Annotated in this window: 60 protein-coding genes (2 of these 60 cut by a window edge); 37 read left to right on the top strand and 23 right to left on the bottom strand. The window is 65.4% G+C overall.

Annotation, left to right across the window (positions count from 1 at the left end):
• A protein-coding gene (locus MUN23_RS07330; protein WP_248763209.1) for an amidase crosses the window boundary here: on the bottom strand, window positions 1–714 show its beginning. It extends 741 nt beyond the left edge of the window; the window shows 714 of its 1455 coding nt (coding positions 1–714); the start codon lies at window positions 712–714; its stop codon lies off the left edge, out of view.
• Window positions 707–1450: a peptidase E gene (locus MUN23_RS07325; RefSeq protein WP_248763208.1), complete on the bottom strand. Its 744-nt coding sequence runs from the start codon at window positions 1448–1450 to the stop codon at window positions 707–709. Before MUN23_RS07325 ends, MUN23_RS07330 begins: the two co-directional genes overlap by 8 nt.
• A gap of 111 nt (window positions 1451–1561) precedes the next feature.
• Between MUN23_RS07325 and MUN23_RS07320 the strand changes: the two genes are divergently transcribed.
• The 3 genes from MUN23_RS07320 (at window position 1562) to MUN23_RS07310 (ending at window position 3200) form a co-directional block, all read left to right on the top strand.
• Entirely contained in the window at window positions 1562–1888 is a 327-nt protein-coding gene (locus MUN23_RS07320; RefSeq protein WP_056347663.1) for a rhodanese-like domain-containing protein, read from the top strand.
• Between the two features lie 39 nt (window positions 1889–1927).
• On the top strand, window positions 1928–2866 hold the full coding sequence (gene pheA, locus MUN23_RS07315; protein WP_248763207.1) for a prephenate dehydratase: 939 nt from the start codon (window positions 1928–1930) through the stop codon (window positions 2864–2866).
• A 124-nt stretch (window positions 2867–2990) separates the two neighbouring features.
• On the top strand, window positions 2991–3200 hold the full coding sequence (locus tag MUN23_RS07310) for a hypothetical protein (RefSeq protein WP_056347667.1): 210 nt from the start codon (window positions 2991–2993) through the stop codon (window positions 3198–3200).
• Window positions 3201–3342: 142 nt separating this feature from the next.
• Here the strand turns inward: MUN23_RS07310 and MUN23_RS07305 are convergent, their stop codons facing one another.
• Both MUN23_RS07305 and MUN23_RS07300 read right to left on the bottom strand, forming a co-directional pair.
• Window positions 3343–4284: a ferritin-like domain-containing protein gene (locus MUN23_RS07305; RefSeq protein WP_248763206.1), complete on the bottom strand. Its 942-nt coding sequence runs from the start codon at window positions 4282–4284 to the stop codon at window positions 3343–3345.
• Between the two features lie 559 nt (window positions 4285–4843).
• Window positions 4844–5902 (bottom strand): diacylglycerol kinase family protein, encoded by a 1059-nt coding sequence (locus tag MUN23_RS07300; RefSeq protein ID WP_248763205.1) that lies wholly within the window; start codon window positions 5900–5902, stop codon window positions 4844–4846.
• Window positions 5903–5992: 90 nt separating this feature from the next.
• On the opposite strand from MUN23_RS07300, the gene serS reads away from it, so the two are divergent.
• Complete coding sequence (gene serS / locus MUN23_RS07295; RefSeq protein ID WP_248763204.1) at window positions 5993–7273, top strand: serine--tRNA ligase; 1281 nt, start codon at window positions 5993–5995, stop codon at window positions 7271–7273.
• 106 nt (window positions 7274–7379) lie between these two features.
• On the opposite strand, the gene MUN23_RS07290 is transcribed toward serS, so the two are convergent.
• Entirely contained in the window at window positions 7380–7925 is a 546-nt protein-coding gene (locus MUN23_RS07290; RefSeq protein WP_248763203.1) for a hypothetical protein, read from the bottom strand.
• Between the two features lie 535 nt (window positions 7926–8460).
• Here MUN23_RS07290 and MUN23_RS07285 point away from each other — a divergent pair.
• Window positions 8461–9321, top strand: a complete 861-nt coding sequence (locus tag MUN23_RS07285) for an HAD family hydrolase (protein WP_248763202.1) — start codon at window positions 8461–8463, stop codon at window positions 9319–9321.
• A 111-nt stretch (window positions 9322–9432) separates the two neighbouring features.
• Here MUN23_RS07285 and MUN23_RS07280 read toward each other — a convergent pair whose 3' ends face one another.
• From MUN23_RS07280 to MUN23_RS07255, 6 genes are all read right to left on the bottom strand, one after another.
• Window positions 9433–10182, bottom strand: coding sequence for a ThuA domain-containing protein (locus MUN23_RS07280; RefSeq protein ID WP_248763201.1), 750 nt, complete (start codon window positions 10180–10182; stop codon window positions 9433–9435).
• Entirely contained in the window at window positions 10182–11315 is a 1134-nt protein-coding gene (locus tag MUN23_RS07275; protein WP_248763200.1) for a Gfo/Idh/MocA family protein, read from the bottom strand. Before MUN23_RS07275 ends, MUN23_RS07280 begins: the two co-directional genes overlap by 1 nt.
• Window positions 11316–11364: 49 nt before the next feature.
• Window positions 11365–12279, bottom strand: a complete 915-nt coding sequence (locus MUN23_RS07270; protein WP_248763199.1) for a carbohydrate ABC transporter permease — start codon at window positions 12277–12279, stop codon at window positions 11365–11367.
• Entirely contained in the window at window positions 12276–13238 is a 963-nt protein-coding gene (locus tag MUN23_RS07265; protein ID WP_248763198.1) for a carbohydrate ABC transporter permease, read from the bottom strand. The genes MUN23_RS07270 and MUN23_RS07265 overlap by 4 nt, the downstream gene beginning before the upstream one ends.
• A 2-nt stretch (window positions 13239–13240) precedes the next feature.
• A complete protein-coding gene (locus MUN23_RS07260) occupies window positions 13241–14608 on the bottom strand; it encodes an ABC transporter substrate-binding protein (protein ID WP_248763197.1) in 1368 nt (455 codons plus the stop codon).
• 145 nt (window positions 14609–14753) lie between these two features.
• Entirely contained in the window at window positions 14754–15752 is a 999-nt protein-coding gene (locus MUN23_RS07255; protein WP_248763196.1) for a LacI family DNA-binding transcriptional regulator, read from the bottom strand.
• Between the two features lie 222 nt (window positions 15753–15974).
• Between MUN23_RS07255 and MUN23_RS07250 the strand changes: the two genes are divergently transcribed.
• Together MUN23_RS07250 and MUN23_RS07245 are read left to right on the top strand one after the other, a co-directional pair.
• Window positions 15975–16880 (top strand): AraC family transcriptional regulator, encoded by a 906-nt coding sequence (locus MUN23_RS07250; RefSeq protein ID WP_248763195.1) that lies wholly within the window; start codon window positions 15975–15977, stop codon window positions 16878–16880.
• A 36-nt stretch (window positions 16881–16916) separates the two neighbouring features.
• The gene (locus MUN23_RS07245; RefSeq protein ID WP_058930417.1) at window positions 16917–17309 is read left to right on the top strand and encodes a DUF1761 domain-containing protein; all 393 of its coding nucleotides are present in this window, start codon (window positions 16917–16919) and stop codon (window positions 17307–17309) included.
• A 20-nt stretch (window positions 17310–17329) separates the two neighbouring features.
• Here MUN23_RS07245 and MUN23_RS07240 read toward each other — a convergent pair whose 3' ends face one another.
• From MUN23_RS07240 to MUN23_RS07215, 6 genes are all read right to left on the bottom strand, one after another.
• Window positions 17330–17929 (bottom strand): hypothetical protein, encoded by a 600-nt coding sequence (locus tag MUN23_RS07240; protein ID WP_248763194.1) that lies wholly within the window; start codon window positions 17927–17929, stop codon window positions 17330–17332.
• 88 nt (window positions 17930–18017) lie between these two features.
• Complete coding sequence (locus MUN23_RS07235) at window positions 18018–19205, bottom strand: ABC transporter permease (RefSeq protein ID WP_248763193.1); 1188 nt, start codon at window positions 19203–19205, stop codon at window positions 18018–18020.
• Window positions 19202–19972, bottom strand: a complete 771-nt coding sequence (locus MUN23_RS07230; RefSeq protein ID WP_371875989.1) for an ABC transporter ATP-binding protein — start codon at window positions 19970–19972, stop codon at window positions 19202–19204. The genes MUN23_RS07235 and MUN23_RS07230 overlap by 4 nt, the downstream gene beginning before the upstream one ends.
• A gap of 2 nt (window positions 19973–19974) precedes the next feature.
• The gene (locus tag MUN23_RS07225) at window positions 19975–21210 is read right to left on the bottom strand and encodes a hypothetical protein (RefSeq protein WP_248763192.1); all 1236 of its coding nucleotides are present in this window, start codon (window positions 21208–21210) and stop codon (window positions 19975–19977) included.
• Window positions 21211–21310: 100 nt separating this feature from the next.
• Window positions 21311–22651 carry a carboxylesterase family protein gene (locus tag MUN23_RS07220; protein ID WP_248763191.1) on the bottom strand — a complete coding sequence of 447 codons (1341 nt, stop codon included), beginning with the start codon at window positions 22649–22651 and terminating at the stop codon, window positions 21311–21313.
• Between the two features lie 235 nt (window positions 22652–22886).
• Complete coding sequence (locus MUN23_RS07215) at window positions 22887–23375, bottom strand: inorganic diphosphatase (protein ID WP_248763190.1); 489 nt, start codon at window positions 23373–23375, stop codon at window positions 22887–22889.
• Between the two features lie 154 nt (window positions 23376–23529).
• On the opposite strand from MUN23_RS07215, the gene dacB reads away from it, so the two are divergent.
• The 20 genes from dacB (at window position 23530) to MUN23_RS07115 (ending at window position 42173) form a co-directional block, all read left to right on the top strand.
• Complete coding sequence (dacB, locus tag MUN23_RS07210; RefSeq protein WP_248763189.1) at window positions 23530–25026, top strand: D-alanyl-D-alanine carboxypeptidase/D-alanyl-D-alanine-endopeptidase; 1497 nt, start codon at window positions 23530–23532, stop codon at window positions 25024–25026.
• Between the two features lie 495 nt (window positions 25027–25521).
• Window positions 25522–26514 (top strand): hypothetical protein, encoded by a 993-nt coding sequence (locus MUN23_RS07205; protein ID WP_248763188.1) that lies wholly within the window; start codon window positions 25522–25524, stop codon window positions 26512–26514.
• Window positions 26515–26645: 131 nt separating this feature from the next.
• A complete protein-coding gene (locus MUN23_RS07200; RefSeq protein WP_248763187.1) occupies window positions 26646–27779 on the top strand; it encodes a zinc-dependent metalloprotease in 1134 nt (377 codons plus the stop codon).
• Window positions 27780–27893: 114 nt separating this feature from the next.
• Window positions 27894–28955 carry a tRNA lysidine(34) synthetase TilS gene (tilS, locus tag MUN23_RS07195; protein WP_248763186.1) on the top strand — a complete coding sequence of 354 codons (1062 nt, stop codon included), beginning with the start codon at window positions 27894–27896 and terminating at the stop codon, window positions 28953–28955.
• Window positions 28956–28985: 30 nt separating this feature from the next.
• Window positions 28986–29537, top strand: coding sequence for a hypoxanthine phosphoribosyltransferase (gene hpt / locus MUN23_RS07190; RefSeq protein ID WP_056347981.1), 552 nt, complete (start codon window positions 28986–28988; stop codon window positions 29535–29537).
• A 95-nt stretch (window positions 29538–29632) separates the two neighbouring features.
• The gene (locus MUN23_RS07185) at window positions 29633–30748 is read left to right on the top strand and encodes a LacI family DNA-binding transcriptional regulator (RefSeq protein ID WP_248763185.1); all 1116 of its coding nucleotides are present in this window, start codon (window positions 29633–29635) and stop codon (window positions 30746–30748) included.
• Window positions 30749–30820: 72 nt separating this feature from the next.
• Window positions 30821–32887: an ATP-dependent zinc metalloprotease FtsH gene (gene ftsH / locus MUN23_RS07180; RefSeq protein ID WP_248763184.1), complete on the top strand. Its 2067-nt coding sequence runs from the start codon at window positions 30821–30823 to the stop codon at window positions 32885–32887.
• Window positions 32888–32897: 10 nt separating this feature from the next.
• Complete coding sequence (gene folE, locus MUN23_RS07175; protein WP_248763183.1) at window positions 32898–33542, top strand: GTP cyclohydrolase I FolE; 645 nt, start codon at window positions 32898–32900, stop codon at window positions 33540–33542.
• A 10-nt stretch (window positions 33543–33552) separates the two neighbouring features.
• The gene (gene folP / locus MUN23_RS07170; RefSeq protein WP_248763182.1) at window positions 33553–34473 is read left to right on the top strand and encodes a dihydropteroate synthase; all 921 of its coding nucleotides are present in this window, start codon (window positions 33553–33555) and stop codon (window positions 34471–34473) included.
• An 11-nt stretch (window positions 34474–34484) separates the two neighbouring features.
• A complete protein-coding gene (folB, locus tag MUN23_RS07165; protein ID WP_248763181.1) occupies window positions 34485–34844 on the top strand; it encodes a dihydroneopterin aldolase in 360 nt (119 codons plus the stop codon).
• Window positions 34841–35380: a 2-amino-4-hydroxy-6-hydroxymethyldihydropteridine diphosphokinase gene (gene folK, locus MUN23_RS07160; RefSeq protein WP_248763180.1), complete on the top strand. Its 540-nt coding sequence runs from the start codon at window positions 34841–34843 to the stop codon at window positions 35378–35380. Before folB ends, folK begins: the two co-directional genes overlap by 4 nt.
• Window positions 35381–35383: 3 nt before the next feature.
• Window positions 35384–35917, top strand: a complete 534-nt coding sequence (locus MUN23_RS07155; protein WP_248763179.1) for a DUF3180 domain-containing protein — start codon at window positions 35384–35386, stop codon at window positions 35915–35917.
• Entirely contained in the window at window positions 35898–36410 is a 513-nt protein-coding gene (locus MUN23_RS07150) for a PH domain-containing protein (RefSeq protein ID WP_248763178.1), read from the top strand. Before MUN23_RS07155 ends, MUN23_RS07150 begins: the two co-directional genes overlap by 20 nt.
• Complete coding sequence (locus MUN23_RS07145) at window positions 36407–38068, top strand: PH domain-containing protein (RefSeq protein ID WP_248763177.1); 1662 nt, start codon at window positions 36407–36409, stop codon at window positions 38066–38068. Before MUN23_RS07150 ends, MUN23_RS07145 begins: the two co-directional genes overlap by 4 nt.
• A complete protein-coding gene (locus MUN23_RS07140) occupies window positions 38061–38951 on the top strand; it encodes a Rossmann-like and DUF2520 domain-containing protein (RefSeq protein ID WP_248763176.1) in 891 nt (296 codons plus the stop codon). Before MUN23_RS07145 ends, MUN23_RS07140 begins: the two co-directional genes overlap by 8 nt.
• 1 nt (window position 38952) lies before the next feature.
• Window positions 38953–39879, top strand: a complete 927-nt coding sequence (locus MUN23_RS07135; protein WP_248763175.1) for a pantoate--beta-alanine ligase — start codon at window positions 38953–38955, stop codon at window positions 39877–39879.
• A 292-nt stretch (window positions 39880–40171) separates the two neighbouring features.
• Window positions 40172–40393, top strand: a complete 222-nt coding sequence (locus tag MUN23_RS07130; RefSeq protein WP_248763174.1) for a hypothetical protein — start codon at window positions 40172–40174, stop codon at window positions 40391–40393.
• Window positions 40374–40631 carry a hypothetical protein gene (locus MUN23_RS07125; protein ID WP_248763173.1) on the top strand — a complete coding sequence of 86 codons (258 nt, stop codon included), beginning with the start codon at window positions 40374–40376 and terminating at the stop codon, window positions 40629–40631. Before MUN23_RS07130 ends, MUN23_RS07125 begins: the two co-directional genes overlap by 20 nt.
• A gap of 126 nt (window positions 40632–40757) precedes the next feature.
• Complete coding sequence (locus MUN23_RS07120; RefSeq protein ID WP_248763172.1) at window positions 40758–41453, top strand: GAF and ANTAR domain-containing protein; 696 nt, start codon at window positions 40758–40760, stop codon at window positions 41451–41453.
• A gap of 9 nt (window positions 41454–41462) precedes the next feature.
• A complete protein-coding gene (locus tag MUN23_RS07115; RefSeq protein WP_248763171.1) occupies window positions 41463–42173 on the top strand; it encodes a GAF and ANTAR domain-containing protein in 711 nt (236 codons plus the stop codon).
• Between the two features lie 9 nt (window positions 42174–42182).
• On the opposite strand, the gene MUN23_RS07110 is transcribed toward MUN23_RS07115, so the two are convergent.
• Entirely contained in the window at window positions 42183–42464 is a 282-nt protein-coding gene (locus MUN23_RS07110; protein WP_248763170.1) for a hypothetical protein, read from the bottom strand.
• Window positions 42465–42697: 233 nt separating this feature from the next.
• Here MUN23_RS07110 and MUN23_RS07105 point away from each other — a divergent pair, with 233 nt between their 5' ends.
• Window positions 42698–43225, top strand: coding sequence for a TetR/AcrR family transcriptional regulator (locus MUN23_RS07105; protein ID WP_371875988.1), 528 nt, complete (start codon window positions 42698–42700; stop codon window positions 43223–43225).
• A gap of 96 nt (window positions 43226–43321) precedes the next feature.
• Here MUN23_RS07105 and MUN23_RS07100 read toward each other — a convergent pair whose 3' ends face one another.
• Complete coding sequence (locus tag MUN23_RS07100) at window positions 43322–44278, bottom strand: serine hydrolase (RefSeq protein WP_248763168.1); 957 nt, start codon at window positions 44276–44278, stop codon at window positions 43322–43324.
• Between the two features lie 231 nt (window positions 44279–44509).
• On the opposite strand from MUN23_RS07100, the gene MUN23_RS07095 reads away from it, so the two are divergent.
• Window positions 44510–45976: a DHA2 family efflux MFS transporter permease subunit gene (locus MUN23_RS07095; RefSeq protein ID WP_248763167.1), complete on the top strand. Its 1467-nt coding sequence runs from the start codon at window positions 44510–44512 to the stop codon at window positions 45974–45976.
• A gap of 111 nt (window positions 45977–46087) precedes the next feature.
• On the opposite strand, the gene MUN23_RS07090 is transcribed toward MUN23_RS07095, so the two are convergent.
• Genes MUN23_RS07090 through MUN23_RS07080 form a run of 3 tightly spaced genes read right to left on the bottom strand, consistent with a single transcriptional unit; the run spans window position 46088 to window position 48739 of the window.
• Window positions 46088–46918 (bottom strand): alpha/beta fold hydrolase, encoded by an 831-nt coding sequence (locus MUN23_RS07090; protein ID WP_248763166.1) that lies wholly within the window; start codon window positions 46916–46918, stop codon window positions 46088–46090.
• A gap of 34 nt (window positions 46919–46952) precedes the next feature.
• Window positions 46953–47816 carry an alpha/beta fold hydrolase gene (locus MUN23_RS07085; RefSeq protein ID WP_371875987.1) on the bottom strand — a complete coding sequence of 288 codons (864 nt, stop codon included), beginning with the start codon at window positions 47814–47816 and terminating at the stop codon, window positions 46953–46955.
• 38 nt (window positions 47817–47854) lie between these two features.
• Complete coding sequence (locus MUN23_RS07080; RefSeq protein ID WP_248763164.1) at window positions 47855–48739, bottom strand: alpha/beta fold hydrolase; 885 nt, start codon at window positions 48737–48739, stop codon at window positions 47855–47857.
• A gap of 67 nt (window positions 48740–48806) precedes the next feature.
• Here MUN23_RS07080 and lysS point away from each other — a divergent pair, with 67 nt between their 5' ends.
• The 5 genes from lysS (at window position 48807) to MUN23_RS07055 (ending at window position 53089) form a co-directional block, all read left to right on the top strand.
• Window positions 48807–50339 (top strand): lysine--tRNA ligase, encoded by a 1533-nt coding sequence (lysS, locus tag MUN23_RS07075; protein ID WP_248763163.1) that lies wholly within the window; start codon window positions 48807–48809, stop codon window positions 50337–50339.
• 2 nt (window positions 50340–50341) lie between these two features.
• Window positions 50342–50521, top strand: a complete 180-nt coding sequence (locus MUN23_RS07070; protein ID WP_058930387.1) for a hypothetical protein — start codon at window positions 50342–50344, stop codon at window positions 50519–50521.
• A 145-nt stretch (window positions 50522–50666) separates the two neighbouring features.
• Window positions 50667–50996 (top strand): Lsr2 family protein, encoded by a 330-nt coding sequence (locus MUN23_RS07065; RefSeq protein WP_104060154.1) that lies wholly within the window; start codon window positions 50667–50669, stop codon window positions 50994–50996.
• 295 nt (window positions 50997–51291) lie between these two features.
• Window positions 51292–52425 (top strand): carboxypeptidase-like regulatory domain-containing protein, encoded by a 1134-nt coding sequence (locus MUN23_RS07060; protein ID WP_248763162.1) that lies wholly within the window; start codon window positions 51292–51294, stop codon window positions 52423–52425.
• The gene (locus MUN23_RS07055) at window positions 52370–53089 is read left to right on the top strand and encodes a PxKF domain-containing protein (protein ID WP_248763161.1); all 720 of its coding nucleotides are present in this window, start codon (window positions 52370–52372) and stop codon (window positions 53087–53089) included. Before MUN23_RS07060 ends, MUN23_RS07055 begins: the two co-directional genes overlap by 56 nt.
• A 21-nt stretch (window positions 53090–53110) precedes the next feature.
• On the opposite strand, the gene MUN23_RS07050 is transcribed toward MUN23_RS07055, so the two are convergent.
• Entirely contained in the window at window positions 53111–53587 is a 477-nt protein-coding gene (locus tag MUN23_RS07050; RefSeq protein WP_248763160.1) for a DUF1772 domain-containing protein, read from the bottom strand.
• A gap of 201 nt (window positions 53588–53788) precedes the next feature.
• On the opposite strand from MUN23_RS07050, the gene MUN23_RS07045 reads away from it, so the two are divergent.
• The 3 genes from MUN23_RS07045 to MUN23_RS07035 all read left to right on the top strand — a co-directional run.
• The gene (locus MUN23_RS07045) at window positions 53789–54676 is read left to right on the top strand and encodes an NmrA family transcriptional regulator (RefSeq protein WP_248763159.1); all 888 of its coding nucleotides are present in this window, start codon (window positions 53789–53791) and stop codon (window positions 54674–54676) included.
• Window positions 54677–54744: 68 nt separating this feature from the next.
• The gene (locus MUN23_RS07040; protein ID WP_248763158.1) at window positions 54745–55707 is read left to right on the top strand and encodes an AraC family transcriptional regulator; all 963 of its coding nucleotides are present in this window, start codon (window positions 54745–54747) and stop codon (window positions 55705–55707) included.
• A gap of 137 nt (window positions 55708–55844) precedes the next feature.
• Window positions 55845–56185 carry the 5' end (the start) of an ATP-dependent Clp protease ATP-binding subunit gene (locus MUN23_RS07035; protein WP_248763157.1) on the top strand. It continues 2152 nt past the right edge of the window, so only the first 341 of its 2493 coding nucleotides appear in the window; its start codon is at window positions 55845–55847; the stop codon falls past the right edge of the window.

Below are 56185 nucleotides of genomic sequence, written 5' to 3'. Positions count from 1 at the left end.
GGCTGCGCTGCGGGCCAGGGGCCCCGCCACCACCAGGCGCGCGGGGTCGCCTGAACTCTCGCCCGACGGCACCACGCCGCGGCCGGGTTTGAGTCCCACGAGGCCGCAGGCGGCGGCCGGGATGCGGACGGAACCGCCGCCGTCGGTCCCCGGCGCGAACGGAAGCAGGCCCGCGGCCACCGCGGCAGCGCTGCCTCCCGAGGAGCCGCCGGAACTCCGGCTCGGGGCATGGGGATTGCGCGACGGCGGTGCGATGCGGTTTTCGCTGTACGCCGTCAGTCCAAACTCCGGAACCTGCGTCTTGCCCAGTGAGACCACGCCAGCGGCCTTGAGGACTGCGGCGAGGGCGCTATCGGCGGGCGCCGGTTTGTGGTCAAGTGCGGCGCTTCCGTGGGTGGTCACCACGCCGGCGACGTCGGTCAGGTCCTTGAATGCCACCGGCATGCCGTGCAGGATCGGCAGGCCGCCCGCGCTGCCTCCGGAGTCCCGCGCGGAGTCGTTCCCGGAGTCTTTCCGGAACTGGACGAACCGGGCATCGGCGGCGGCTGCGTCGGTCATCGCCTGATCCGCCGTGACCGTGACAAAGGCGCCCAGCAACGGGTTCTGCTCCGCGATCCGGGCCAGGAAATGGGCCGTGGCTTCCCGCGCTGAAAGCTCTCCCGCACGGAGCGCATCCCGGAGCCGAACAGCCGGCAGGTCGTGGATGTCAGCCAAGGAAGCGAGGCTCCAGGCGCCGCTCGGAAGCGGTGCTTCCATCCGCTCCACCGGCTTCCGCGGTGACGATGTAAGCGCCCTTGCCCCGTACCTCGGCAACCGCTTCCACAAGTTCCGTGCCGTGGTAGACCAGCCCCACGCCGTCGTCCGTGCAGTGCGTTTCCCCCAGCATTCCGTCAGCCACGAGCCGGTGCACCAGCGGGCGCCGCCTTTCCTCTGAGTCGTAATGGACGCCATTGGCGTACGGGAGGAAGGCCAAGCCATTGGTCACTGCACGCAGCTCCGGCCCAAACGAATCAGTGGTGCCGCCCTGGTACCAGCAGATTGATCCGGCCGAAACCCCCGCCAGCACAACTCCGTGCTGCCACACGCGGTGGAGGATGCCGTCCAGCCCGTGGGCACGCCAGACGGCAAGCAGGTTCACCACGGAGCCGCCGTTCACCCACACCACGTCCTGTTCCAGCAGATGCGCCTCCGGGTCTGCGTGGTTTGGCATGGTGAAGAGATTGAGGTGGCTGAAGTCGAAGCCCGCCAGCCGCGCGGCCTCATCCATTTCCGCATTGAACCCGCGCTGATCCCCGGCGGCCGTACCCACGTGGGTGACCCGCGGCGGCCGTCCGCTGGCTCCGGAAAGCTCCACGGCGTAGTGCAGCAGGCGGTCAAACTCCAAGCGTGTTCGAACACCTTGCCTGTAGCCTCCAGACGTGGCCAAAATGGTGGGCTGCTCAGCGGGCAAGGATCCTCCTACGGGTCTTCAACAGCGTAACTTGTCCCTGGTTTCGGGAGCGGCGCGATCGGCTGGCGCTAGGCTGGAAGGAGACCCGTGATTCTCCGAAAGAGGACTCCTATGAGCGATTTTGATACCGTGCCCGTCAATGACGTCCCAGCCGACGCCGTGATTCTGGATGTCCGCGAAGACTACGAATGGGTTGCCGGACACGCTGAGGACGCTGTGCACATTCCCCTGGACCAGCTTCCGGCGCGGCTTGACGAACTGGACCCGGACCAGGACGTCTATGTCATCTGCCGCACTGGCGGACGGTCCTTCCGCGCCGCGCAATGGCTCACCGGACAGGGCTATACAGCCATCAACGTGGCCGGCGGAATGGACCAGTGGCTCGAGTCCGGCAAGCCACTCGTGTCCGACAACGGCCTCAAGCCGCTCATCCTGTAGTTCAGCCCGAACCTGCGTCCCGCCACCACAGAGGAATCCATGCCCGCGACACCTGTTACGTACACCTTCCTCGGGCCTGAGGGCACGTTCACCGAGGCGGCACTTATGCAGGTTCCGGATGCCGGAAGGGCCACCCGCATCCCGGCCTCCAACGTCAACGCTGCGCTGGACATGGTCCGCGATGGCTCTGCGGACGCAGCGATGGTCCCCATTGAGAACTCGGTGGAAGGTGGGGTCACGGCCACGCTGGACGCCATTGCCAGCGGGCAGGAACTCCGAATTATCCGCGAAGTCCTGGTCCCCATCAGCTTTGTCCTGGTGGCCCGACCCGGTGTGCGCATTGGTGACATCCGCCGCATTTCCACTCACGGCCATGCCTGGGCACAGTGCCGTCTCTGGGTGGATGCGAATATTCCAGGTGCAGAATATGTTGCCGGCTCCTCCACGGCGGCGGCAGCCATGGGCCTCCTGGACGGCGACGCCCACTACGACGCCGCGATCTGTGCGCCCATTGTGGCCCAGGAGCAGCCAGGGCTGACAGTCCTGGCGGAGAACATCGGCGATAACCCGGGTGCAGTGACGCGGTTCATCCTCGTGAGCAGGCTCGGCGCACTGCCCGAACGGACCGGTGCGGACAAGACCACGGTGGTAGTCCCGCTTCCGGAAGACCGCCCGGGTGCGCTGATGGAAATTCTGGACCAGTTCGCCACGAGGGGCGTGAACCTCAGCCGGATCGAATCCCGGCCTACGGGTCAGTACCTGGGACACTATTTCTTCAGCATCGACGCTGACGGGCACATCGCGGACGCCCGTGTGGCTGATGCACTGGCTGGGCTTCACCGCATCAGCCCGGCCACCCGCTTCCTTGGCTCCTATGGACGGGCTGACGCCCAAAGCTCCTGCGTCGCGCAACACACCTCTGACGAGGCATTCCGGGCGGCGCATGAATGGGTGGAGCAGATTCTGCAGGGGGAATGAACGCAGCCTGACGCCGCCCGAGGCTTCGCCCACAGCGTAGGCCGAGGTACTTCCGCGGGATAGTTACTGTGCGTATGCTTGCTTGATCCACTTGGGGGATGGCCCCTAATGAAGGGAACAGGTCATGAGTACCAGCAGCACAGACAACGACGGCCAGGGCATGATCGTTAATCCGAAGCCCACAGCCGACAACCAGGACTGGGACGGGGATGACGCTGACCGCGCCGACCGCCTGCGCTTCGAAGAGGAGCAGGCCATGATCCGTGAGCAGTCCGAGGCACGTGCCGCGAAAGCTGCTGCAGAGGCTGGAGCTGCCAAGAAGGCAACTGCCTAAAACCGTCAAGGAGTTCTTCAGGGAGGACTGACTTTCACGGGAAAAAGTGGGTCCGGCTCCTCCGGAGCCGGACCCACTTTTTTGACGCTCAACTGCGCGTCGTGGCCCCTGCAGAAACTGTCTTCCGCCGCATGCCGTCGTGCTATGAGCTGGTGGCGCTGGTGTTGATTTGGCCGTTGACGCCGTCGGGGAAGAACCCGCCTTCACGTACTGCCTTGGGGGTGAGGTAGGCGATGTTCAGGACTTGTCCGGGGTTGCGGCTGAAGGCGATACCGTTGGCGTCTGTGGGGACGAGGTTGGCAGTGGCTTCGTTGCCGATGCCCTGGTCGAGATCCGTGGAGCCGTCCAGGCTGTCCCGGGCATCCGAGATGGCCTGGGTGGGCTCCTGCAGTCCGCGGGCGTAGAGGGTGGCTCTGATGATACCGGCGTGGTACGCCTCGACGGCGAGGATGCCGGCGGCCGCCTCCAGATAGGTTTTGTTATCGATCAGGGGGGCGGCTCCCTTGTAGGCGGTGACGCCGACGTCCTCGAAGATGAACGCGCCCAGGAGAAAGCTGGTTTCGTCCGCGAACGGGTTGAACGTCTGGCCTGCCGTGATCAGGCCCGCGGCCGTTGCCGCTGCGGTGAAGCTGGCCTCCAGATCAATCTGGGGCCGGGAAACAGCGGCCTTTCCCAGCGCGGTGCGGAGGAATCTGACGTGGGCTTCTTCATCGGCCGCGATCTCCCTGGCATATTTCTCGATGAGGCTCCCCGGTGTAAACGGGACCTTCCCACCGCCTGTGACGCCGCCCCGGCGGCCTTTGCCGTCCGTGAGCCCATCGTCCAGGCCTCGGCCCGTGACGGCACGGAGGTAAAACTCCGCTTCGAGGTATTCCAGATTCAGGGCGAAGTTCAGGATCGCCCCGTCGCTGGGACTGTTCCCGGAGTTCTCGGACTCCGATGATGCATGGGCCGATGACCCGGCAAGCAGAGCCGCGGCGCCCCCGATCCCGGCGACGCCAGCGGCCCGGAACAAAAGACGCCGGTCCAGCGGATCCTCGGCGCTGCGGCTCATTGCATTTGAAATGAATCTCTGATCAAACATTCGTTTGCTCCTGTCATGAGTGCGATGCGATTTTGAGACCATGACATCCGGACGGTACTCACGCCGGGTCGCCAGCCGGGTGAAAGCCTGAAGCCTTGCCGATGGGCATGCCCGTGATGGCGATACAGAAGGTTCGTAGTGATCCGCGTCACGGATGGGTCGCCAGCGAATTCTTTTTCCTTCCGCTTTCGCGGAAGCCTGGCGGCAGATCAGGGAGTCTGACCGGGCCCCGTGCCGCTGTGGTCGCTCCAAAGCCGGGGACGAATCACACCTGCGCGTAGACGTCCTGAACAGTTGCGCCAAGGCACCGGGAGCGACTTGGTTGGGCGCGCGAGCGATGTCGACGGCGGCTAATTGTGCGATGACAGCGTGGGTGGCGAGTTCTGGAGCTCCTTAGGGGATCTTGCCGGCGTCGCCGACCCCGTCGCGGTTCCGTCTGCGGCGATGCGCGGGTTTTCCCAGCCAGAATGTGGTCTCCCAGTCCCCGTGTCCACGTACTGGAAAATCATCTCTTCGACCGCGTCAGCCGTCGAGGCTATATCGGTGGAAGGCAACCGCCTCAGGCCGGTTGGCCCTTGACCCTTATCAGGAGCGAGCGCGGTTCCACCCGGACGGTGAGCTTGGTGGCCAGCCCGGACGTGTCGCCGTCGATTTGCGTGGGCATGGGCTCGGGGCACTTGATGACGATTCGGCCGGCCCGGTACATCGTCATGATGGGCAGGTTGCCCTTGTGTTTGAAGAGGATTTTCGCGTACATGGCCAGCCAGCCGATGGCGCTGCGGGGGCTCATGACCACCACATCCAGCATGCCGTCATCGATCATGGCTTCCGGGATGAAATCGATCCCGCCCGGGACCAGCCCACAGTTGGCAAAGAGGACGCTGCGGATGTTCCGGACCTGCTCAGGCTTGTCATCCAGCGCGACTGAGACCTTCCTTCGCCGCCCCGGCAGGTGACGCATTCCGGCTTCGGTATAAGCGAGCCAACCCACGGCTTTCTTTAGGCCGGCATTGGTATCAGCGAGTATTTCGGCGTCCATGCCGATCCCGGCGATCACCAGGAACGCGTGCTCGGAAGAGTGTCCCGTGCGGGAATTCTCGATGCCCATCCGCGCGGTATCGATGTAGCGCTGGTGGCCGAAAAGCGCTGTATGCACGTTTGCGTGAAGGTCGTTGACATCCAGATCCACGTTTCGCGCCAGGAGGTTTCCCGTCCCCAGCGGAATCAGGCCCATGGCCACATCCGTGTGTGCGAGGGACTCTGCCACCACCCGCACGGTGCCGTCGCCACCGCCCACCAGAACGACGTCGGCCTTGTAGTCCAGCGCCGACCGGGCCTGGGAGTATCCGGGGTCCTCAGCGGTGGTCTCCAGGAAGAGCGGTTCGTCCCACCCGGCTGTCAAGCAGGCGCGCTGGATGGCTTCCTTCGCTTCGGGGGCACGTGCCTTGACGGGGTTGAGGATGACGACCACGCGTTGCTGGGTAAGTCCCGTTTCGTGCGCTTCTTCATGGACCGCGCTGCGGATGTGCAGGGCCTTGAGCTTCCGGACGCCCCACCAGCTGGAGACGGCGAAAGCCAGCGCCGCCGCGCTCAGGACGTAGAGAAGCCAGTCGTTCATGGTGCTTCAACAGTATCCCGGCCGCGGCGCCGCGATTCCCCCCGTCCGGCCGGGCAGTGTTGGTCCCGCCGGATTCGATACTCTTGTCTGGTGATCGACGTAAAAGACCTCAGCGAAAACCCGGACAAGTTCCGTGCCAGCCAGCGCGCCCGCGGCGCAGACGAATCAGTGGTGGACGCGATCATGGCCGCAGACTCCGCCAGGCGTGCCGCCCTGATCCGGTTTGAAAACCTCCGCGCCGAGCAGAACGTCTTCGGCAAGAAGGTGGCGCAGGCCAAGGGCGATGAAAAGAAAGCCCTGCTCGCCGAGGTCAAGGAACTGGCCAACACTGTGAAGGCCGCATCCGCCGAAGCAGACGCTGCCCAGGCCAAGCAGGACGAACTGCTGCGCAGTATCCCAAACCTTATTGAGGCCGGCGTCCCCGAGGGCGGCGAGGACGACTACATCGTGGTCAAAACCGTTGGAACGCCCCGCGAGTTCCCCGATTTCGAGCCGAAGGACCACCTGGAAATCGGTGAGCTGATCGGCGCCATCGATATGGAGCGCGGCGCGAAAGTTTCGGGCTCACGCTTCTACTTCCTGCGCGGCGTGGGTGCACGCCTGGAGATGGCGCTGCTGCAGATGGCCATGGACCAGGCCATCGAGGCCGGCTTCGTTCCCATGATCACCCCAACCTTGGTGCGCCCCGAAACCATGCAGGGCACAGGCTTTGATGTAAAGCACGACGCCGAGATCTACCGTCTCGCCGAGGACGACCTTTACCTGGTGGGCACCTCCGAGGTTGCCTTGGCCGGCTACCACGCGGACGAGATCCTGGACCTGGCGGCCGGCCCGATCCGGTTCGCCGGGCAGAGCTCCTGCTACCGCCGTGAGGCCGGCTCGCACGGCAAGGACACCCGCGGCATCATCCGTGTCCACCAGTTCAACAAGGTGGAGATGTTCGTTTACACCACGGTGGAGAAAGCCGCAGCCGAACACGAACGGCTCCTGGCCTGGGAAGAGGAGATGCTGGCCAAGTGCGAGCTCCCGTACCGCGTCATTGACACCGCCGCCGGCGACCTCGGCATGTCCGCGGCCCGCAAGTTCGACTGCGAGGCCTGGGTTCCGACGCAGGGCGCCTACCGTGAGCTGACCTCCACCTCGAACTGCACGACTTTCCAGGCCCGCCGCCTGAACATCCGCGAGCGTGTGGTCAACGACGAAGGCGTTGCCAAGGGCACCCGTGCCGTAGCCACCCTCAACGGCACGCTGGCCACCACCCGCTGGATCGTGGCCATCCTGGAGCACCACCAGAACGCTGATGGCTCGGTCAACGTCCCGGCCGCACTGCAGAAGTACCTCGGCGGCATGGAAGTCTTCCCCGTCCTCTAGGCTTCGCTGATTCGTGGACAAGTCCCCGCCGCGTGGTCCATTCCCCTTGTAACGCGAGGGGGATTAGGCCACGCGGCGGGGATTCTTGCGCGTTACTCCGGCACGTTCAAGTTTCCGCCGCAATAACTCCGGACGCCGTATTCGGGCCAAAAAAGTCTGTCCGCGCAATGAAGCCTTCATGGTCATAGAAGGAATGCTGCAGGACCGGGGCCGGGAGCCCCAAGATGTGGATGAGTGCCCTGCTCCGGGAATCGCCTACGGATTCCGAGGCCTCGTCAGCCAGTTCGAGCACTTCCAGGACCCTACGGCGTTTGGCAGCCGACGCGAGTCCGGCCGCCGCTTGCTCCACATCGATCCGGGTGAGGCCTTCGCCTTCCTTGCGCCGGCTCCCCAGCGCAGCGTCCACGATGGCCACGGACTCAGGAAGTTCCAGCCGAACAACACAATCCATAACCGTCTGAACCAGTGACGTCACACCGAACCCCCGGGTGCTGGTGACGTCCGATTGCCAGTGATGCAGGGAGATTCCATAGCCGCGCACATCCTCCAACCCGGTGCGGCCGGTCCTGGGGTCCTTTGCCGCCCGCGTCGTTGACGGAAGCCTGCCCGCCTTATGTGGTGATGCCGTCAGGATGTGGACGTGATCAGGCACGCGTGGGCTGGGAAGTCGCCAGACACGCAAGGCGGTCAGGTAGCAGAACCCTGTTTCCGGATAGCTGGCCGCCACCGCTTCCACCGTGGTCGCATAACGCTGCCAGGCTTTGAGGGCGAGCCAGGCGGGCTTGCTGTAGTAGACGCCGGTTCTGACCCGGACCAGATCTCCCTAATTGTAGGCGCGGCTCAAGCCACGGCTGCTTCCGGTGAGAGCGCGCCGGGCGGCTGGCGAGGATCAGGGCAGGAGGGGCGGATTCCATGGTCCAATGCTGGGCGATGAATTCCTGCGGAGCCAGCCATGCGATCCCGGATGTGGATAAGTCCCGGCAAGTCCCCTCAACGTGGACTTTTCCCCGTGTCCCGCGGCGGGGAATTGACCACCCGGCGGGGAATTCCAGGGCCAGCCAGCGGGAACGGCGGGCCGAAGGTTAACACTCACACCGGGGATAACCCTGTGAGTATTAACCGGGTGTTCATGCGCGCTGTGGCCTGCGTCCTAGCCGGTTTCAGGGGGACTCTGGTCTACTGGATGTATGACTACATTGACTGAAACCACAGTCGCTGGCATCGATGACCAGCGGATCGCAAACGAAAACACCACCACCAAGTTCATGGTTGCCCTGGACGTGGACGGAACCCTGGTGGACCACGACGGCCACATGTCCGCCCCTGTCCGTGAGGCCGCCCAGGCCGTTGTCGCCGCAGGGCACGATGTCCTCATCGCCACCGGCCGCTCCCTGAACGCCACGCTGCCCATCATCGAGCAGATCGGCATCGACCGCGGCTACGCCGTCTGCTGCAACGGAGGCGTGACCCTCCGGCTGCATCCGGACCTGACTGACGGCTACGAAATCATCCACAAGGCCACCTTCGATCCCGCCCCGGCGCTCCGGGCATTGCGGCAGAAGCTGCCCACTGCGAAGTATGCGCTGGAGGACGAGGACGGCAATTTCCTGTCCACGGAACGATTCCAGGACGCCAGCTTCGGCGTCGAGGCGATCGGCGTCGACTTCCAGACTCTGCTCGAAGCCACCGCCGTCCGCCTTGTGGTGTTCAGCACCGAAAACACCCCGGAAGAGTTCACCGCAACCATCCAGGAGATCGGACTGGCCGGCGTCACCTATTCCGTCGGCTGGACCGCGTGGCTGGACATCGCCGCCGCTGGTGTTACAAAGGCCAGCGCGCTGGAACGGCTCCGGGGCGAGTTGGGTGCTGAACCCCACTGGACCGTGGCCATTGGCGACGGCCGGAACGACATCGAAATGCTGGGCTGGGCCGGGCGCGGAGTCGCCATGGGCCAGGCCCCGGAGGAAGTTATCGCCGCCGCGGATGAGGTCACGCTTTCGGTGCTCGACGACGGCGCCGCGCATGTGCTGCGCAGCCTCCTGGCGTAGGGCTGCCTCCGCCTCCAGAGCCTCGCTTGGGGTTTTTGTCCAGATAATGCCACCTAAACACACTCCAAATGGGCATTATCCGGACAAAAACTCGTGGGTGCTTGCCAAACGCTAAGCCCCCTCGAACCAGCCCCGGGAAGGGTTGCTCACGGCCGGTACGGATCGGTGCAGCCCAGGCTGGGCCGCCCAGCGCACGCCGTTTGCGAGAACCCGCTGGATCTGCGGGTGGTGGTACACCGGGTATTCCTGGTCGCCGGGGCTGAAGTAGAAGATCCGGCCCTTGCCGCGGGTGAACGTGACCCCGGACCGGAACACCTCGCCGCCGGCGAAGGAGCTGATGAAGATCAGGTCGTCGGGGTCCGGGATGTCGAACAGCTCGCCGTACATCTCCTGCTCGGGGATGACGATGGGGCTGTCCACACCCTCGGCGATGGGGTGCGACGGCTTAACGGTCCACACCAGCTCGCGTTCGCCGTCGTTCCGCCACGCCAGCGAGCAGCTGGTGCCCAGCAGCCGGGTGAAAACCTTGGCGAAGTGCCCTGAATGGAGCACTATGAGCCCCATCCCGCCCAGGACGTGCCGGTGGACGCGTTCGACGACGGCCTCGCTCACCTCGGCGTGGGCCATGTGGCCCCACCACAGCAGGACGTCGGTATCGGCGAGGACCTCCTCGTCGAGGCCGTGGTCATCGTCGGTGGCCAGGACCGCCGTCGTGATCTCCGCTTCCGGGTAGTAGGACCGCAGGCCGGACGCGATGGCACCGTGGATGCCGTCAGGGTAGATCTCCCCGATGTGGGACGGTTCGTTGCGCGCCTCGTGGACTCCCTCGTTCCAGACCCGGATTCTCAGCTTGTCGTTCATTAGAGTCGAACCTCCCTTTGTTCGCGTGCCGACTGGTAGCACGCATCGATGATTTGGGCGCGGTAGAGCGCCAGTGAGCCATCATGTTCGCCCCAGACCCCCGCGCCGCCCCAAACAGCCGTCACGAAGTCTTCCACTACACCATCGTGCGCGCGGCCAGGCAGCGCAGCCGGCACGTAGTCGGCGTTTTCGCCGTCTTTTTCCGTGAACACCCGGAGCTGGCCAACGGGCGCAAAAGGCGCTCCCTGCACCTTCAGCTCGGCGCCGCCGTCGGTTCCGTAGACCGTAAAGTCCAGCAGGTCGTCCGTCTCGCGGTAGCTGGCCCAGCCGGCCTCAACCAGCAGCGTGGCGCCGCCCTCAAGGCGCAGGAATGCGGACGCGAAGTCTTCCACCTCGAATGCGTGGCTGGTGGCCATCGCCGTGTAGCGGTCGTTGCCGCCGCGGCCGCGGGGGCCCAGCTCTGAATGGGTGGTGGCGGACACGGCCACGACTTTCGGTTCGCCGAGCAGGTGCAGGGCGTAGTCCAGGGCATGAACGCCGATGTCGGCCAGCGGCCCGCCGCCGGCGAGTTCGGGGTTGGTGAACCAGCTCCCCAGCATCGGGATGCCGGAGCGGCGCAGCCAGGAAGCCTTTGCGTAGTACGGGCGGCCCACGCCGCCGCCGTCGATCACTTCCTTGAGCGCCTGGATGTCACCACGGCGGCGGTGGTTGAAGGCGATGTCCAGGACGCGCCCGGCCTTGCGGGCGGCGTCCACCATGGCCTGGCCTTCGACGGCGTTGCGCGCGATCGGCTTCTCGCTCAGTACGTGCAGGCCCCGCTCCAGGGCAGCGATGGCGATGGGTGCGTGGAGGAATGTAGGCACTGCCACGCTTATCGCGTCCAGGCCGCCGTGCTCCAGCATCTCTTCCCAGCCGGCAAACGCGTTCGGGATCGAGTATTCGGCCTGCAGGGAGTCGCGGAGTTCCTGTTCCATCCCTGCCAGCGACACGATGCGGACGCCTTCCAGGGACTCGTAGGCCTTCAGGTGCTGCTGTCCCGCCCAGCCAATGCCGACGACGCCCACCCTCAGTTCTTCGCTTCGTGGTTCGTCAAGGGCAGAAGCCTGCTGGCCCGGGGACTGCTCGTTGCTCACGGATGGTTCCTTTTCTTGTGGGGTTGGTTTGGACATGATGGGTTAGGTTTTAGCCCTTGACGGCGCCGGCGGTCATGCCGGAGACGATGCGTTTCTGGCACACCAGCACGAGGATGACGAGCGGGACCGTGATGATCACCGACGCGGCACTGATGGTGCCCAGTGGCTGGTCAAACTCGCTGGTCCCGCTGAAGAACGCGATCGCGACCGGGACCGGACGGGCCTCCGGGGAGGTGGTCAGGGTGACGGCAAGCAGGAATTCATTCCACACGGAGATGAACACGAGGATCGCCGTGGTGGCAAGGCCCGGGACCGCCAGCGGCAGGATGACCTTGCGGAAGGCCGTGAACGGCGTGGCGCCGTCCATGTACGCCGATTCCTCCAGCTCACGCGGGATTTCCTTGAAGAAGGAGGTCAGCGTGTAGATGGCCAGCGGCAACGCGAACGTCAGCTTCGGGATGATGAGGCCGAGGAGCGTGTCGTAGAGGCCGATTTCGCGCCAGATTGAGAACATCGGGGCCGCGATGGCGATGGCCGGGAAGGTGGTGACCGAGAGGATGAGCGTCAGGATCATGGCTTTGCGGCGCATCTTCAGCCTGGCCAGGGCGTAGGCGGCGAAGGAAGCGAACACCAGCGCCACCGTGGTGGTGACGACGGCGATGATCACCGAGTTGCGCAGCGCAAGGAGGAACTCGGGGTTCTGGAACACCACCAGGTAGTTCTCGAGGGTTGGCTGGCTCGGGTACAGTTCGCCCTTGGACAGGCTCACGCCCTTCTTGAGGGAGGTGTTGACCAGCCAGTAGAACGGTATGAGCGAGAAGCCCATCACGGCAAAGACGAAGACCCACACGATGGGGTGCAGCTTCGCCTCACCGCGGAGCCTGCGCTTCGGTGAGCTGCGCTTGGGTGACCTACGCTGGGCGGCGGGTGCCGCCGTCGTGCGCTGTGCAGTCAGGATGCTCATTGTTCCTCCTTGGCGACTTCACGGATGTTGCCGCCGGCGAAGCGGATGTAGACCACCGAAACGGCCATGACGGTAAGGAAGGTCAGGATGGACAGCGCCGATCCTTCGCCCACCAGGCGGTTCTCGCGCAGCTGCGTGTAGGCCAGCATTGACATGGACTCGGTGCCGTTGGCGCCGCGGGTGAGCACAAACGGCAGGTCGAAGACGCGCAGGGCATCCATGGTGCGGAAGATCGCCGCGAGCACAATCGCGGGACGCAGCAGCGGCAGCGTGATGTGCACGAAGGCCTGCCACTTGCTGGCACCGTCGAGTTCTGCGGCCTCGTAGGTCTCGGCCGAAATGACCTGCAGGCCGGCCAGGATGATGAGGGCCGCGAACGGCGTCGTCTTCCAGACGTCGGCAAGGACAATCACGGCCATCGCGTAGCCGTGCTCACCGAGCCAGACGACGTCGCCGCCGGGCAGGCCCAGCGTCGAGAGGACGTTGGTGACCAGTCCCAGGTTGGGCGCGAACATGGTTTCCCAGGTGATGGCGCTGACCACGGTCACCACAGCGTAGGGCAGCAGGACCACGGTGCGGAGGAGTGCGCGGCCCTTGAAAGCGAGGTTCAGCAGCAGCGCCATCGCAGTGCCGAGAACCAACTCCAGCGAAACCGAAAGTCCCGCGAAGAGGAACGTCTGGCCGAAGGCGGCCCACCAGTGTGGACCGCTGAGCGCCGTGATGTAGTTTTCCAAACCGACGAAGCGGGACAGTCCGGCGGTGCGGACGCTGTACTGGTTCAAGGACAGCCAGAGCGCGTAGCCGATGGGGACCGCCGCCACCAGGGCCATGAGGACCAGGGACGGAGCGGTCATCCGGATGGCGACCCGCCGCTCCGCCCGGTCGCGGCCGCTCACGCCGCGACTGTTCACCCCGCGACTGTTCACCCCGCGGCTGGCGGATAGGGATTTGAGTGCCATGATCAGAAGCTCGCCTTTGCGGTGGTGATCTCTTCGGCCATTGTCTTGACGGCGTCCTCGGTGGACGCAGCGCCGGAGAGGACGGCGTAAACGTTTTTGTAGATCGCCTGCGAGATCTGCGGGTAGACCGGGGAGATCGGCCGCGGCTTGGCGCCCTTGACGGAGGCGAGCAGTTCGGTGGCGAACGGCATCTTTGCCAGGACGGCGGCGTCGGAGTAGGCGGCCTCGTTGACCGGGGCCTGCGAGAAGTCCATGGCCACGTGCTTCTGCCAGTCAGGGTTGGTGGCGAAGTCGATGAAGGCCACGGCCCCGGCCTGGTTCGTCGAGTGGGCCGAGATGGCCAGGTTCCAGCCGCCCAGGACGCCGGAGGCCTTGCCGCCTTCCCAAGCCGGAAGCGGAGCCACGCCGAAGCTGCCGGCCAGCGGGGTGGCGTTGAGCAGGCGGAATACGTGCGGCCAGTTGCGCTGGTATCCGTAGTTGCCGGACTCGTAGGCCAGCCGGGCCGGGTCCTCGTTGTAGGTCAGCACCGCACGTTCCGCGGAGCCGTCCTTGAGGCCCTGGCTCATGAAATCGAGCACCTCACGGGTCTCCGGTGAATCGATCTTGACCTCGCCTTTACTGTCCAGCACCTCTCCGCCGGCGCTGTATAGCATTTCCAGGAAGTTGACGGTGAGGCCCTCGTACTGCTTGCCCTGGTAGACGAAGCCGTTGCCGGGGGCCGCGGCTGCCTCAGCGTAGAGCTGCTGCCAGGTCTCCGGCTTGGCCACCTTGTCCTTCTGGTAGTACACAAGTCCCGCGTTGGTGAAGAACGGGGAAGCCCAGTACTTGTCCTCGTACTTTGCGGTCTCCACGGTGGAGGGGATGAGCCGGTCCCTGTTGGCCTCGACGAGCTTGGTCTGGTCCAGCAGCCAGCCCTGCGAGGCGAACTCGGAGGTCCAGATGACGTCGGTGAGGAAGATGTCGCATTCGGTGGACTTGCCTTCGAGCCGCTGCACCGCCTGCGTGCGGGCCTCGTCGGTGGTCGCTCCGATCTCGGTGTACTGGGCGGTGACCTTGCCGTTGGCCTTGGTGAAGGCCTCCGCCGTGCCCTTGTAGATGCCGGAGGCGTCCTTGCCGCCGCAGATGTTGATGCTGCCGCTGGCGCCAGCGGCCGACGCCGGATCGGCAGCCGCCGCGTTTTCCGCACCCGGGGTGGCCGCGCCGCCGCCGCAGCCGCTCAGCAGCAGGCCCGCAGCCATGGCCGCAGCGGCGACGGCGACGACGGTGCGCGGACGCCGCCGGGAACTTCCGTGCAGGGCGGTGGTGCGCGCCACAGCCTTGGATGGTGCGGTGTCCTCCTGGAGCGGAGAAGAAGGTCGAATCAAGTCCACGAGTGGCTCCTTTGCCTGGCCGGCGTCTTTTCGAGTTCCAATTTGGAATCGATTCCAGATCGGAGGCAAAAAAGCCCCGCGGGAACGTTTGGAATCGATTCCAAAGTAGTGTGACAGGCGCCACGTAAGGCTGTCAACCCTTCGCTTAGTTCTTCGTCGAGTCCCGAATTACGAGCTCATGCGGGAGGAAGGTCCGGCCGCGGCGGTGAACCCCCGGCGCTGTCATACGCGCCAGGAGCTCTTCGAAGGCCAGGCGGCCCATGTCATAAGCCGGCTGTCTGATCGTAGTCAGCTCCGGGACGCACATTTCCGCCTGCACTGAGTCATCAAAACCTGCCACGGCGATGTCGTCCGGCACGCGGAGTCCGGCGTCGATGATTTCACGGACGCATCCGGCGGCGACGGTATCACTGCCGCAGAAGACGGCGTCGGGAAGGGGGTCTGCCTTCAGCAGTTCCCTGGTGAGGCGGCGCCCGGTGTGGAAGTCGAACTCACCTTCTACGAACAGCGTCTGTTCCCGCGAGATACCCGCTACGGCGACCGCCTGGCGAAAGCCTTCTTCGCGCAGCCGGCCGGAGCGGGCTGCTCTGTTGCCGATCATCGCCAAGCGGCGGCCGCCCGTCTCAATGAGGTGCCGCGTAATGTCGAAGGCGGCCTGCCGATCGTCGATGGATACGCCGAAAGCCGCCTCGGAATCGGCGATTTCGCAGACCTGGACAACGCTGAGCTGCTCCGCCAGTTCGTCCATATCTTCATCCGGCATCGTTGGCGAAAACATAATCAGCCCGTCCACGGAACCGTTCCGGAGCATGTCCACCAGCTGCTGTTCCCGTTCCAGGTCCCCGGATGTCGGAGCGATGAGACTGACATAGCCCGACGACGCCGCGGCGTCGCCGACGCCGCGGAAGGCTTCACTGATGATGGGCGAGTTCAGGTTCTTGGCGAGGGCCAGAATGCGCATTGTCCGGTCCCGCCTCAGGTCGCGGGCAGAGGCGAGGGGCCGGTAATTGAGCTGGCGGATGGCCGCCGTGACCTTTTCCTTGCTCGACTCGCTGACGGCCGGGCTTTGGTTCAGGACGCGGGACACTGTTCCTACTGACACCCCTGCTGTCTTAGCGACGTCCTGGACTGTCGCTCGCGCCATTCGGTGGTCCTTCCGCGACCAGTGTCGCTGGTCCTTGCTGTCATGCCCCTGCCGTGCAGTGGTACGGCCCGGTTTTCCTCAGCATAGCCGCCCGCCGGCCTTGACCGTGATCCACAGGGACGCCCCCTGCCGGGTTGAATCCACCCGCGGGCTGCTTCGCGAAGGAGCCCGGCGGTGACGAACATCCGGCGGTTAGGCGCCCCACGGCCGTACACTGCTCGTGTGCTCTTCGAGGAGTGCCCGGCGCCGCCCGGGCTGCAGCCGTTCGTCACGGGTTTTTGGTATGTCCGGACCAGCCCGGTGGCACGCTATGAAAAGATCCTGCCCGGCCCCTCGGCCCACCTCGTCCTGAACCTCTCTGATCCATACCGGCTCATCGACCCCAGCGGGTCCGAGGGTCCGGCGCAAGAAGTCGCCGCAGGGTTTTACTCAGGACTCCAGCGGACGTACCTCATCAGTGAAAACCCCGCGCAAATTTTCAACGTGGGAGCCGTTCTCGCGCCCTTCGGCGTGGCCGCATTCACGGAGCAGCCGCCGTCGGCCCTGACCGGACGGGTAGTGGACGCGGGCCTGATCTTCCCGGGGCTGGGTGCGTTGTGTGAGTCGTTGCGTCACGGACCTGAGGGCCCGACGCCGGAGCGCGCCTTCGCCGCGCTGGAATCGTTCCTCACGGGGAGGCTTCGCCCCGGGTACCGACTCGACGAAAGGACGGCCACCGCCGTCGGCCTCCTTGCCCGGGACGATATTCCGGTGGCCGACCTTTCAGGGCGGCTTGGACTCAGTACGTCCACGCTGGAACGGATCATGATGCGGGACTGCGGAACAACGCCCAAGGGGTTCTCCGACGTGTGCCGTTTCCATCGTTTCGTCAATGCGGTGGCGGCTATGCCTCCCGGGACGGCAGCGGGCAGGGATCTGCTTGCCCTGGCCGATTACTATGACCAGCCCCATCTGATCCGCAGCTTCCGGCGCTTCAGCGGATTCACGCCGTCTGAATATCTCCGCCTCATCCGCCAGCACGGCCCCGACTACGCCACGTTCGTGCCGGTGGAGGAGCTGCCGGCCTCAAAACGGGGCATGCCTGATACTGCGGCATTTTTACAAGACCACACGGATTTCCGCCGCTAGCATCGGGCTATCACCCCTTGAAAGGCGGATGCCCCCATGGCCATCAACATCAACTGGCTGGCCGTGCTGCTGGCCGCCCTGGCGAGCTTCATCGTGGGAGGGCTCTGGTACTCGGTGCTCTTCGCTAAGGTATGGCAGCGCGAGGCCGGCGTGACGGATGAGCAGCTGAAGCACGGGACCGTGCGGGTTTTTGTGGGATCGTTCCTCCTCGCAGCGGTGATGGCCGTGGTGCTCGCGGCGTTTATCGGCGACGGCGGTGCCGGATTCGGTGCCCTAGCCGGGTTGGCTACGGGCGCGGCCTGGGTTGCGGCTGCCCTGGGCGTCAACTACCTCTTTGAACGCCGCAGCCTCATGCTGTTCGCCATCAACGCCAGCTACAACATCGTGACGTTCACGGCGATGGGGGCGATCATCGGCGCCATGCAGTAACGGCGAGATGAAGGGATCGTTCAGCGCACCTCGAGGATGAGCGCCAGCAGCCGTGCGGCAGCGGGGCGGGCAGCGTGTTCCTCGTTCCATTGGGACCGGGCCACTGCCTTGCTGACGGCCTGCGTGGTGATGCTGAGTTCCTGGGCCACCGCTTTCTGCTGTCCGCGGACGCCGGGGGTCATCAGGTCCAGCACGCGCCATTCAGCCCCGGATCTGTCCCGCACAATATGGCCCAAAAGCTGCAGCACGGCCTCGGCTTCGTGGGCGATGTCTGCCAACGGTCCTTCCACGGCGACCGGGATGCGTTCCTTGCTGTTCCGGAGCCGGTCCACAGCGCGCCGGGCATAGATCAGGCCGTGGCCGGAGGCATCCTTGATCTGGTTGGGAAGCGGCTCGTTGACCGGCCCGACGCCGAGCCCCACGTACCAGGAGCCGCACCGCAGGGCGATCAGGGCAGCCTCCACGGCCTGATGCGGGCAGTCCACAATGCCCTGGACTTCATCCTCCACCGACCGGTCGAAATCCAGGCGCGCGGGTATGTGCCGCAGGTCCTTCAGCAGCTGAGGGACGCGGTCGCCGTCGTGCCGGCTGTCGGTCTGGTTGATGGTCAACGTGAACATGTGAAACACAGACTACCCGCTGGCAGCTGGCTCAAGGCAAGTGGGCGACGGGTCCCAGGCCCGTCACCCCCGGGCCGGAGAGCGGGCCCTAGAAACGGATGGCGTCGATGACCTTGACGCGCACAGCCACCAGGGCCGGAATCGCTCCGGCCAGCGCTCCCACCAGCACTGCTGCACCCAGGCCGAGGAGCGCGGCCTCCACCGGGAAGGGCGGGAACTCGGTAAGCCCCGACCCAACCCTGGCCTCGATCCACGGATTTTTGACCACGGCTACGGCAATCATCACGCCCACAATGCCCGCCACCGCGGTCGCCACAACAGACTCCATCATCACGCCCACAAAGATGCGTTGCGATGTTGCCCCGAAGCTGCGCCGGATGCCAATCTCCCGCACCCGGTACCTCACGGTGACCATGGAGATGTTCAGCATCCCCACGGCGCCAAGGAGCATCACCAATCCGGCAACGCCCGCCACCCCCAACTGGACCATCGCGAAGGGATCGCCGTTGCTGGCATAGTCCCTCCGCTCCACGTGGGCCTCCATGCCCGGGAATTGCTCCCTGAGGTCCGCGGCGATGGCTGCCTTGAGCGAATCGGCCTGAGTGTCCTGCACCCAGATCTCAAACTGGCTGGGGCCGCCCATGGACACCACCCCGGCGCGGGCGGCGGCGTCGGTCAGCATATAGGCCGACGGCGGCATCTGCGGATAGAGATCGGGAACCACCCCGATGATCACTGCAGTGGTTTTCTGCGGACCGGCAAGCGTAACCGCCGGCTGGGTGGTGAGGTTGGGCCGTCCGGCGGCGGTGTAGAAAGCCTCGGAGACCACAAGTGCAGGGGCAAACCGTTGCTCGTCCGTGTCCGCAAACCATGATCCCTGGGACAGGTCCACGCGATGGATCACGCCGTAGTCGGGGTCAACCACCTGGACCTGGACCGGCTGGACGCCTCGCGGAAACTGGAAGTTGTGCTGGGTCTGGGACACGTTTGTGGAGTAGGTGATGCCGTAACGCTCGCCAATGCCGCGGTACGCCTGGCTGAGCTTTTCCGGGTCCGGCATCGTCTGGCTGTAGACCCCGAGGCTAAGGGTCGCGGTGCGGCCGCCGCTGCGTTCCGAGGTGGCCTTGTAGCCTTCGCGGACCAGGTTACCCATGCCCACCACCGAGGTCAGCGCAGCGACGGAGAGCGCTACACCTATCAGGGCAAGCAGGATCCGGGTCTTGTTGATGCGAAGTTCCTGCCAGGCCTCAACAATGGCCGACACGAGGCCGCTCATGACGCCACCCCGGCTGATGCTGCTGCGGAAAATCCCGCTGGAACACCCGGGGCAGTGCCGTCGGGATCGGGGTGGGCCGGGACCTCGGCGCCGGTCAGAACGCCGGATTCCAGCCGGTAGCAGGCGCTGGCAAGCGCGGCCACGTTGACGTCGTGCGTGATGGTGACCAGCGCCGAGCCGGATTCGGTCGCGACGGTATCCAGGAGCGCCATCACCGCCTGGCCGGTTTCGACGTCGAGGGCTCCGGTTGGTTCGTCCGCAAGGATCAGCCGGGGCTTCCGGACCAAGGCCCGGGCGATCGCCACGCGCTGTTGTTCGCCGCCGGAGAGCATGTTCGGCATAACGTCCGCCCGGGCACTGAGTCCCACCCGGTCCAGCATTTCCATCGCGAGCTCGCGGCGGCGCCAGAAGGCAGTACCGCGGGCATACAGCAGGGGGGTGATCACGTTGTCCAGGGCGCTGCGGCCGGGCAGTAGGTTGAACTGCTGGAACACAAATCCCACGGAAGAGCCGCGAAGCCGGGCCCTGGCGTTGCTGCTCAGGTGGGCCACAGGTTCGCCCAGGAAGCGGACCTCGCCGCTTGAGGGCAGGTCCAACAGGCCGATCAGGTTCAGCAGGGTTGATTTTCCGCCGCCGGACCGCCCGATGATGGCGGTGTGGTCGCCGGCGTGTACGGCAAAGTCCACACCCTTGAGAATGTGCAGTTCCTGGTCGTCAGGAAGCCTGACGGTCCGGGTGACGCCCGTCAGTGAAACCAGTTCCTCCACGGTCAGCCTCCGGCCGGGTAGGCCATGCCGGGCTGGAGCCCAGGCTGTACCTGCGCCGGCGCGCCCGGGATGAATTCGAGGACAAATTCGCCCTCGGCCAGCCCGGAAACTACCTCAACCCGGGAACCGTCATTGAGGCCCAGCTGGACTTTCCGCTCTTCCGGAGGGCCCGAGGACACTGCTCCGCCTGGAACGCCATGGCCTGAAGCGGCGCTACCTTCGCCCGGCGCTGACTGGCCCGGTCCGCCTACCGCTGCGCCGCCGTCGGACGGTGAACCATCGGGAGCGGGAGCTCCCGGGGCCGGACCTCCGGCGGAGACCCATACAGTGCCGTCCGTAACGGTGCCCCGGACCGCGGTGAGCGGAACGGTAACAACATCCGCCGACTGGCCGGCCGTGACGGTCATGGTGGCGCCGAGCCCGGCAAAGACCTCGACTCCGCTCGGGACAGGGCAACTGATGGTGCCGGTGGGGGTGCCGCCCTCTGCCGGGCTCCCGCCGGGAGGTCCGGCGGCAGCGAACGGAACTCCCCGGCTGACGCCGCCAGCCCCGCCAGCGCCGCCGGCAGTGCCGCCCGAAGTACTTGCCAGGCTCTTCAACGTCACGGCGGGACAGGTGAAGGGAGCCGGGCCGCCCACCACCGAGATCACCGCGGAACCCGGCTTGGCCAGGAGCCGGTACTGCTGGGCGGCGTCGATTGAACCGCTGACCGTGAACGTACCGGGATTCACAGTTGCTGTCGTTTCCCCTACGCTGACCTGCTGATCGATCAGGATAGTGAGTGTTGCCACCGTCCCTGAGACCGGAGCGTAAACGTCTGTATAGGTGTAAACCGGTGCGCTTCGGACAGGTGCCGCCGGTGCTCCGCCGTCGGACTCCCCGGAAACCCGGGCTGTAGCGGCCGGATCCGGCTGAACCTCGGTGCGGACCTGGTAGAGCGGGGCCTGTGTGCCAACCTCCTGGCCCGGCGAAACGAACAGATAGCTGACGGTGCCCCCCTTGGTGTTCTTCACGGCAACGGCGGCGTCACTGTCCACAGTGGCTTGCACCTCAACCGTGTTCGTCACGGTGGCCCGGGTTGCCTGGACCACCGGGATTGAGACCTCCGCTGACGGTCCCATGAGGCCTTGCTGCGGCTTCATCCCGTCCACGAAAGCGATCTTCACCAGTGCCACGGCGATGACGGCAAAAACTGCCAGCCACGCCACCGGCAACACAATGCGCCTAAAAATCCTCATTACTGCCCCCATCAGTAACTCCCCGCAGACCAGTTTCCGCGGAAAGCGTGCTGCCCACACCCTATACTGAGTACGTAGCCAATCCGCGCAAGCCCGGCTCCTACATCGAGCGGTACTCGAGCGCTCCGGGAATCCGGCCCGTCTCACCCAATCCGTCGCCGCGGGCAAATCCGGCCCACAGCCGGCGCATCTCACGGCCAACGGCGTCGATCTCATCCCAGGTTGCGCCCTTGAGGAGCCCGGCAGCGGCCCAGGTCTGTTGGTTTCCGAAGAGCAGCGGCAAATCAACGGTGTGTGCGGCGCGGTAGGAGTTTCCTGGTGCGCCCCAGGACAGCAGGTAGCTATAGGCCTTGCCCCCGGCACGGGCGTGGCGGCGGGCAAACTTGCGGGCGGATCTGCCGTAGACCGCCTCCGTCACCGCCCAATTAATCGCCCGCACGGCAACGCCGCCCAGCCCAGGGATCTTGCCCAACCGGCTGACCACGGGACTGCGGGGCAGGAACAGCCGGGCCTCGTCGGACGTGTGCCCGATCAGCACTTCGATGCCCGGGGCCGTGGCGTTCCAGGCGGCCTCGACGCGTGATTCCGGCGGCAGCGGCGCGTGCCCGTACTGGGTGCCGAACGGCATGGCCGCCATCAGGCCAAACTTCCGGGCCACCTGAGAGACATGGTCTTCGATGGCCACAACGTCCAGCATCGGGGTGTCCTCCGTGACGGCTTCGGCGGCGATGCCCATGGCGCGGCTCATCTTGTGCCGGCCGCGGGTGATGCCCAACGGTGCACTCTGGATGATGGCCCGCTGGAACAGGGACGGCGCTTCGGGCGTCGCCATGAGGTGGGCTACGGAGTCGCCTCCCGCGGACTGCCCGAACGCGGTGACCCGCCCCGGGTCCCCACCGAACGCCGCAATATTGCGCTGCACCCACCGGAACGCTTCCAACTGGTCCAGCAGGCCGAGGTTCGCCGGCCGGCCGGTACCGGTGGCCAAATATCCGAACAGGCCCAGGCGGTAGGTCACCGAAACGACGATGACCCGGTTCTCTGCCACCAGCGACGTGGCATCAAAGATCGCAAGGTCGCCGGAACCGGACGTGTAGGAGCCGCCGTGCAGCCACACCATAACGGGGACCTGTTCGCCGTCGGCAAGCCCGGCCGGAACGGTGATCGACAGGCGCTGGCAGTCCTCACTTCCGGGGAGCTCGCCGTACCGCGTACCCAGGACGTCGTCCAGGAACGGAACGGGGCCCTGCGGGCAGGCCGGCGCGAGGGTGGTGGCGGCATAGCTGGCTGTCCAGTCGGACGCTGCCACCGGAGGCTGAAAGCGGCCCGCGGTGGCGTAGGGGATGCCGGTGGCGCGAACCACCTCACTGTCCCGCCACCCTGTGATGGGCCCGCACGGGGGTTCAAAATACGGGGGACTAAACGAAGGCTCGGAACTCACAGGGCAACGATTCCACAGTTTCCTGAGACTTCGCTCTCGCCGACCCCCCCCACGCGCGAACGGACACTTGAGGGCCCCGGATTCCAAGGGCCTCAAGTGTCCGTTCGCGCCGGGGAGCTGATTAAACAACGACGGCGGGTGCCGGGCTCTCGCGAACCCGGCACCCGCCGTCGGCTGGGCCCACGCCGTCAGGGTTCCCTGACCGAGCGAAGCGAGGTGAGGGGGACGGTGGGGACTAGTGCGCTGCCGGTACGTAACGCTTGATGGAGGCTTCCAGCTCGGCCTCGGCGGCGGCGCGGTCGCCCCAGCCCTCAGCCTTGACCCACTTGCCCGGCTCCAGGTCCTTGTAACGGGTGAAGAAGTGCTCGATTTCCTTGATCAGGAAGTCACTGACATCGCTGATTTCCTGGATGTGGTCAAAGCGGGCGTCAACGGGGACGCACAGGACCTTGGCGTCTCCGCCGCCGTCGTCGGTCATGTTGAAAACGCCGATGGGGCGGGACTCAACGATGACGCCGGGGTGCAGATCGAAGTCCTGCAGGAGCACCAGTGCGTCCAGCGGGTCGCCGTCTTCGCCCAGGGTGTTCTCGAAGAAACCGTAGTGCGTGGGGTACTGCATGGAGGTGAAGAGGACGCGGTCCAGGCGGACGCGGCCGGTCTCGTGGTCAACTTCGTACTTGACGCGTGATCCCTTGGGGATCTCGATGGTCACGTCGTGCTTCATGGAATGCTCCTCGGCAATTGCAGGGGGTTCGCGGCACAGGAGACGAACAACAAAAAGGAGTGTCGGTGCCGCCGACTACTATTGAGGATATAGCGAGAGGCCCAGGTTTCAGGAACTTGCGGGGAAATTTCAGGACTTGAGGACCAACAGCAGCATGAAGGAAACATCGCGTCCCGCAGGGATAAGGGCGGCATTCGGGCACACCCTCCGGCGCGGGCTGCGAGCCTGGCCCACCGCGCTGCTCCTGGCCGTGATCGTTATGCTGGCCCTCCCCGCCGCATGGCTGGTTGCCCCTGCTTTCGTCACCCCGCCTCCTGCGGCGACACCCGAAGTGCCCGCCTGGCAGCAGGCCCCCACCGCGCTTTCCGCAAGAATGGGCCTTTCTCCGCTCACGGAGTCGGCGCCCGTGCCGCTGCCCTCCGCGGTCGCCGCTCAGTTGGACGGCTTGTTAAAGCCCGACGGCGACGGCAGCTTCACGGGGCTGGTCCAGGATGCGCTCACCGGCCAGGTCCTGTTTGACCGCGGCGGTTCGGAGAGCCGGATCCCCGCCTCCAATATGAAGCTGCTCACTGCCGTGGCCGCGCTCCGTGCAATCGGGCCGGAGCACCGTTTCAGCACCAAGGTCCTGGCCGGGCCCGTTGCCAATCAGGTGGTGCTCACCGGCGGCGGCGACGTCCTCCTGGGCGCCGGGGAATCCGCGCCCAGCCAGGTGATGGGCCGCGCCGGACTCGCCACCCTCGCCACCTCCACCGTGAACGCGCTCCAAACCGCAGGAACAACCGGCGAGCTGTCGGTCCTGGTGGACGACTCCCTGTTCACCGGCCCAGCGCTGAACCCCGCCTGGGCGGACGGTGACGTTGCCGCGGGCGAGGTGGCCCCGCTGTACCCGCTTGCGCTGAATTCGGCGCGTTTCGACCCGGCCGTGACCACCGGCCCCCGCCCGCAGGACTCAGCAATCACCGCCGCCGAGGCGTTTGCCGCGCAGCTCAAGACGGCAGGTGCCGCTGCGGGACTCACGGTAGCGGCCGGCGTCGAACGTTACACCGCGCCTTCGGGCGATGCGCCCCCGGCAGAAAAGCCGGTGGTCCTTGCCGAGGTCCAGTCCGCCACTGTCGGCCAGCAGGTGGACCTTATGCTGCAGACCTCGGACAACTACCTGGCGGAAGTGCTGGGCCGGATGGCCTCGGCGGCTGCGGGTGAGCCCGCCAGCAACGACGGCGCCACCGGAGCGGTCCGCGCACAGCTCGCGGATTTGGGCATCCCTACGGACACCATGCGGCTCGCGGACCTGTCCGGGCTGGCGCTGGCCAACCAGGTCTCTGCCCGCCAGTTCGCGGAAGTGGTGCGTGCCATCACCAGCGGGACCGACACCCGTTTGCGGGCGGCGCTGGATGGGTTTCCGGTCGCGGGGCTGACCGGAACACTGGACACCCGCTACGTCGATGGCTCCACGGCCCGCGGCGCCGGCCTGGTGCGGGCCAAGACCGGGACCCTGAATTCGGTCATCGCCCTCAGCGGCTACGTGGTGGACGCCGACGGCCGGCTCCTGGTCTTCTCCTTCATCGGCAACGACCTGAAGCCTGGCGCGGCCGGAAACAGGGAAGTCCTGGACCGGGCCGCCACGGCGCTCTCTGCCTGCGGCTGCCGCTGACCTGCTCCCACCGCAACCTGGTTCCTACCGTATCCGCTGCCCTGCGCCGCAATAGCGGTGCCGGGCAACACAGTTCGTGCGGGTCCTGACCGCTGTTATGCGGGCAAGCTCTTTTGGGAGCACCTACTTGCGGCGCGGCGGGCGAAAAAACAGGTACCGGCTACTCGTGACACTTGACGGAGGCCAGCCCTAGGCTCAACCACACGCGGACTCCGTGTGTTCGGCTACGCAAAGAACATCCGCCGTGGAAACGTCATGAAGGGGGAGGCTGTGTCCATTTCCGATCAAACTCCGTGATGCCGCCCCGACCCATTCCCGCCAGGACGCGGAACGGCATGACCTTGTGCTCGAGGCCGCGCGTTCGGCGGCTCGCCGCGCCCCACAGAGGGCGTCTTCGGATCGCCTCAGACCCGGCGCGGTTTCGACAGCGCTGCCCCTCGGTGAGCTCCGAAACGGGGCGCCCGTGGCAGTTTCTGAAAGCAATAAATTCCGAGAGTGAAGGCCACAATCATGTTCCAGCCAAACAGGCGACTATTAGCCCTCAGTTCCGCTTTCACGCTGCTCCTGACGATGTCGACTGTGGCGTCGTGCGCGGCGCTGGATGCCGGGCAGGCGCAGCCCAACTCCACCGGCACTTCGGAGCCGGCATCGCCGTCAGGGTCACCGACAGCGACAGCGACGTCGCAGGCGCCAGAGCTGTGCGGGCCAGGGTCTGCGGTCAACTTCGACAAGACCGCTTTCCAAGGCTCTCCGACGATCGACAATAAGTGGTTTCCGCTAAAGCCAGGCACCGTGTATACCACCACCGGTACGGTAGCCGCTGAAGATAGCACCACCGAGCGGACGGTTACACACACCGTAACCGGCCTGACCAAGGTCATTGACGGTGTGAAAACCCTGGTGATGTGGGACCGCGATTACCAGGACGGGGCGCTGGTTGAATCGGAGCTGGCCTTCTTCGCCCAGGATAACGCTGGAGCGGTTTGGCTCTTCGGTGAGTATCCCGAGGAGTTCGAAAACGACAAATTTATTGGGGCGCCCAATACTTTCATCCACGGGATTTCGGGGAGCCAAGCCGGAATTGCAATGCAAGCGCAGCCACGGACCGGCACGCCGGAATATGTTCAGGCTCACGCGGCTTCAGTGGGTTTCCTCGATTGCGCGCGTGCCTACGAGGACAACGTAGCGCTATGCGTCCCCACCGACTGCTACGGAGGCGTGCTGGTGATTAATGAGCGCAATCCGCTGGAACCGGAGGTAGGCCACCAGCGTAAGTTCTATTCAGCCGGCACTGGGCTGGTAAGGGTGACAGCCGAGGGTGGCGTGAAACAGGAAACCCTGGACCTCGAAAAAATCGAACAGCTCTCCGACGCCCAACTGGCCGACGTAAATGAACAAGCCCTTGAGCTCGACCAGCACGGATACGAGGTCAGTAAGGACGTCTACGCCAAGACGGCTCCTGCCGAAGTTGCTACCAAGACTCCGTGACGCGAGTGAAGGACAGCGCAACCGGACGATTTCTGAAACGAACCACAGGCGCAGGTCACGGATGCCTCGAGCCGTTCGCCGGTCAGCGAACTTAAGGACCATCCGCCGTCCGCTGTGATGTGATGGGGACTATGGAGTCCACTGCGCGTGATTCGTCAGCCCCGGCATCATCCAGCCCGGCCCAGGCCCTGATCAACTGGGACCTGGCCGCGTCCACGGCCGCCCGGCTGGCCTCGGCGGGGCCAACCCTCAACACGGCGGAAATCGGCGAAGCCGTGGACAGCCTTCGCCGCCTTGCGGACGCCTCCGTCCCGCACGTCCACGAAATCACGGGCCTCGAAGCCGCACGGGACCTCCGCGACTCCTCTGTCCTGGTGGTGGACCGGGCCAGCTGGGCCAAGGCAAACACACAGAGCTTCGCCGTGATGCTCAAACCCGCCATGGACAAAATGCTCGAAAGCCGCCGCGGCAACGTCAGCCCGGCGGCGGCCAGTGTCAGCGGCGCCATTACGGGCAGCCAGCTCGGCGCTGTCCTGGCGTTCCTGTCCAGCAAGGTCCTGGGCCAGTACGATCCCTTCGCCGCGCTCGCCGAAGGTTCCAAAGCGCCCGCCGCCGGCCGCCTGCTGCTTGTGGCGCCCAACATCGTGGCTGTGGAGCGCGAGCTCAACGTCGCGCCGGACGATTTCAGGCTCTGGGTCTGCCTGCACGAGCAGACTCACCGGGTGCAGTTTGCGGCTGCGCCCTGGCTCCGCCACCACATGCTTTCCGAGATCGACAACCTCAGCGGGCACCTGCTGGGCAACGTTGATTCGCTGATGGAGCGTGCCTCCGCCGCCGCGCGTTCCCTCAAGGACCGGACCGCCACCGGCAATACTCCCGGCCGCGGCGCCATCCTGGACCTGCTGCAGAACCCCGAGGAAAAGGCGTCACTGTCCCACCTGACGGCCGTGATGAGCCTGCTGGAGGGCCACGCCAACGTTGTGATGGACGCCGTCGACGCCAGCATCGTCCCTTCCGTCAGGACCATCCGGCAGCGCTTCACCGACCGCGGCAAGGACCGCGGCGTGATGGAGAAATTCATCCGCAGCCTCCTGGGCCTGGACGCCAAGATGCGCCAGTATTCCGACGGCGCCAAGTTTGTCCGCGCTGTAGTGGACGTGGCCGGGATGGAGGGCTTTAACCGGGTGTGGGAATCCGCGGATAACCTCCCCACCGAGCCCGAAATCCACGACGCCAAGCTGTGGGTCGACCGGATGGGCTTGTAGGTGCCGCACGCCCCAAAAGTGCCGGACGCTCCAAAAGTGCCGGAAGCCCGCACGGCTTCAAGCGGACGACGACGGCCTGGCCGGCTCGCGCCCGTCGTCGGCAAGGCGCGCAAAATGGTCCAGAACGCCCTGGCGGACGCCGGCTATCCGGCCCACGTGCTGGTGGCCTGCAGCGGTGGCCCGGATTCGATGGCCCTCGCGGCGGTGGCGGCCTATTTCGCCCGCCGCGGCCACGTTGACGGGCACCCACTCACGGTCGGCGCCGTCGTGGTTGACCACCAGCTGCAGGAGGGCTCGGCCAGGGTGGCTGCGGCCACAGTCCAGACACTGAAGGAACTGGGCCTTTCGCCGGTGGACCTCCGGACCGTCACCGTCGCCGGTACCGGGATGGGCCCGGAGGCCGCCGCCCGGGATGCCCGCCATGCAGCGTTGGAGGCGGCGGCCCAGGAGCACGGAGCCGCGGCGATCCTGCTCGGCCACACCCTGGACGACCAGGCCGAACAGGTCCTGCTGGGTCTTGCCCGCGGCTCCGGCACGCGCTCGCTGGCTGGAATGCGGCCTGCCCGCGGCCTGTTGCTGCGGCCCTTCCTCGGCCTGCGCCGCGCAGACACCCTGGAGATCTGCGATGTCGAAGACCTCGAGCCCTGGCACGATCCCAGCAATGCGGACCCGTCGTTTGCCCGCTCCCGGACACGGGTGGAAGTACTGCCGATGCTCGAGGAAAAACTCGGGCCCGGCGTGGCTGAATCTCTGGCCCGGACAGCGTCCATCCTGCAGTTGGATGCCGACTATCTGGAGGACGTGGCAGATCGCACATTTGCGGCCTTGGCCGAGCGGTCCGGACCGGAGGTCAGCCTCCCGGAGGAGGCTTTGGGGGAACTTTCCCCGGCCATCAGGTTCCGGGTCATCGCCAAGGCAGCGGCCGACGTCGGGGGTCAACAGCCCAGCTACCAGCGCCTTCTGGCGGCGGAAGCGCTGCTGCGCCGGCAGGGTTCCGCCGGTCCCGTGGAGCTGCCTGGCGGGGTGAGCGTGTACCGGCTGTCCCTCGCCGAGCTGGCCCAGCGGGACGCTGCGGAAATGCGGCCCGACGGTCCCGACGCCGGCGCCCCCGTTCCCCGTGAAGCGGCCCGCTGTGGGAAGCTAGTATTCCGGCCTCAAAAACCGCCCCAAGAATAGTCGCACCCCGCATCTACACAGGAGCCATTGGTGGATTCAAACGACGTCCAGGCAGACCTCAAGCACGTTCTCTACACCAAGGAACAGATCCAACAGCGGATCGCTGAGCTCGCTGCGCAGATCGACAAGGACTACGAAGGCCGCGAAATCCTTCTGGTCGGTGTACTCAAGGGCGCTGTGATGGTTATGGCCGACCTCGCCCGCGCGCTCCACAGCCACGTTTCGATGGACTGGATGGCAGTGTCCTCCTACGGCTCCGGCACCCAGTCCTCGGGTGTTGTCCGGATCCTCAAGGACCTGGACACGGACCTGATGGGCAAGGACGTCCTGATCGTCGAAGACATCATTGACTCCGGCCTGACCCTGTCCTGGCTCAAGACCAACCTGGAATCCCGCGGCACCGCTTCCGTGGAGATCTGCACCGCCTTCCGCAAGCCCACGGCCGCCAAGGTGGAGATCGACGTCAAGTACGTCGGCTACGACATCCCCAACGAGTTCGTGGTGGGCTACGGCCTGGACTACGCCGAGAAGTACCGCAACCTGGACTTCGTGGGCACGCTCGCCCCGCACGTTTACGAGTAGCCACTCTCGCCGAGGTGGCATTTCACGGCAGTCGCACCAACGGACACTGCCGCGAAATGCCATCTCGCTGCATTTAAGCGGTCGGGGGAGAGAAATTGAGCAACAAGAACATTGGCATCAAGGACGTAGCAGTCGCCGCCGGGGTGTCCGTCACCACCGTCTCGCACGTGCTGAATGATGTCTCGTACGCGCGGATCAGCAGCGAAACCCGGGCGAGGGTGAAGTCTGCAGCGGCGCAGCTCGGCTACGGCCCCAACCGCCTGGCCCAGGCGCTCCGTACGCGGCGCACGGGGTTACTTGGACTGGTCAGTGAGGACATCGCCACCACGCCCCATGCAGGCAGGATCATTCTTGGCGCAGACGATGCGGCGCGTGCCCGCGGCTACAACCTCATGATCGTCAACACTTCCATTTCGGCCAGCCCTGGATCCCGAAATGCAGACGTTGAGGCGCTTCTGGAGCGGCGGGTTGATGGCATCCTCTACGCCACCATGTACCACCGTATTCTGGATGTTCCAGGGAATCTCGGCTCGGTCCCGTCGGTCCTGGTGGACGCGGTCAGCAGCAGGTCAACCATCGCCGCCGTTGTCCCCGACGAAGAAGGAGGGGCCAAAACGGCGGTCACAGCCCTGCTGGCCGCCGGGCACACACGCATCGGCTTTCTGAACAGCACCGATGACGTGCCTTCCAGCCACGGCCGCCTCCGCGGATTCGCGGACACCTTATCGGCGGCAGGGCTCGACGGCGCTGCCGCCCCCGTTCAAACCGGACCATCCGAGGTGCAGGGCGGCTACGAGGCAGCACTCAGGATGCTGCAGCTCAGCAAACCTCCCACCGGCATCTTTTGCTATAACGACCGAATGGCCATGGGCGCCTACCGGGCCGCGGCCGAGCTGGGGCTTTCCGTCCCCGCCGACCTGTCCATTGTGGGCTTCGATGATCAGGAGCTCATCGCCGGCAACCTCCATCCGGGCCTCACTACGGTGGCCCTGCCGCACTACGAAATGGGTGCCTGGGCCACCGGCACACTGATTGACGCCATCGAAGGCAAAGCCGATCTGGCCGGACTTGCGCTGCAACCCACGGTTCTGGACTGCCCCCTGGTGACCCGGGGATCTGTGGGACCGCCGCCGGATCCCGCTACGCCCAGAGGGAACTTTTGCGCGGCACCGTGCGTGAATTACTCCGAACGGTGTATAGCTAGTAGCTGATGCAGCACCACACGCGCGCAGACTCACTCGCCGTGCAGCACTACCAGGAGGGACGGGGCCAGCCCCGAACAGATGAAAGCTAAGAGTTTCTTCAAGGGCCCGGGCATCTGGATCGTTGTTGTGATCGCCATGCTTCTCGTGGCTTTTGCAACACTGGCCCCCGGTGGTGCGGCACGGATCGATACGGACAAGGGCCTTGAGCTCCTCGCCGACAGCGGCAAGGTTGAGCAGGCGAAGATCTTCGACGGCGAAAACCGCGTTGACCTGACCCTCAAGGACAACCTGAACGTCAACGGGCAGGACAAGGGCAAGAGCGTCCAGTTCTTCTTCGTCGACGCCCGCGCCATGGACGTGGTCAAAGCAGTCACCGCTGCCAACCCCGCGAACGGCTACACGGACCAGCCGATCGAAAGCAACTGGTTCTCCGGCCTGCTCTCGCTGCTTATCCCCGTCATCCTGCTTGGTGCGCTGTTCTGGTTCCTGATGACCCGGATGCAGGGCGGCGGCTCGAAGATCATGCAGTTCGGCAAGTCCAAGGCCAAGATGGTCAACAAGGACATGCCGCAGGTGACCTTCGTTGACGTAGCCGGCGCGGACGAGGCTGTGGAGGAGCTCCAGGAAATCAAGGAGTTCCTGCAGGAACCGGCCAAGTTCCAGGCCGTAGGCGCCAAGATCCCCAAGGGCGTGCTGCTGTACGGTGCTCCGGGAACCGGCAAGACCCTCCTGGCCCGTGCCGTCGCCGGTGAGGCCGGCGTGCCGTTCTTCTCCATCTCCGGCTCGGACTTCGTGGAAATGTTTGTCGGCGTGGGCGCGTCCCGTGTCCGCGACCTTTTTGAGCAGGCCAAGGCCAACTCTCCGGCCATTATCTTTGTCGACGAGATCGACGCCGTCGGCCGGCACCGCGGTGCCGGCATCGGCGGCGGCAATGACGAACGCGAGCAGACCCTCAACCAGTTGCTGGTTGAAATGGACGGCTTCGACGTTAAAACCAACGTCATCCTTATCGCTGCCACCAACCGCCCCGACGTCCTGGACCCGGCACTGCTGCGTCCGGGCCGTTTTGACCGCCAGATCTCGGTGGACGCCCCGGACCTGATCGGCCGCGACCAGATCCTGCAGGTGCACGCCAAGGGCAAGCCGATGGCCCCGGGCGTTGACCTCAAGGCCGTGGCGAAGAAGACCCCGGGCTACACCGGTGCGGATCTCGCGAATGTCCTGAACGAGGCAGCCCTGCTGACCGCGCGCTCCAACGCCAACCTCATCGATGACCGTGCCCTGGACGAGGCGATCGACCGCGTTATGGCCGGCCCGCAGAAGCGCAGCCGCGTGATGAAGGAACACGAGCGCAAAATCACCGCGTACCACGAGGGCGGACACGCCCTGGTGGCGGCCGCGCTGCGGAACTCGGCGCCGGTCACCAAGATCACCATCCTGCCCCGCGGCCGTGCCCTGGGCTACACCATGGTGGTCCCGGAGAACGACAAGTACTCCATCACCCGCAACGAACTGCTGGACCAGATGGCGTACGCGATGGGCGGCCGCGTGGCGGAGGAGATCGTCTTCCACGATCCCTCCACGGGAGCCTCCAATGACATCGAAAAGGCCACCTCCACGGCCCGCAAGATGGTCACCGAGTTCGGCATGAGCGAGCGTGTCGGCGCAGTACGCCTGGGCCAGGGCGGCGGCGAACCCTTCCTGGGCCGCGACGCCGGGCACGAGCGCAACTACTCGGACCAGATCGCCTACGTGGTGGATGAGGAAGTGCGCCGCCTGATCGACCAGGCGCATGACGAGGCCTACGCCATCCTCACCGAAAACCGGGATGTCCTGGACCAGTTGGCCCTGGAACTCCTGGAACGGGAGACCCTCAACCAGGCCGAGATCGCGCACATCTTCACGGACATCCGCAAGCGTGACTTCCGCGAGGTGTGGCTGTCCAAGGAGACCCGTCCGGTCCAGCAGGCCGGCCCCGTGGAATCCCGCCTGGAGAAGTCAGAGCGCGAAGCCCAGGAGGAAGCCAAGGAGGCCCGTCTCGAAGAACCGCTGGACGCGCTGCCGCCGCACCCGCAGGGTGTCCCGAATGACGCCGCGTTCCAGGGCGGCATCCCCGACTCGGGGCCTGACGCCACGCACGGCTAAGCTTTCTCCTGTGACTCACTTCGACGACGACGACGCTCCCGCCTCCGCCGGACACCCGGCGGAGGACGGCTCCCACCACAAAAAGCACGAGAAAGTGGACCGGCCCCGGATCGAGGCGGCAGTCCGTGAAATCCTCCTGGCCATCGGCGAGGACCCGGACCGCGGCGGCCTCGTAGACACCCCCAGGCGGGTGGCCAAGGCCTACGCCGAGGTGTTCTCGGGACTGCACCACGATCCCGCGGACGTCCTTTCCACCACCTTCGACCTGGACCACGAAGAACTGGTCCTGGTCAAGGACATCCCGTTCTACTCAACGTGCGAGCACCACCTCGTCCCGTTCCACGGGGTTGCCCACGTTGGCTACATTCCCTCCCACGACGGCAAAGTGACCGGGCTCAGCAAGCTGGCACGCCTCGTGGACATCTACGCCCGGCGCCCCCAGGTGCAGGAGCGGCTCACCACCCAGATCGTCGAAGCAATGGTCAGCCACCTCAAGCCGCGTGGCGCGATTGTCGTTGTCGAATGCGAACACATGTGCATGTCCATGCGCGGTGTCCGCAAGCCCGGAGCAAAGACCGTCACCAGCGCGGTCCGCGGGCAGCTTCATGACCCGGCCACCCGTGCCGAAGCCATGAGCCTCATCCTCGGAAGGTAAGTATCAGACCATGGACTCACTCGCTGCAGCCCCGGGAACCGGGCCCGCAACATCTCCGCTGCCCATCCTGCGCAAACCGCGCCCGGCCGCGAAATTCGCGGACCTGCCCACCGGCCGCACCCTGGTCATGGGCATCCTGAATGTCACCCCGGACTCCTTCAGCGACGGCGGGAAGCACCCCACGGCGGACACTGCCATCGCGGCGGGCCTGCGGATGTTCTACGCCGGAGCGGACATCATCGACGTCGGCGGCGAATCGACGCGCCCCGGCGCGGAGGACGTCAGCCCGGAGGAAGAACAGCGCCGGGTGATCCCCGTCATCGAGGCCCTGGTCAAGGCGGGAGCCCTGGTCAGCATCGACACCACCCACGCCGCCACGGCCGCCGCTGCCCTGAAGGCCGGCGCCGCCATCATCAACGATGTTTCGGGGCTGACCATCGAACCTGAGATGGCCGAGCTCGTGGCCGCGTCCAAGGTCCCCTATGTGCTCACGCACCGCCGCGGCGACGCCCGCACCATGGACTCCCTGGCCCAATACCAGGACGTGGCCGGCGAAGTGGTGGCTGAACTGGCCGGCGTCCGCGACAAGCTCTACGCAGCCGGGGTGAGCAAAGAGCAGATCATCATTGACCCGGGCCTGGGGTTCGCCAAGAACGACGCCCAGAACTGGGAGCTCCTGCAGCACCTGGACCAGCTGGGCAGCCTGGGGCACAAGGTCCTGGTGGCTGCCTCCCGCAAGCGTTTCCTGGGCACACTCCTCACGGTCGCCGGCAAGTCCGCCGCCCCCGAGGAACGCGGCGCCGCCACGGCCGCCATCACCGCGATCAGCGCATTCCGGGGGGCCTGGGCCGTCCGTGTGCACGACGTCGCTCCAAGCCTTGACGCCGTCAAGGTGGCCGCGCGGATGGCCGCCGCCCCTACCACCACCTAGGCCGGGCACCCATGGACAGGATCACGCTGAGCGGTGTCACCGCCGTCGGCCATCACGGAGTCTTCGATTTCGAGCGCCGTGAGGGCCAGCCGTTTGTGGTGGACGCCGTGCTGCACCTGGACTTCGCCAAGGCGGCAGTGTCTGACGACGTCCGGGACACTGCCCACTACGGCGAAGTGGCTGAGCGGATCAAGGCCTGGATCACGGGGGAGCCGCTGAACCTGATCGAGGCCCTGGCCGTCCGGATCGCCGATGGCCTGCTCGCCGAATTCACCATCCAGGCCGTGGACATCACCGTCCACAAGCCCAAGGCACCCATCGAGGTGCCCTTCGGGGATGTGGCTGTCAGCGTGCACCGGGAGCGACCATGACCGGCGGGTACACCAAAGCCGTCCTGGCCCTCGGCAGCAACCTGGGCGAGCGGAACGACACCCTGTCCGAGGCCGTTGCCGACCTTGTGGACCCGCCGGAGGTTCGCCTGCAGGCCGTTTCCCCGGTGGTCCAGACCAAAGCCGTGGGCGGCCCGGCCGGCCAGCCCGACTTCCTGAACATGATCATCACCGTGGAAACCACGCTGTCCCCGACGGAACTGCTGAAGCACTGCCAGGCGGTGGAAAACAAGCACCTCCGCGTGCGTGAAGTGCGCTGGGGGGCGCGGACGCTCGACGTCGACATCATCACCTACGGCGACCTCACCAGTGACGACCCGGTGCTGACCCTGCCGCACCCGCGCGCGGCCGGACGCGCCTTTGTGCTGTATCCGTGGTCGCTGATCGAGCCGGCGGCCACCCTGGGCGGGGAACGCATCAGCGAGCTGGCTGCCCGTGCCCCCGACTTTGACGACCTTGCCCCGTTCGACGGTTTCGGCGATTACGACGGCGTCCCCACAGCCGGGGCGGTCGAGTAACCGGTGAAGCCCATCAACCCTGTCCGCCTGCTGCTGATCGGCCTGGTCCTGACCGTGGCCGGCTGGTCTACAACCGTGGTGACCACACGCTACAGCATGGCCACACCGGTTCTTCCGGCTACCGCGCTGGCCACCATGGGCGTGATTGTTGCCATCACCCTGGTGCTTGGCATCCGTGTTCTCCGGTGGCGCAACAGCACCAAACGCAAAAAGGCGCTGGACCCGATCCTGGCCGCCAGGACCCTGGTGCTGGCCCAGGCGTGCGCTTACGCGGGCACCGTCCTGCTGGGCTGGCATGTCGGAATCTTCCTGGACCAGCTGCGGATCTGGAACCTGCGCAGCGACCAGGCCATCACCTGGGTGGCAGTCGCGATCGCTGCCGGCGGTCTGGTGATGATCGTCGTCGGCCTGCTGGTGGAGCGGTTCTGCAAGATCCCGCCCGAAGACAGCGACGCCGCGCCCGGTGACGGGAAACCCGGCCGCGCGGCCCGCGGGGAAGCAGCGGGGGAAGGCGAATATGCGTACAGAGGCGATTGATCCGCCGGGCATTACCTGGCAGCGGGTATCCCCGAAATACGTCACGGTGCGGCTGGTGCAGTGGGCCATCGGGAACCTGGTCACGGTGATCGTCCTGGGCCTGCCCCTCGTTCTTGTCCTGCTCGGCTGGTGGCGGTGGCCGCCGCTGTGGCTGGCCATCACCGTTCCGGCGGTGTCTCTGGTTCTGGCAATCTGGCGGCTGCTGCTGATTCCGCGCCAGGTGCGCGCCATCGGTTACGCCGAGCGCGACGATGACCTGCTGATCCGCGGCGGCATTTTCTTTCAACGGACCATGACGGTTCCCTACGGCCGCATGCAATACGTGGACATCGGCGTGGGCCCGGTGGAACGCGGGCTGGGACTCTGCACGCTCAAACTCCACACCGCCTCGCCCGGAACCAACGCCACCATCCCCGGCCTGCCCGCTGCGGAAGGGGCACGCCTCCGCGAGCAGCTGGCCGCCCGCGGTGAAGCGAGGCTGGCAGGGCTGTGACGGCAAACGTTCCGGAGGCCGGCGCACCGACCGCGGTTCCGGTGGCGCCCGACGGCGAGTGGCTGCGTGTGCACCCGGCGTCCGCGTTTGTGCGCGGCTGGGTGGCCCTGGCGGCCATCGGTTTCTTCTTCGGGCGGGACTTTTTCGAACGGTTGCTGCAAGGCCGTCCCCTGTTCGAGGAGGACTTCGCCGGCCGGGCACCCTGGCTGGTGGCCGGCGGCGGCATCGTCCTTGTGGTGACCGTGCTGGGCTTCATCCTGACCTGGTACTTCACCAAGTACCAGGTCGCCGAAGGGTACGTCCGGGTCAACTCCGGCTTCCTCTTCCGCCAGCAGCGCCAGGCCCGGCTGGACCGTGTCCAGGCCATCGATATCGTCCAGCCCCTGCTTGCCAGGATCTTCGGCCTGGCCGAACTCAAGTTCGAGGTGGCCGACGCCGGTGAATCGGCCGTCAAACTGGCCTACCTGCGGATGGACGACGCCCGCCAGCTCCGGGCCACCATCCTGGCACGGGCCGCAGGCGTGGTCCCGGACCCGGCCCGGCCGCAGGAGGCCGCGCCCGAGGCACCCGAATATCCGGTGCTGTCCGTGCCGCCGTCGCGCCTTATCGGTTCCCTGCTGCTCAGTGAGCAGAGCTTTTTTGTGGTGGTGGGCGGGATCGCCGCCGTGATCCTGTCCGCCGTGACGGACAACCGCGGCTTCTTCTTCTACCTGATCCCGGCGGTGCTGGGCCTCGCCGCCAGCTACTGGGGCTTCTTCAACAAGGGCTACAACTTCACCGCTGCCATTTCGCCGGACGGGATCCGGCTCCGCTACGGGCTGCTGGACACGCAGGCGCAGACGCTGCCACCGGGCCGGGTCCAGGCGCTGAAAGTGGCACAGTCCCCGCTGTGGCGGATCTTCGGCTGGTACCGGATCCAGGTCAACGTGGCCGGCTACGGCGCGATCGAAAGCAACGGCGAGACGTCGTCCCGGACCACGCTGCTGCCCGTGGGCAAGCTGGCCGACGTGATGAGCATGCTCGCACTCGTGCTGCCGGATCCCGGAACACCTGAACCCGGACGCATCTTCGCTGCCGGGCTCTCGGGGCTGGATTCCGACGGCGGCTTCGTCACCACGCCGCGCCGCGGCAGGTTCCTCGCGCCGCTGGGCTGGCGCCGCAACGGCTTTGCCACCACCGACACCGCCCTGCTGATCCGCTCGGGCCGGTGGTGGCGGGAACTGGTGATGGTCCCGCACCAGCGCACCCAGTCCATGGCCCTTCACCAGGGTCCGCTCGCGCGGCGGTTCCGTGTGGCGGACCTCGTCCTGCACACCACGGCGGGACCGGTCTCGCCGCGGCTCACCCAGGCCGGGCTTGACGAGGCCCGAGGCCTTTTTGATGCACAGTCCGCCCGCGCCCGGCTCGCCCGCAAGCGGCAGACCAGTGAACAATGGCTGGCAACAGTGGCGCCGGCTCCGGTGGTTGAGCCTGTCGAAACCGCAAGTCCGGTGGTTGAGCCCGCTCCGGTGGTTGAGCCTGTCGAAACCGCTAGTCCGGTGGTGGAGCCCGCTCCGGTGGTTGAGCCTGTCGAAACCGCTAGTCCGGTGGTGGAGCCCGCTCCGGTGGTTGAGCCTGTCGAAACCAGTCCCCAACAGGAAGGCCCGCAACGTGGCTAAGCCCGGGCGCCTTGGCGTCGGAATCATCGGTGCCGGGAAAGTTGGCGCCGTCCTTGGCGCGGCGTTGCGCTCGGCCGAGCACGCCGTCGTCGGGGTTTCCGCGGTGTCCGAGGCCAGCCGCGAACGGGCGGAGACGCTGCTGCCGGGCGTGCCCATCCTGGAGATCCAGGAGATTGTGGAACGGTCTGAACTGGTGCTCCTGGCCGTGCCCGACGACGCCCTGGCCGGACTGGTGGACGGACTCGCCAAACTCGGGGCGTGGCAGCCCGGACAGATCGTGGCGCACACCTCAGGCAGGTTCGGGGTGGGGGTGCTACGCCCGGTGCGCGCCGCCGGAGCCATCCCCCTTGCACTGCACCCCGCCATGACGTTCACGGGCATGAGCCTGGACCTGACACGACTGCTGGATTGCACCTTTGGCGTGACCGCCGATGCAGCGATGCTGCCCATTGCCCAGGCGCTGGTAGTGGAGATGGGTGCCGAACCCGTGGCCATCGCCGAGGGGGACCGGACGCTGTACCACACGGCCCTCGCCCATGGCTCGAACCATATGGTCACCCTGGTGGCGCAGGCTTCGGAGCTGCTCCGAGACGTTGGCGTCGACGCGCCGGAGCGGATGCTGGGGCCTTTGCTGCGGGCCACGCTGGAGAACGCGCTCGCCTCCGGCGAGTCGGCGCTGACCGGTCCGGTGGCCCGCGGTGATGTGGGGACAGTGGCGGCCCACGCCGAGGCGTTAAGGGAGTACGACGCCGGTGCGCACGGCGATGTGCTGGAGGCTTACCTCGCCATGGCCCGCGCCACGGCACGGCGGGCCAGCAGCCGGGGGCTGCTCAAAGAGGATCAAGTGGGGGCCCTCCGCGCGGCCCTGGAAGAGGGAAACTGACATGGCCACTCAACTGGTGACAACTGCCGTTGAGCTCAGGGAGGCGAGTGCACGGCTGCTCGCGCAGAAGGCGGGCAGGTCCCAGGGCCTGGTGCCAACCATGGGCGCGCTGCACGAAGGCCACGCCCGGCTGGCGCGCACCGCCGTCGAACAGAACGACGTAGTGGTGGCGTCCATCTTTGTGAACCCGCTCCAGTTCGGCGATGCGGTGGATCTGGACCGGTACCCCCGCACGCTCGACGCCGATCTTGCCCTGCTTGAGGAACAGGGCGTGGACCTCGTGTTTGCGCCTCCGGTGGAAGAGGTCTATCCCGGCGGCGAGCCGCTGGTCCGCGTGACCGCCGGCTCCCTGGGGGAAAAGTGGGAAGGCGCCTCACGGCCGGGCCATTTCGACGGTGCCCTCACCGTGGTTGCCAAGCTGCTGCACTACTGCATCCCCGGCTCAGGGCTTCCGCCGGCCGGTGCTTTTGCCTCCGGCGGCGGGGGACTGCCGGCCTATCGGGCCTATTTCGGGCAAAAGGACGCCCAGCAGCTGGCGCTGGTGCGCCGTATGGTGGCGGACCTGAATTTCCCCGTCGAAATTGTTGCCGTGCCTACCGTCCGGTCCGCGGACGGGCTGGCCCTGTCCAGCCGCAACCGGTTCCTCTCCGCAGAGGAGCGCGAGGCCGCCCTGGTGTTGTCACGGGCGCTGCGGCTCCTGGCGGAGCGGGCAACTGCCCACCAGCCGCTTGATCTGGAATCGGCCCGGGCCATGGTTGAATCGCAGTCGTTGGTGGGACTGGACTACTTCGATGTCGTGGATCCGCTCACCCTTGAGCCGCTGGCCGAGAACTGCCGGAAAGTCCCGTTCCGCGGCGAAGGCCTGGCTCTCATCGCCGCCAAGGTAGGGCCGGTCCGGCTGATCGACAACGTGCCGCTCAGCAGCTGATAAGTAGGGTCCGCTTCCGGGGCACGCAAGGCCTCGGATCCCTGTCCGTCTGTCCCGGCATCCGCTATGCTGAATTTGTTGCCCCAGACCCTGGCATCGCCTTATTTCGGCGTACCCCAGGAGGACAAATTTCACGCAGGGCACCCCATACTTCTTCCGCAGTTATCCTCGGCCTTTTGTGCTGCCCGGCTCCTGTCTGCCCGGCGCAGCCGCATACACGGCAAGCGGGATGCTCGCGTGCATTCCCCATCCCCGTGGCCTGCCGGCCACGCTCAAGTCAGGAGCGAATCCAATGATCCGCACAATCGATGACGGGCTGTCCTATCTCGTCAAAGTGAATCACGCGTCCGTCCTGGACGACTATTTGAATTCGGCCGTTGACATGGCCCGCCAGTATGCCGCCAGCACTGGCCTATGCGGGATTCTGGTAACCCGCCATGCGCACGACACCTATACCGTTGCGGTCAGCGAGGCCGTACCTTTCGGAGAGACCCGTGAGCGCCACGATCCCTAAGGTTGAGGAGGCGATGGCCAACCACATCGCAGCTGACGGATTCACGCCGATCGGGTGGCAGGCGTACGAAATTATCTACTCGATCCTGGGGGACCCGGCACCGGATCTGGCCGACGTCAAATGGCGCCTTCGCAGGTGTGTGGCCGCCCACCCGGGCGCACCGGAACGGGCCTTGCGTGACCACCTGATGGTCACCTCAGAGATGGCCAATGCCAACGGCCAGGAAGGGCGGGACTGAGGCCCGGTCGGCGACGACGGGCGGGTTCGACGCAATCTGTATCCTTGAAGTGACAACTCCGCCGTTCCGGTTCAGCCTGCAGCCGGATCTTTCACCGCGGGATGATTCAGGGATCAGAGGCTCACCATGGACATTGCACCCGATATGGTTGCCGGTGACCAGAACGTGTGTGCTCCATATCTGGAGAAGCTGCCCATAACGGGTGCCGCGGTGTCCCTCTTCGGCGGCTCTGCCGCGGAGACCCTGGTCTCCGCCAGCGACGAACTCGCCGCCCGCCTGGACGAACTGCAGTTCAACCTCGGCGAAGGCCCGCGGTGGCGGGCCCACAAGACCCGCTTGCCCGTGCTGATCCCCGACGCACAGTCCACCGCCGACGACGAATGGCCCATGTTCCGGCAGGCGATCGCCGGGACGGACGCAGCCGCGCTGTTCGTTTTTCCACTCACAGTAGGCGCGATGGACCTCGGTGTTGTTGAGCTGTATCACGCCGTTCGTGGAAACCTGAACCGGTCGGACCAGTCGATGGCGGCCGTACTTGCCGGGCAGACTTCCTGGTACCTCCTGCGCAAGATCCTGAGCCTCAGCGCACCGGATACGGACCCAGCCCTGGAGCCGGCGCTTATGTCGCGCCGCGAGATTCACCAGGCCACCGGGATGGTCCTGGCGCAGTCCGGTGCTACGGCAGCGGAATCCTTGCTTTTGTTGCGTGCCTACGCTTTTGCCAATGACCTCACGTTGGGGGAGACAGCCGCCGCTGTGCTCGAAAGAAGGCTCACCTTCGACACCGACAAGGGTGGGGCCAGCGGACCTGCCCTGCAGTAAAATAGGGCCATGGTAACCAGTACCCGCGCCGAGCGCGCCAGTGTGGCGTTCGTCAAGCTCACTGACACGCTGGTGGCCGACTACGACGTCGTGGATCCTCTGCATGTCCTGGTGGAGGAATCCGTGGGTCTCCTTGACGTCGCAGCCGCGGGTCTGTTGCTTGCCGATCCCAGCGGAGAACTGCAGGTTGTCGCATCCACCAGCGAGCAGAGCCAACTCGTCGAGGTGCTCCAGCTTCAAGCCGGAGCCGGTCCCTGCGTTGAGTGCTACCTGACCGGGGCGGCAGTCTCAGTGGACGACATTGCCGGGCTTACCAAGTGGCTGGGCTTCCGCCAAGCCGCGCTGTCGCAGGGCTTCCGGTCCGTGCATGCTGTGCCCATGCGCGTTCACGGCAGGATTATCGGGGCCATGGGTCTGTTCGGCGCCCGGGAGGGTTTCCTGACTGCAGAGGATGCCGCGATCGGCCAGGCGCTTGCCGACGTCGCCACCATCAGCCTTATGCAGGAACGCACCATCCGGGAAGCGGTACTGGTCAACGAGCAGCTGCAGCTGGCCTTGAACACCCGGGTGCTGATTGAGCAGGCCAAGGGCGTCATTGCGCACACTGCCGGAGTGGATATGGACGCGGCATTCAACCTGCTCCGGAACCATGCCCGCGCCAACAGCCAGAGCCTGCACATGACCGCCGGGCGCATCGTGGACCGCAGCCTCACGTTGTAAGGCCGGCCGTTACTGCGGTGATTCAGCCTGCGGGTCGCGGTTGAGCATCAGCTGCTGAAGGAGTGCACGTTCGGGCTTGCCGGGGTTCTGGGCGACGCAGCGGCGCAACCGGGCCCGGGACAACTCCTCGCCCGGAACTGTTCCGCGGAGCACCTCATCAATGATTTCCTGCGCCTGCCACCGCAAGGATTCCCGGGCGAAGTGCCGGATCTCGGCGGACGCAGCGGCACTCTCTATCCATGGGTCAGTGTCGCCGCCCGGGATAAAATCGTACGTTCGCTCTGCTGACATCGGGGCCTCCTTGCACCAAGCCGACGGGGCCTTTACGGGGTTCCGTCGGCGTCATAGCACTGCGTCTGGGAAAACATTACAACGAGTAAGACCGGTCTGTCTGCACCTTGGAGTAAACTATTCCTACGATGATTTCCGATGCAGACCACACTGCAGAACCCGCGCTGTCTCCGGCGGATTTACCCGCCGAGGCGGCAGTTCTGCCTGCCGATTCCCGGAGCCGAATCCTGGCTGTGGCTTATGAACTCTTTTCCCGCCGCGGTGTGCGGGATGTGGGTGTTAACGAACTGATCGAACGTTCCGGCGTGGCCAAGGCAACTTTTTACCGGCACTTCCCGTCCAAGGACGCGCTGGTTCTGGCGTTCCTGGAGCAGCGGGACCAGGTATGGACAGTTGATGCCATCGTTGGCCAGGCCAAACTGCGCGGCACTACCCCCACTGAGCAGCTCCTTGCCATCTTCGACGTCTTCGGCGACTGGTTCCTGCGCGACGACTTCGAGGCCTGCTCCTTCATCAACATCCTGCTGGAAATGGGCCCGGCCCATCCCCTGGGCCAGGCCAGCATCGACTACCTGGCCAGGATCAGGGGCCATGTGCAGGACCTCGCCGAGCAGGCAGGGTTGGACCGCCCGGAGGATTTCGCCCGGTCGTGGCACATCCTGATGAAAGGGTCCATCGTCTCAGCCACCGAAGGGGACACCCAGGCGGCCAAGCGGGCCCAGCAGATGGCCGGCTGGCTGATTGAGCACCACCGCAGTTAACCACCCGGCGCGAGCGGACACTTAAGCCCCCGGCGCGCGAATGCTCCGTTCCCTCGATGCCGAGCGCCGGATTGCAAGGAGTCAGCAGGAGCCCGGTTAACCCGCGGGAAAGAGCGTCCCGACGACTGCCCGCGTCAGATCGTGGATCATTTCAGTGCGTTCGGCCTCGTCGGTGCTATCGGCGCCTTCCGTGAAGATCACCAGCGCATACGTTGTCCCGCCATGTTCCAAAAGGGATGCGTCATGGAGGTTTCCTCCAAGCTGACCGTATTTGTGATAGACGGTAATGCCGGGCCCCGAGGCCGCGGGGATAAGTTCCTCGTTGTTGGTTTCCTGCATGTACCCCAGCAACTGCGCGGTGTCATTGGGGTTAAGCAGCTGTCCGGCGTAAAGCTTCGTCAGGACCTGGGCCACTTCCCCGGGAGTCAGCCGGTTGTCTTCGGGATCGTAGGCGATGCCAATCGAGGCTGCATACTGGATCAGCCGCTGGTAGCCGATCCTGCCCATCAACAGGAGCCAGGAATCATTGTTGCTGTTATTGATCATGGACTTGAGCTGGAAAGCGGCAGTGTAGTTCCCCAGCGTCTCATCGAGCCGCACTTCACCGGCCTCCACAAGCCTGAGATAGGCCGCTGCGGTGATCAGCTTGGCAGTGCTGGCCGCAGTATAGGCCGCCGTGTCGCCGAAAGTGCGGACCTGTCCGCCAGCTGTATCCGCGACGGCCACGCCAACGCGGAAGCCGGAGACCCTGCTGATAATTCTCGCGACGCTTCCGTCCTCGGCGCCTGCACCAACCGCGGCCATGGCGTCAACCTCGGGGCCTGCACCAACAGCGGCGCCGGCACCAACCGCGGCCATGGCGCCAACCGGCCCGGTCCCGGCGAAAGCCGCATTCACGGTTCCGGTGACGCCCTCAGAACGGACCACGGCCGAAGTGACGGCAGCCAGCAAAACCATCAAAGCGGCAGCCACCGAAAGAACCAGGGACAACGGGCTTCGGCCATCGCCGTGGTAGTGGCGCCCTGCCGGATATGCGGGGGAGTACGCGTCCACCTGGGGCTCCTGCCTGACCGCTTGCGCGGTCGAACATCACTAGAGGCCCCAGCCCCGACTCATACTCAGTGCGCTGATTAAACCACACCGGCCAGCGAAAACGACCGATCAGAAAAAGCCCGTGCCTAAGAAAAATCCTGTGTCCCGGAATTACTCCGGACGGTAGAGTGTTGGAATCTGCAGCGACGATGCTCGCGAGCCACTTCATACTTACTCCCCGGGGGAACACCCATGTCTACAGAAGTCTCTTCGAACGCCTCCGGGCGGCCCGGGCCGGTTGCGGCGCCGAAGTCCTCCGTGCCGGAGAAAATGTCCCGGGAATCGGTGACCATCATCGCCACTTTGCTCGTGGCGACCTTTGTGGTGATCCTGAACGAGACCATCATGAATGTTGCCCTGCAGCGGCTGATGGTTGACCTTGGCGTGGACGCGCCCACCGTTCAGTGGCTCTCCACCGGCTTTATGCTCACCATGGCCGTGGTCATCCCCACTACCGGGTTCATCCTCCAAAGCCTGTCCACGCGGGCTGTCTTTATGCTGGCCATGGGACTTTTCGCCGGCGGCACCGCACTGGCCGCAGTGGCTCCCGGTTTTGAGATCCTCCTCCTGGCCCGCATCGTCCAGGCCGGCGGCACGGCCATCATGCTTCCGTTGCTGATGACCACCATCCTCACCCTCGTCCCGCTGGCCAAGCGCGGGGCTGTGATGGGCAACGTCAGCATCGCGATCTCCGTGGCACCGGCCATGGGGCCGACTGTCTCCGGGCTGATTCTGGAGCACTTCACCTGGCGCTTTATGTTTGTCTTTGTCCTGCCGGTCGCCCTGGCCGCGCTGGCCATCGGCGCCAAGTACCTGACGAACGTGGGCGAAACCGGGAAGACCAAGCTCGACTTCCTCTCCGTGCTGCTTACCGTTCCGGCCTTCGGTGGCCTGGTGTACGGTCTCAGCCAGATCGGTGGTGGCCAAAGCGGTCCGAGCGCCGTGGCCGTCGCCGCGCTGGTCATCGGCGTCGCCAGCCTGACGGTCTTTGTGCTCCGCCAGGTCCGGCTGCAGAAGGCCGAAGCCCCGCTGCTGGACCTCCGGGCCTTCAACTTCAGGATGTTCACGGTCTCCGTGCTGCTGATGGTGGTGGCCATGATGGCGCTCTTCGGCGGCGTGATCCTGCTGCCGCTCTACCTGCAGGAAATCCGCGGCCTGGGTTCGCTGGAGACGGGGCTCGCGCTGCTTCCCGGCGGCCTGGCGATGGGCCTGCTGGGCCCGTTCATCGGCCGGCTGTTCGACAAAGTGGGCCCGCTGCCGCTCACCGTCACTGGTTCCGTGCTTATGGTGCTGGCCCTGTGGCAGTTCTCAACGCTCGACGCCGGCACTCCGGTCTGGTGGATCGTCACCCTCCACGTGGGGCTCAGTTTCGGCCTGGCGCTGCTGTTCACGCCGGCATTTACCACCGGCCTGAACCCGCTGCCGCCGCACCTCTACTCGCACGGCTCGGCGATCATGAGCACCGCGCAGCAGGTTGCCGGTGCCGCCGGAACGGCGCTGCTGGTGTCCATCTTCGCCGTGGTCTCGGCCGCGTCCGGGCTCGTTGCCGGCATGAGCGCAGCGTTCCTGACGGCAACCGTCATAGCCCTCGCCGCCGTCGTGCTTTCCGCGATGATGCGCAAAACAGAAGGCGCCGCCCCGGGCCACGGCGCCCACTAGCGGACACTACTGACACCGCCACGCATTAAGCGCGAACGGACACTTGAGGCCCTGTTTTCCAGGAAACCAGGGCCTCAAGTGTCCGTTCGCGCTGGGGGAACCACCGCGGGGCTAGCCTGCGAAGAAGTCGCTCAGTTCGGTGATGAGCTTGTCCGGGGCGCGGAGGACGCCGTCGTGGCCGGCCCCATGGAGGATGGTGTAGCTGGAGCCGGTCAGGATGTCGTGGATCTGGCCGCAGGCAACACCGAAGTACGCGGGGCTCTTCTCGCCCACAATAATCAGCGTTTCCAGGGGCAGTTCCAGGAACGGCTCGGCCGGCATGTCCGCGGCGATGATCGCCTTGATTTCCCGGACGCCGGTGCGCATCAGTTCACGCTGCTGCTTGCCCTCGGACGTGCCGGCGGTTAGCTTGTTGGCGATGGTGAGCATGGACAGCGGCATCCGTGAGCGGGTGCCCGCCTCAAGTCCGCGCTGCAGCACGGCCAGGGCGCGGTCGTCGTCCCCGGCGGCCGTGGCGCGTTCGTATTCGGTGGTCCAATCGGCCTTCACGCTGTGGTTCACGGACACGGCCGGGTCGTACACGGCCAGCCGCTCCACCGGAAGGGTCCGGGCCGCGTGCAGGGCCACCGCGCCGCCGAAGCTGTGGCCAAACACGTCGGTACTGGACGTGTGTTTCATAACGGCGTCCAGGTCCCGGATGTCCGAATCCAGTGTGTAATCCTCGGCCTGCGGCGACGACGAACCGCGGCCACGGCGGTTGAACGTGTGCACCGGGCGGCCCAGCGCGGCGCTCAGTTTCTGGGCGAACTTTGTGTAGTCGGCCGCGGTCACCATGGAGGCCGGCACCACAACCACGCCGGAGCCGGCGGAGGCCAGTTCAGCACCCGTGGAGAAGAGCTCCAGGGTGCCGCCGTCGGGGGTCTTGATGTTCTCGCTCGTCATGATCCGAGCCTAGCCGAGCAACCTGCGGAAAGCCTTAGCCCTTGAAGTATTCCGCGATGTCAGCGACAAGTTCCTTCACCGCGGCGGGAATGGACCCGTGGAAGCCCTTGGGTGAGAGCTCGAACGTGCTCCCCGGGACCGCAGCATGAAGGCGCTGGGCCGTGACCTTGTAGTAGCTCGGGCTCTTGCCGCCCACCATAAAGTGCGTGTTGGCGGGCAGGACGGCGAAGTTCCTGACGTGCTCGGCTTCGTCATACGCGGCGCGCAGTTCGCCCACGCCCGTGGGCATCAGCTCCCGGAGCATCTGGTTCACCTTCGTGCGGGACACGACGGCCATCAGCCCTGCCAGGACCGGCTCGGGGACCTTTGACAGCGCGGTGCCCGGCTGCATACCTTTTTTCATCCGGGCCATGGCATGCCCCACCTTGCCGGCGTTCACCGCGGCCTCGAAATCGTCGAGCCAGGACATGTCGATGCTGCCGTCGATGTTGACCGCCGCATCGTAGACAGCCAGCTTGTCCGGTTCGTAGGGGGTGCCCGCGAACTCCTGGACGGCGTTCAGCGCCACCGACCCGCCCAGGCTGTGGCCCAGGACGTTGCGGGCGCCCGTGGCATCCATGACCGTGCGGACATCGGCAATCTCCGTGGCCATGGAATAGTCGGCCGGCTGCTCCGTGGAGTTGCCCCTTCCGCGCCGGTCATAGACATCCACTGCCCACCCGTCGCCGAGCCCGTCGGCCAATGCCATCGAGAACGGCCGGTAGATCAGGGCGGTGAGGAACGCCCCGCCGATGACCACCACCCGGCGTTCGCCCGGCGCATCCTCGGTTCCGTAGCTGTATAAAGCCAGCCTGCCGCCGTCGTGCGTGGGGACTTCCTGCTGTTTCACGCTCCCCATCCTAGGCGCGCCCCCAGGCACCCCACCGGCAAAGCGACCTACCGGCGCCTCCCCAGCTTCCGGACCTGGCCGTCGCTGCCGTTGATGAACCGGGCAATCCGCACGGCCAGCCCTTTGCCTGGGCGGATGGGTCCCTCATGCAGCTGGCCGGGGACCACTTGGAAGTTGATGGACGGCACGGCGGCGGCGAGTTGCCGGCCGGTCTCGGCAAAGTACGCCGGACTCCAGCTGCCGCTGAGCATCAGGATGGGGGTGGTGAGGGCGGTGAAATTCTCCAGGTCGGCGTCCGCGTCCAGTACGGCACGCATTTCGGTGACGGCCGTGGGCAGCAGCTGGCGCATCTCCGCGCCCAGGTTGGTCCTGGCCGAGAGGATGCTCAGCATCCGCAGTGCGCCGAGCGGGAGGTAGGACAGCGGACCGGCCGTGGCCAGGCCCTGGACCAGGTGCGCCCAGGCGTGGTTGAGCTGTCCCGCACTGACGGCATCCTCAAGCTCCGGCCTCCAGCGGTGGGTTAGGTTTCCGGACACGGACACGGCGGCGTCATACGTCACCAGACGGCCGATCGGCAGGGTCCGGGCCGCCTGCAGCGCCACGAAGCCTCCGTAGCTGTGGGCCACCACATCCGTCGCGCCGGTCTGGCGCATGACCGCCGCAAGGTCTCGGACCTCCGTCTTCACCGAATAGTCCTCCGGCTGCGGGGCCGACCCTGCCCTGCCGCGCCGGTTGTAACAGTGCACCGGCCGGCCCAGCAGGACGCTGAGCTTCCGGGCAAAAGGCCGGTAGAGGGCGTCGGTGACCAAAGTTCCGTGGATGAGTACGACGCCGGGAGGTCCCGCCGTCGTCGGGTCCAGCCCCGCGGGGGTGCGGAAGGAGTGCACGTCGAGGCGCCCGCCGTCCTCCGCTTCAACATTCCACGTCTCCACAGCCCGAGTGTATGCCTGGGCGTCCACCGGGAGCCGGCGGCGCGAACTCCCGGTAAACTTGGGGATTGTGACTTCCCAAAACACCCCCACCCCAAAAAATGCCCCAGAGCCGCTCGACGCCAGCGAGCAGATGCGCATCCGCATGGACAAGCGTGCAAAGCTGATCGAGCGCGGCACCGAGGCATATCCGGTGGGTGTGGAACGCACGCATTCCCTCACGGAGATCCGTGAAAAGTACGCGCACCTTGAGGCTGACGACACCACGGGCGACGTTGTAGGCGTCACCGGCCGCGTGGTTTTTGTGCGCAATACCGGCAAGCTCTGCTTCGCCACGCTCCAGGAAGGTGGCGTTGACGGCAAGGGCACCCGGCTCCAGGCGATGCTCAGCCTGGCCAACGTGGGCGAGGAAGCTCTCGCGGACTGGAAGGCGCTGGTGGACCTCGGCGACCACGTGTTCATCAAGGGCGAAGTGATTTCCTCCCGCCGCGGCGAGCTGTCCGTGATGGCCGAGTCCTGGTCCATGGCCTCCAAAGCACTCCGTCCGTTGCCGGTGCTGCACGCGGAACTGAGCGAGGAAACCCGCGTCCGCCAGCGCTACGTGGACCTGATGGTGCGCGACGAAGCCCGGGAAATGGTCTACACGCGCGCCGCGATTACCCGTTCCATCCGCGAGAGCCTGCACCGCCACAGCTACGTCGAAGTGGAAACCCCCATCCTGCAGCTGGTCCACGGCGGCGCCCTGGCCCGCCCGTTCGAGACGCACATGAACGCGTTCGACCAGAAGATGACCCTGCGCATTGCCACCGAGCTTTACCTCAAGCGTGCCGTTGTGGGCGGGATCGACCGCGTCTACGACATGGGCCGCGTCTTCCGCAATGAGGGCGTGGACTCCACCCACAGCCCCGAATTCACCACCCTTGAGTGCTACGAGGCCTGGGCGGACCAGTTCGTCATGGCTGAGCGCATCAAGGAGATCATCCTCGACGCCGCTGACGCCGTGGGTATGGGCCGAACCATCCAGACTGAAGCCGGAGAGATCAACCTCGACGTCGACTGGGCCTGGGTTTCGGTTTACCCCGGACTGTCCGACGCCGTTGGCCAGGAAGTCACGCCGGACACTTCGCTTGAGGTGCTGCGCGAAATCGCCCAAAAGCACGAGGTCAAGGTGGACCCGAAGTGGGACGCCGAGAAACTGGCAGTGGAACTGTTCGGCGAAATTGTGGAACCCACGCTCCTGAACCCCACGTTTGTGTACGACTACCCGCCGTCTGCCCAGCCGCTGGCCCGCCCGCACCGGGAGGACGGCCGGCTGATCGAAGCCTGGGACCTCATCATCGGCGGCATGGAACGCGGCACGGCCTTCTCCGAGCTGATCGACCCCGTCATCCAGCGCGAGCGGCTGACTGAACAGTCGCGGCACGCTGCCGCGGGCGATGTCGAGGCCATGCAGCTGGACGAGGACTTCCTGCGGGCCCTCGAATACGGCGCGCCGCCCATGGGCGGCATCGGCTTGGGTATTGACCGGCTGGTGATGTTGTTCACCGGCGCCGGAATCCGCGAAACCATCCTTTTCCCGCTTCTGAAGCCCGAAGGCCACTAATCATGGAATATGTAGCCGTACTCCTGCCCTCGCTCGTGGTCGGCCTGCTTTTCTGGTTTGCCATGAAATCCATCTTCAATGCCGATAAGTCCGAGCGTAAGGCCGAAGCGCGGGCCCAGGCCGAGGCGGAATCGCGTTCCGCAGCGCCATTGAACGAACAGAACCCGGAAACGGACAAATAGCTCGAAAGAGCTTTCTGCGGGTTCCTGCGGATTTCCACAGGAACCATCCGACGCTTTGACGCGTTGCCATTAAGAGGTTCATACTTTTAATAGGAACATCCTCATTTTCTGACAACCGAACCTTTCCAAGAGGAAGACATATTTAATGGCACAGAAAGTAAACATCATCCTCGTCGATGATCTGGATGGGGGATCTGCGGACGAGAACGTCCGTTTTGGCCTCGATGGGGTCAGCTACGAAATCGATCTGTCCTCGGCCAACGCGGCCGAGCTCCGTTCTGCCCTGGAGCGCTTTGTTGCCGCCGGGCGCAAGACCTCGGCCGGCAGAGCCACCCGCACCAAAGCGGTGGTAGGCCCCCGTACCAACGACTCCGCGCAGATCCGTCAATGGGCGCGGGATAACGGCTACACGGTTAACAGCCGAGGCCGAATTCAGGCTGAAATCCAGGAAGCCTACCAAAAGGCAAATTCCTGACCTGCGCCTCTCCGGCTTGGTATTAGGCCCTGTCTTCACCTTCGGGTGGGGGCAGGGTTTTTTGATGCCAATTGTGAATGCGCAAGACGGGCTTGGGTATGCGCAAAACCCTTGCTGACTAACAGCCTCCGGGCGTACCGTTGGGCTAATCGTCGCGCAATTTCCTTGGGATGAGCCGGCGATTCGGTTTGAGCCTTCGGTCTGGGACGCCCGCTCGAATTCGCCCACTTGAATCTTTGCGTGGCGGGAGCCTGGAATGTCTGTAATTAGCGGGTCTCGGCGATTTACGGCAGTGTTGGCGACTCTGATTCTGCTGCTGGCTGCGCCCCTCGGCGCTCCGGCGTTTGCAAATGATGACGTGCACCTGAGCGTCATCCTGGATTCGCCGGATGTCCTGGCCATTATCAACGCCAGCCCGGAGCCCGAAATCGACACCGACGTCACATTTGAGGTGTTCAACGCGGGCAACGGCGCGCTTTTTCGCACGTACACGCAAACGGCAAGTTCTGGTGTGGCGAATAAGTCGATAAATCTCGCGGACGGGCGTTACAAGATCAGGGCCACGGCCGCCGGGTTCCTGGAAAGTTGGTACACAGCATCTTCAGGCAGCGATGGGAATGCGTTAGCGGAACTGCTCGGCTACCAGGAGAGGGGCACGCTCGCGACGGCTGATGAAATAGTGGTGGACTCCGTCACAGGCACGTCCAGCTGGAACTCCGAGAGTTGGACGGTGCTGCACCGATCGGAGTCCTCGATCTCCGGTGCAGTAGGAGATGACTTTTCAGCGCGGGAGGGATCCCTGTTGGAGGGCGTGGCGGTGGAACTCTACGACGCGGCAGCGACGGATCCAGAGGCCGTCCCCGTCGCTGAGGTCTCAACAGACGAAAACGGCTACTACACCTTCCCGGACGTGGCCCCTGGAGCCTACAAAGTTCGCTTCCAACACGAGGGAGTGGAGCGCTGGTGGCCCGAAACGCCTAACCGGGCCGAGGCTGAGCCCATCAACCTAACCGGCGCCAATAACTTCAACCTCGCCTACGCAATTTTCCGGGTTGAACCGGTTGCTGTGGACCAGGGACGTGTTCTGACGCTCACGGGTCAGCCTGCACTGGGCGCTACCCTGACGGCCGTACCGGATTACGTTGAGGACGGTCCTGATGGAGAGGACTGCCTGCAACGGTACACGTGGTTCATTGGCACTGAAACGGTTCCGGGCGCCTTTGGCTCAACGTTTGTGGTGCCGCTGGATGCGGGGGGGCAAATCCGTGAGCACGCGGCTGGACATCGTGGGCATCGGTTGTACGAACACAGCCCTGATGAGCAATGCTGTGGGGCCGGTGGATCCAAGCCTCACTGTGTTTGGGCAAGGCAGTGTGGCGGCATACGTGGACAGTGCGGGCGGGGGAGGCCTCACGCTGACGTTCGGTGATGTGGTGACGGCCGGCATAACAACAGTCGCCAAGCTTGAGTTGGATGACCTGCTCCTCGACGGCGGGTTTTCCTCGCTGACTGACCCGCCGCTGTACTACGACATTGCGACCACGGCTGGGTTCGATCGGGAGCTCGGCGTGGAAGTCTGCGTCGTCTTTGACGTCGGGAACATGATGCCAGCGGAGGCGGCGAGTCAGCATCTGTACCACTACGTGGACGGCGTCTGGGTAGACATCACCAGTAGCAGCAGTCACGGGAAGGTGTGCGGGTTGACCACTTCCTTCTCACCATTTGCCGTAGGCCAGCCAGGGTGGCGGTTCCGTGGCTTCCTGCAGCCGGTGGATAACGGCGGCACTCTGAACGCCATGAAGGCCGGCGCTGCCGTGCCCATCAAGTTCGGGGTCGGCGGGAACCGGGGGCTGGATATCCTGGCGGCGGGAGCGCCGTCGTCGTCCGTCATTGCGTGCCCCGGCGGCACCGCGCCGGACGAAGTGGAGCAGACTGTCGCGGCGGGAAGCAGTTCGCTGAGCTATGCGGCCGGCTCCGATACGTACACGTACGTGTGGAAAACCCAGAAAGCCTGGGCAGGAACGTGCCGGCAATTCACCCTGGGATTGAATGACGGGACAACTCACACGGCGCTGTTCGACGTCCGGAAATAGGGTGCCCCCCGACAGCAAGACTCACGGCTGACCCAACGCTGCCCAGGCAACGCTGAGCGCGATCAGCGCCGCCAGCGACAGCCAGGTGCGGTGGATGTTCCACCGGGTCCATCGGCGCTCGAATGCCCTTCTGCCGGCGGCGGCGTCTCCTGAGCTTGCCTGGTCGAGGCCATTGTTCAAGGGGATGTTCGCGGCGAATGTGATGACCAGCGTCGCTGTGTAGCAGGCCAGGGACACAGAGAGGGGGAGTGCGCTGGCAAGACCGTTGGCCCATGAAAAGCCTGCCGAGCCGGCCAATGCCAGGAAGGCGCCGACAAAGCTCAGCGCGAACACCGGATTCTGGATGGCCGTGTTGATCCGGGACATGGCGCTGACAAATGTCGCGTCATCGGTGGCGCGCAGCCCCGGCATCACCGAGCAGGCGTAGGAGTAGTAGAGCCCCCCGATCCCGGCGAGGGCTACGGTCGCTGCGGTCATGAGCAGGGTGATGACTTCCATGGCTCTGGTCCTGTTCCGGGGCGGGCGCCCGTATCGGTGGTTGTTTGGAAACGAGAAAAAACCCCTCATTCCTGACGCTACCTTCAGTGTGGGATTCAAAACCGCCTGTGTGTCCGCCAGCCGGGCAGACCGATACGGGAACGAATGAAGTTGAGTGGAGCGCGTATGTCGGGCGGCCAACGTCCTTGGTTCGATAGGACCATGGAAAACCACAAGCCCACCATGGCATCGAACTTGACGGACAACGGCACTATCCTGGTCATCGGCGGCACGGGCAAGACGGGGCGACGGGTAGCGGAGCGGCTGACGGATCTCGGCATTCCCGTCCGCATCGGATCACGCTCCGGGAGCCCGGCTTTTGACTGGGAAGACGCCGGCACCTGGGATGCGGCCCTCGACGGAATCACCAAGGCCTACGTCACGTATTACCCGGATCTTGCGTTCCCCGGCGTGTCCGAGTTGATTGCCGAGTTCGCTGCGGCAGCCGTGGCCCGCGGCGTCGAGAAAATCGTCCTGCTGTCCGGCCGCGGTGAGGACGGGGCTGTAGCCAGTGAGGAATCGGTCCGCACGTCAGGCGCGGCCTGGACCGTCGTGCGATGCAACTGGCTCAACCAGAACTTCAACGAAAGCTTCTTCCTGGGCCCAGTGTTGGAGGGTGCCATCTCCATCCCTGCAGGAGATGCGGTGGAGCCTTTCGTCGACGCCGAGGATATTGCGGACGTCGCCGTAGCAGCCCTGACCCAACCCGGCCACGACGGCCAGGTTTACGAACTCTCCGGGCCCAGGCTCTTGGGATTCCATGAGGTTGCCCGGGAGATCAGCGCCGCAACCGGCCGTGACGTGGTCTATAGCCCGGTGACGGCGGCCGAGTATGAAGCCATCCTGGCCAAGGAAGGGTTGCCGCGGGAGTTTGTTGACCTCTTCACTCTGATTCTCGACGGGCGCAACGCCACCTTGGCTGACGGTGTCCAGCGGGCCTTGGGCCGCGAACCCAGGGACTTCCGTGAATTCGCACGTGAAGCCGCGGCGACAGGGGTATGGGCCGTCGCAGCGGAGCCGGTTGCACGCGAAGTTTCAGGCGTCAGTTGACGGGAGTATAGGAAGACTTTTCATTATTTGAACAGCAAAATGCATGTCCCATGCTCTAGGATTTCCGTATGGATCCATTGGCTGATTTTCTCGATGGGCCCCGAGCGCGGAACGCGTTCTTGCTGCAGGTAAAGATGTCTCCGCCGTGGTCCATCAGGGTGGAGGACGACGCGCCACTCACGATAGTCGCCATGCTGGGCGGCTCGGCGTACTTCCGACAAAGCGGGAGCGAGCCGCTACTGCTGGAGCCTGGAACCGTTCTGCTGATCCGGGATCCTTCCGCGTATGTCCTCGCCGACAATCCGCACGAAAAGCCCCAATATTTCATCGGGGTGGACCAGACCTGCTCGGGATCCAACGGCGAGGAACTTGCCCAGAGCCTCCGCACCGGATTGCGGACCTGGGGCAACAGTGCCGACGGCAGGGATGCCATGCTGGTGGGCACTTATCGAAGTAGCGGCGAAGTGGGGGACATTTTGCTGGCTTCGCTGCCGCCGCATCTGCTCGTCGAGGCGACCGATAATCCGATTGTCACCTTACTGATGCAGGAGATCGGGACCGACGGCGTAGCCCAGGCCAGCGTCCTTGACCGGCTTCTGGACCTCCTGCTCATCCGTGCCGTCCGGACTTGGACCGCCCAGGATTCCAACGCCGAGCACAGTTGGCTTACAGCGGAGCGGGACCCGGCCGTCCAGCAGGCCATCCGCCTCATCCACAGCTCGCCGGCCAAGTCCTGGACTGTGGAATCCCTCGCGGGGAGTGTCGGAGTATCCCGGGCGTCACTGGCGCGCCGCTTCCATGACCGCGTCGGCAAACCGCCCATGGCTTACCTGAACCAGTGGCGCCTTGCGAAGGCCGCTGACCTGATGAGCGATCAGCGGTTCACCCTCTCCGCCATTGCGCGCCAGGTGGGCTACGCAAGCCCTTTCAGTTTCAGCACTGCTTTCAAGAAACGGTACGGCGTAAGCCCCCAGGAATACCGACGGCGGCAGCCGGCAGCCCCGCCTTTGGAGGCGCCGGGCGGCCCCTGACCGTTCAACCTGCGCCTCTACCGCAGGCTCGATGCCGCAGTTTGCACGCGTCATGTTTCCCCTGTGGCGAACACGCTCCCCAAGACTGGGTCTGCCACGTAGCATCAAAGTACGTCGTAGCTAGGAGTGTGGCGAAAATGTTTGAGCGATTTACGGACCGTGCCCGTCGCGTAGTTGTGCTTGCCCAAGAAGAGGCACGCATGCTGAACCACAATTACATTGGTACCGAACACATCCTCTTGGGTCTGATCCACGAAGGTGAAGGCGTTGCCGCCAAAGCTCTTGAGTCCTTGAGCATTTCGCTCGACGGCGTGCGCGAGCAGGTACAGGAGATCATCGGCCAGGGCCAGCAGGCCCCGTCCGGCCACATCCCCTTCACCCCGCGCGCCAAGAAGGTGCTGGAACTCTCGCTGCGCGAAGCCCTGCAGCTGGGCCACAACTACATCGGCACGGAGCACATCCTGCTGGGCCTCATCCG

Origin of the sequence: Pseudarthrobacter sp. SSS035 (genome assembly GCF_023273875.1) — a bacterium.
Taxonomy (GTDB): Bacteria; Actinomycetota; Actinomycetes; order Actinomycetales; family Micrococcaceae; genus Arthrobacter.
The sequence above is the reverse complement of the archived record's forward strand: the minus strand, read 5'-3'. Positions and strand labels throughout refer to the sequence as shown.

Excerpts from the sequence above, each read along its gene's own strand:
- MUN23_RS07320 (WP_056347663.1), top strand. The coding sequence starts at position 1,562 with ATGAGCGATTTTGATACCGTGCCCGTCAATGACGTCCCAGCCGACGCC.
- pheA (WP_248763207.1), top strand. The coding sequence starts at position 1,928 with ATGCCCGCGACACCTGTTACGTACACCTTCCTCGGGCCTGAGGGCACG.
- MUN23_RS07310 (WP_056347667.1), top strand. The coding sequence starts at position 2,991 with ATGAGTACCAGCAGCACAGACAACGACGGCCAGGGCATGATCGTTAAT.
- MUN23_RS07305 (WP_248763206.1), bottom strand. The coding sequence starts at position 4,284 with ATGTTTGATCAGAGATTCATTTCAAATGCAATGAGCCGCAGCGCCGAG.
- MUN23_RS07300 (WP_248763205.1), bottom strand. The coding sequence starts at position 5,902 with ATGAACGACTGGCTTCTCTACGTCCTGAGCGCGGCGGCGCTGGCTTTC.
- MUN23_RS07285 (WP_248763202.1), top strand. The coding sequence starts at position 8,461 with ATGACTACATTGACTGAAACCACAGTCGCTGGCATCGATGACCAGCGG.
- MUN23_RS07280 (WP_248763201.1), bottom strand. The coding sequence starts at position 10,182 with ATGAACGACAAGCTGAGAATCCGGGTCTGGAACGAGGGAGTCCACGAG.
- MUN23_RS07270 (WP_248763199.1), bottom strand. The coding sequence starts at position 12,279 with ATGAGCATCCTGACTGCACAGCGCACGACGGCGGCACCCGCCGCCCAG.
- MUN23_RS07265 (WP_248763198.1), bottom strand. The coding sequence starts at position 13,238 with ATGGCACTCAAATCCCTATCCGCCAGCCGCGGGGTGAACAGTCGCGGG.
- MUN23_RS07255 (WP_248763196.1), bottom strand. The coding sequence starts at position 15,752 with ATGGCGCGAGCGACAGTCCAGGACGTCGCTAAGACAGCAGGGGTGTCA.
- MUN23_RS07245 (WP_058930417.1), top strand. The coding sequence starts at position 16,917 with ATGGCCATCAACATCAACTGGCTGGCCGTGCTGCTGGCCGCCCTGGCG.
- MUN23_RS07240 (WP_248763194.1), bottom strand. The coding sequence starts at position 17,929 with ATGTTCACGTTGACCATCAACCAGACCGACAGCCGGCACGACGGCGAC.
- MUN23_RS07235 (WP_248763193.1), bottom strand. The coding sequence starts at position 19,205 with ATGAGCGGCCTCGTGTCGGCCATTGTTGAGGCCTGGCAGGAACTTCGC.
- MUN23_RS07225 (WP_248763192.1), bottom strand. The coding sequence starts at position 21,210 with ATGAGGATTTTTAGGCGCATTGTGTTGCCGGTGGCGTGGCTGGCAGTT.
- MUN23_RS07215 (WP_248763190.1), bottom strand. The coding sequence starts at position 23,375 with ATGAAGCACGACGTGACCATCGAGATCCCCAAGGGATCACGCGTCAAG.
- dacB (WP_248763189.1), top strand. The coding sequence starts at position 23,530 with ATGAAGGAAACATCGCGTCCCGCAGGGATAAGGGCGGCATTCGGGCAC.
- MUN23_RS07200 (WP_248763187.1), top strand. The coding sequence starts at position 26,646 with ATGGAGTCCACTGCGCGTGATTCGTCAGCCCCGGCATCATCCAGCCCG.
- tilS (WP_248763186.1), top strand. The coding sequence starts at position 27,894 with ATGGTCCAGAACGCCCTGGCGGACGCCGGCTATCCGGCCCACGTGCTG.
- ftsH (WP_248763184.1), top strand. The coding sequence starts at position 30,821 with ATGAAAGCTAAGAGTTTCTTCAAGGGCCCGGGCATCTGGATCGTTGTT.
- folP (WP_248763182.1), top strand. The coding sequence starts at position 33,553 with ATGGACTCACTCGCTGCAGCCCCGGGAACCGGGCCCGCAACATCTCCG.
- folB (WP_248763181.1), top strand. The coding sequence starts at position 34,485 with ATGGACAGGATCACGCTGAGCGGTGTCACCGCCGTCGGCCATCACGGA.
- folK (WP_248763180.1), top strand. The coding sequence starts at position 34,841 with ATGACCGGCGGGTACACCAAAGCCGTCCTGGCCCTCGGCAGCAACCTG.
- MUN23_RS07150 (WP_248763178.1), top strand. The coding sequence starts at position 35,898 with ATGCGTACAGAGGCGATTGATCCGCCGGGCATTACCTGGCAGCGGGTA.
- MUN23_RS07135 (WP_248763175.1), top strand. The coding sequence starts at position 38,953 with ATGGCCACTCAACTGGTGACAACTGCCGTTGAGCTCAGGGAGGCGAGT.
- MUN23_RS07130 (WP_248763174.1), top strand. The coding sequence starts at position 40,172 with ATGATCCGCACAATCGATGACGGGCTGTCCTATCTCGTCAAAGTGAAT.
- MUN23_RS07120 (WP_248763172.1), top strand. The coding sequence starts at position 40,758 with ATGGACATTGCACCCGATATGGTTGCCGGTGACCAGAACGTGTGTGCT.
- MUN23_RS07115 (WP_248763171.1), top strand. The coding sequence starts at position 41,463 with ATGGTAACCAGTACCCGCGCCGAGCGCGCCAGTGTGGCGTTCGTCAAG.
- MUN23_RS07110 (WP_248763170.1), bottom strand. The coding sequence starts at position 42,464 with ATGTCAGCAGAGCGAACGTACGATTTTATCCCGGGCGGCGACACTGAC.
- MUN23_RS07095 (WP_248763167.1), top strand. The coding sequence starts at position 44,510 with ATGTCTACAGAAGTCTCTTCGAACGCCTCCGGGCGGCCCGGGCCGGTT.
- MUN23_RS07090 (WP_248763166.1), bottom strand. The coding sequence starts at position 46,918 with ATGACGAGCGAGAACATCAAGACCCCCGACGGCGGCACCCTGGAGCTC.
- MUN23_RS07085 (WP_371875987.1), bottom strand. The coding sequence starts at position 47,816 with ATGGGGAGCGTGAAACAGCAGGAAGTCCCCACGCACGACGGCGGCAGG.
- MUN23_RS07070 (WP_058930387.1), top strand. The coding sequence starts at position 50,342 with ATGGAATATGTAGCCGTACTCCTGCCCTCGCTCGTGGTCGGCCTGCTT.
- MUN23_RS07065 (WP_104060154.1), top strand. The coding sequence starts at position 50,667 with ATGGCACAGAAAGTAAACATCATCCTCGTCGATGATCTGGATGGGGGA.
- MUN23_RS07050 (WP_248763160.1), bottom strand. The coding sequence starts at position 53,587 with ATGGAAGTCATCACCCTGCTCATGACCGCAGCGACCGTAGCCCTCGCC.
- MUN23_RS07045 (WP_248763159.1), top strand. The coding sequence starts at position 53,789 with ATGGAAAACCACAAGCCCACCATGGCATCGAACTTGACGGACAACGGC.
- MUN23_RS07040 (WP_248763158.1), top strand. The coding sequence starts at position 54,745 with ATGGATCCATTGGCTGATTTTCTCGATGGGCCCCGAGCGCGGAACGCG.